Below are 57,671 nucleotides of genomic sequence, written 5' to 3'. Positions count from 1 at the left end.
CAATGACTGGTGTATTTACCAGCTTGCCAAAACACTAAACCGTCCTAAGAAGGAACAAAAGCTTTTTGCACAGCGTGCCATGAACTACCGTAACGTGTTCGACAAAGAATCCAATCTGATGCGCGGACGCAATGAAGACGGTCAGTTCCAATCTCCCTTCTCACCACTGAAATGGGGAGATGCATTCACCGAAGGCAATAGTTGGCACTACTCCTGGTCTGTATTTCACGATCCGCAAGGATTAATAGACCTTATGGGAGGTGAAACATCATTTGTCAACATGCTGGATTCCGTGTTTGCCGTTCCTCCCTTGTTTGATGAAAGCTATTATGGACAAGTGATTCACGAAATACGTGAAATGACAGTTATGAATATGGGTAACTATGCACATGGCAATCAACCCATTCAGCATATGATCTATCTATATAACTATGCCGGACAACCCTGGAAAGCCCAATACTGGTTGCGCCAGGTTATGAATCGCATGTATACTCCCGGTCCTGACGGTTATTGCGGAGATGAAGACAACGGACAGACATCGGCATGGTATGTGTTCTCTGCATTAGGCTTCTATCCTGTATGTCCCGGAACAGACGAATATGTACTTGGCGCACCGTTATTCAAGAAAGCAACTCTCCATCTGGAGAATGGCAACAACCTGGTAATTGATGCCCCTGACAACAATAATGATAATATATATATAGAATCACTCCTGTTTGATGGTACTAACTATACAAAGAATTATCTGAAACATGAAGATATACTCAAAGGTGGAGTCATAAAATGCAATATGGACAGTCAACCCAATTTGCAAAGAGGTACGCAACCTGCTGATTTCCCTTACTCCTTCTCAAAAGAGAAAAAGAATTAATAACTCATCCGAACTAAAACTATCGGTCCACGTGTAATATCACAGCGATAGTTTCTATTCACTCCCTTTACTCTCAAACGTTTTATGACGCTTGCAGGTAAAGGGAGTGATTCGCATTATACCTTATTGTTGTTTCAATGCTTTGAGAATTTTGTTTCATCGTATTGAAACAACTTTCTCAACCTATTGAAACAAAATTCTCAGACGAATGAAACAGAATGAAACAATGCAAGACCAAACGTATCTCCCGTTAGGAAAAACCATATTATATAAGTTTTGACAGTCGGAGCCCCCATATCCGGACAAAAACAAAGTTTATTTAAAAAAAACACAGATTTGCAGTAAGTGTTATTTTCATCATTATTGTTTCATATATAAACGGGGATAATAATACCTCTAAGGATTAAGATATAACAATTGTATAACCATTAAATTTTTTGTATGAAAAGCAATCATTATTTTCGAAGCTCTAAATTATGCCGAGCTTTATTGATTCTTTTACTCATGGTAGTTCCGGTGCAATGGAGCATGGCTCAGTTGAACCTTAATACACCTCATACTACCTTAAAAAGCATTATTCAACAGATCCAGGCACAGTCAAAGTTCCAGTTCTTTTATGACGATAAACTGTCTGATATTTCAGTAGAACCGTTGTCATTAAAAAATGCAGCTGTAGAGGATGTTTTGAACCTGGTGCTGAAAGGAAAAAATATTAGTTTCAAAGTTGAAGATAATATCATCTATCTTTCTGAGAAAAAGGATCAGAACAACAAAGAGCAACAACAAACCGGGAAAGAAAAAAAGATCAGCGGACAGGTCGTTGACGAATCCGGTGAACCACTGATCGGGGTGAATGTACTGGTGAAAGGAACCACAAACGGAGTCATTACTGATTTTGATGGAAATTACGCATTAGTAACCAATGAAGTAAACCCCGTTATCACATTTTCCTATATTGGATATAAATCACAGGAAATCCCGTTCAAAGGACAGAACGTAATCAATCTGACTCTGCAAAGTGATACTCAGATTATTGACGAGATAGTAGTGACCGCCTTGGGCATCAAACGTGAAAAAAAGATGCTTGGGTACGCTGTTCAAGACGTAAAAGGGGATGCTCTGACATCTACCGGAGATGCTCAGGTAGCCAATGCCCTGCAAGGAAAAGTAGCCGGATTATCTATCAACTCATCTACGACAGGTCTTGGTGGCTCTGCCAAAATCACCATCCGCGGTAACTCTTCTTTAGCAGACAACAACCAGCCTCTCTGGATTGTAGATGGTGTACCTTTCACCGAAGAAAGTTATTCGGGTGCTTCAATGTATGGTGGAGTAGACCGTGGCAGCACTTCATTCGACATCAACCCTGAAGACATTGAGTCTATTTCCGTATTAAAAGGACCAAACGCAGCAGCCCTCTATGGGTCGCGTGCCGGTAATGGTGTGATCCTGGTTACAACCAAAAAAGGAACAAGGAAAGACGGATTTGGTGTCAATTATTCCGGAACTTTCACATGGACTCAGGTTGCTGATGAGTTAGAACGCCAAAAGAAATACGGACAAGGAAATAATGGTGAATATTCACCTCAATCGATATATAGCTTCGGTTCTGAACTGGACGGAAGTTTAAAGACAGCATGGAACGGTGCAGAAATACCCTATTTGAACTATGGCAGTAAAATGAAAGACTACTTCAACACCGGTTTTTCACAAAACCACAGTGTAGCCATTGGAAACATGAAAGAGGATGCACACTTCCGTACCTCCTTCGGATATTCAAATGCAGATGGTATGTTCACCGGAGAATCATTGCGCAAAATCAATATCGATCTGAATGCAGGTATGAAAATGAACAAATATCTGTCAATGGATGCCAAAGTTTCACTGTCAAACACGAAAGCAGAAAACCGTCCGACTTATGGTGCGTATGGAGAAGTTTCGCAATTACTCCTTGTACCCAATAACATACGCCTTTCTGACTTGTCACAATACTCAACCCCCGAAAAATTTCATGTGAACTGGACTCCTCCCACCACTGAATACCTGAATCCATATTACGTGAACAAACAGCGTCAGAATCAGGATGAACGCTGGCGCGCATTCGGTTTCTACAACCTGAAACTGAACTTTACAGATTGGTTGTATCTCTCTGCAAAATACGCATTTGACTATTATCGTACCCGCATTGTAGAATCGGATCTTTCCAACGGTACGAAATATAATACAATGCAGGAAATAGAAGAAGACCGCCTGACTCGCCAGGAAGAGAACCACTTTGAATCGAATGCAGAATTTCTGCTGATTGGAAACAATAAATTCGGTGAAAAGTTCCAGCTTAATTACATGGCGGGTGCCAACTTTATGTACAGTGACCAGAATATATATGGTGGTGATGTAGAAAATATGACCTACAAGAACCAATGGTACTGGAACTTTGCCAATAATATCAACAACGTAACAGAAAACGGTTGGCGCAGAGCTACCAATTCTGTATTCGGTTCTGTACAGATGGCTTACAATGAGTATGTATCTCTGGATATTACAGCCCGTAATGACTGGTCGTCAACATTGCCAAAGGATAACAATTCTTACTTCTATCCCTCATTCAATCTGGGATTTGTTGCATCCGACTTTGTCCGTACACATTGGAATAAAATGCCCGAATGGATAACTTTCGCCAAAGTACGCCTTTCAGCAGCTAAGGTAGGTAAAGACGCTCCTCCATACGCAATTTATAACCGATGGGAAGGTGGATATCTGAAAGGACAGGCCAAAAAGCCGGAATTATCATCGACCAAGGCCAACAATAATCTGAGACCTGAAACATCCTGGTCTTACGAAGCCGGGTTAGATATGAAATTCTTAAATAATCGTTTAGGATTCGACTTTACCTATTATTATACCCGAACTACTGACCAGATTATGACGATTCCGGAAGCTGCTCCCTGGAAGCTCCGCTGGATCAATTCCGGATTAATCGTCAATAAAGGTGTCGAAGCCATGATCTATGCGACTCCTGTACAAACAAAAGATTTCACATTCAATCTGAACGTAAATCTTTCTCACAACACATCGACTGTAAAGGAACTGAATGAAAAGAAAAAGCATATCTATTTTGAAGGCGATCAATTCATGCCTGTATACGTAGGTGCAGTAGAAGGAGGCAAATTAGGCGATATCTATGCCAAGCGAATGTATAAAAGAGACGAAAATGGTCAGATAATAATGAAGAACGGAGTACCTGTATTTACAACAGATGAGCAGTACAGCCTCGACCATCCGATTGGTAACATACAGCCGGACTTACTAATGTCTGTAACTCCCAGCTTCACTTATAAAGGCTTCACCCTGTCGGCTTTATTCGACATGAAATTCGGAGGAGATGTGGTTTCCGTATCCGAAGCAATCGCTACCAGCCATGGTATTTCCAAACGTACGGAACAAAGAGGCGAACTACTATTGCCGGGAATGAATGAAGATGGTACAGTCAACACACAAAGAATCGATGCCCAACTATTTTATCAGGCAGTAGGCGGACGCCAGCAGGCCGTTGCAGAAGAATTTGTTTATAATGCATCTTTCATTCGTCTGAAAGAAATTTCGTTCGGATACTCTTTCCCAAGCCTGCTTTTAAGAAAAACGCCTGTTTCCAGTCTGAGAGTATCATTCGTTGGACGAAATCTGGCATATCTGATGAAACATACCCCCGGAACAAGCCCGGAAGGTGGATATGACACAAGTATGTTCTCACAGGCACTTGATTTCTCGTCACTGCCCTACTCACGTACTTTTGGTTTCAGTATCAATGTTGGTTTCTAAAATTCTAAAAACAAATAGTTATGTTACAATATAAATCCAATTTAAAGAAGTTACTCATCGCTTCTATACTTTTCCCGGCATTAACAGGTTGTCACGACTTCTCTGACTTAAATCAGGATCTGTACAATCCTCCTTACGTGGAAGGACAAGAACAGCCAGACCCGGATCCCGAACCAGAACCGGAGGGAAAATATGCAGACTTAAATATTAACTATAAAATATCAGACGAAGATATCCAGCAGTTAAAAGAAGGACAGGCCAATGCAGGAACAATTTTCAGTTCATTGACCTATGAAGGCTGTTACAACGACTATCAGATCACAACCAACCTGACACATGATATGTACAGCGGATACATAGCCAACAATAATCCTAACTTCAGGTTCAACTCACCGAACTATGCTTATACAGATGGCTGGTCGGCAAAACGCTGGGATCATTTTTATGCGGACAGAACCGTACGTGAATACTCTCATCTACTGAAAACTTTTAAATTCGTAGACTACGAAAAATATAAAAATGCATTTTATATTACACGTATATACTGGGCATTTCTGGCATCTATGCAAACTGATACCTATGGAGATATTCCTTTGTCGGCCTATGTACAGGCCAAAGTGGTAGAGGGAGATGTCCCCTATGATACTCAGGAAAAAGCATACGATATTATATTCCGTTTATTGGAACAGGCAGTAGACAGTATTGTACCCAATGCGTGTGTATTCAAATTCAACCCAGCCGACGATAAATGTTATAGCGGGGACGAAGAAAAATGGCTACGTTTTGCCAATACCCTACGTTTACGCCTGGCACTCCGTATCTCTAACGTAGATCCCGAAAGAGCCCGTCAGGAAGGAGAAGCTGCCATGAGCAACTCATGGGGATTGATGCAAAGTGATGCCGACAATATGCGCACTGTTCCACGCCATGCACCGGTTGAACAAGGAGGAATCAATGACGGTGGTCAGGAGAATGTTCTGGCAATGTGCAGTTTTGCATACAATGGAGACTGTGTTTTGGCTAAAGATCTGGAACTGGGATACAAAGAACAAAGTTCCGGAGGTACCAAATATGTTATCATTGATATGGCAACCGGTCCGCAGGAAAAGGTAATAGATCCACGTTGTGCAATATCATGGTGGAGACCAACACCCCTGGATGAACTGAAGAACAATATGGAACGGCCTTTTGATGACTTCACAGGATGTGAAATCGGAAGCTATAATATCAGCCATACAGAAACCGTAGCAAAATACAGTGTTACCCGTACAGATATAAAGAACTCAAAAGTACTTGATCCTCTGAAATGGTTCAGTTATGCACGTGAATCAGTGTGGTTGAGCTATGCCGAACAACAATTCCTGTTGGCAGAAGCCTCCCTGAGAAACTGGTCGGGTGCCAGCAAATCACCTCAACAGTATTTTGAAGACGGGATACGGGCATCTATGAATTATTACAAAATATCATCTGCCGATACAGAAAGTTATATTAATGGTCTTAAAATTTACGGAAGTGATGTAGAGAACCCATTTATGACCAACAACAAAGAAGGTATGTTGGAGCAGATTATCACTCAAAAATGGTTAACTGTTTTCCCTAATGGAAATGAAGGATGGGCAGAATTTCGCAGAACAGACTACCCACGTCTTAGAAACATTCTGAACAACAACTCCGAAGATGTACCTACTGGGAAGTTTATAAAGAGAGTGCTATATCCATATAGTGAAAAAGACAACCCCAATAAGCCGGAAAGTAAAAATAAGCAATCGACACGAGTATGGTGGGATATTGCCGATACTAACAACGACAGAGGAGAAAGAATGACTCCCAATAACTTTCGCTAATAAATAAAAAAGTCCTGCTTTGCTATTAGGTAAGGCAAAGCAGGAAACAAATAATCAATACCTATTATTAATTTCTTAATTTAAGTATTATGAGCACCAAAAGATTACTCTCTGCATTAATCATGCTATTTGCAGTATTTTGTGTAGCCGTGGCACAACAACCGTATGGTGGATGTTGGCACCCGGATAATATTAAAGACTGGTCACCGGAAAAAGATCCGGATGCCAAGTTCAACCGCAGCACAGTACCTTTGCAACCACGATTCCTGGATACCTCCATCAAAGCAAATGCCAACCAGCATGCAGAAGGAAAAGTTGCAGCTTGTCTGACAATGAATCCGATGTGTAGCCAGACTCCGTCACAGGGAGCCGATAACTTCATCGGTTATAACCCAACTTATTGGCAATACATGGACCTGCTTATCTGGTGGGGTGGTTCTGCAGGTGAAGGTATCATTATTCCTCCATCAGCACCAGTCACCGATATTGCTCACCTAAACGGTGTCAAAGTATTGGGACAGTTATTCTTCCCTCCCGGAGCATTCGGAGGACAAGTTGAATGGGTGAAACAAATGTTAACTAACGAAGGTGGCACATATCCATACGCTAAGAAGATGTATGAAATTGCAGCTTACTATGGTTTCGATGGTTGGTTTATCAATGAAGAAACCGGCGGCGGTAGTTCTTCCGAGTGGACTGCATGGGTTGATTACTTCAATCAATGTGCCCAGGAAGGCGGTCATCCGGAAATGGAAATTCAATGGTATGACTGTGGAACTACAATCGGAGGCTATGGAGATATGATGAAATTACATAATACATCTTATTTCTTGAATTACGGTAGTCCTTCAAGCAGCAACATATCTTCACAGATGGCAGCCATGGAAGGATTAGGTTTCTCTAAAGAAGAATGTTTCAGTAAACTGTATTTCGGTATTGAAGTTGCACAAGGTGGTATGAACGGAAATGCCAGCTATTTTAAAAATCTTTTCCCAGCAGATAAGCATAACGGTTCCATAGACCTTTTCAATCCGGAAGAACCTATCTGGAAAGAAGTCGTAAAAGATTATTTAGGGACAGCAGATGCTTGCGGTACAAAAGCATATACAGCTATGGATAAAGTATTCAGCAATGAATCTCGCTACTGGACCAATGAGCAACACGACCCCTCCAATACAGCCGCACGTGATGGTGGTTACTTCCCAGGATTTGCAAATGCACTTATCGAACGTTCTACTATTCAGAATTTACCGTTCATAACTTCATTTAGTGCCGGTTTAGGAAAACACCGCTTCGTTAACGGAGAGAAAAAGGGAACACAAGACTGGTACCATCGGGGTATGCAGGATATCATGCCAACATGGAGATGGTGGGTAGACGTAGCAGCAGATCGTAAAAGCGACCTTGCTTTCTCATTGAACTGGGACGATGCCTACAATATGGGAACAAGTATCAACGTTAAAGGTACATTAGCTGCCAATGTTGATTACCTGACTCGCCTGTATAAAACAAAATTATCAATATCCAATGGCGATAAATTGCAGCTCGTATTCAAAGGCGCAACGGCCTCAACGATACAAGTAAAACTTGGGGTTGCAGAAAACAACAACGAATTTACTACATTCAACTTAGGATCAACCACAACATCCAACGGTTGGAATGTGGCTACAGTAGACCTTTCGTCACTGGCAGGAAAGACTGTTTCAGTTATCGCATTGAACTTTAAATCTGCTACCCAACAAGCTTACGAACTGACATTAGGACAATTAGGTATCTTGCCAGCAAACTATGCACCGGCTTCAACCCAAATATCCAATCTTACTATATTGAATGAACTGACACAAGATGGTGGTGACATTCGTGCCGTATGGGATGCCTCAACTTCTAAAGATGTACACCATTACAATGTATACATGACTCGTAACGGAGAGAAGAAGTTGGTTGGTCAAACTCGTAACGAAGGATTCTATATTTCTAAGTTTGCACGCACTTCCATCGAAGAAAAAAGTGTTACAGTAGCAGTAACAGCTGTAACGAATGATCTCAAAGAAGGCAATGAAATAACTACAATTGTCGAGTATCCTGCTCTGGATAAGCCGGTAGTAAGCCTGAAGGCAAGCAAAACATTGCTAAACGCGGGCGAAGAGATTACGATTACAGCCAATGCTACTAATTTCCCGGAATCTTATCAATGGACTATTCCTGAAAATGCAGAAAAAGTATCTCAGGAAGATAATACGCTTACACTGAAATTTAATAAAGAAGGTGTATACAACATCACTGTAGCAGTCAGCAACAGTGAAGGAACAACCGAGAAAACGGTTCAGAATCTGATAGAAGTATCAGATGCCAAAGCGGGGGCACTAAGTATCATTTCGGTTGGTAAGACCATTCATTCTGCCAGCGGTTCTCTTCCTCCGGAAGATCCCGAAAACCTGATTGACGGAGTAGAAGTTCCAGGTAGTACCAGAGATAAATGGTGTATTGGTGGTAAGAAAGAACATTGGGTAATTATCGATCTTGAAAAGTCCTACCAGATCTACCGTTTCCGTGTATTCGACTGTGGACATAAAGAAAACTATTCAGATAACTTCAAGAACTTCAAGATTTGGGTAAGTAATGATGCAGAAACATGGACCGAACCGGTAGTAGACGAAAAGGGACGTCCTGAAAACACTAAAGACGATTATATTGCACCAATAGTAGGACGTTATGTGAAATTCATGCCTTATGATGAGGATGCCCCTATCACAATACGTATATGGGAATTCGAAGTATTCGGTCTTGAAGGTGGCCCGCTCTTCTCTTTGCCGGCAGATAAGACAATGGATATCAATGCCACTGAAGATATAGAGATAAAATATGATTTGAACGGAGACGAAGAAGCAAATAACTTTGGCGTAAAAGTATCCTCAGACAACGAAGATATTGCAGCTATAAGCGACTTCAATGTAAACAAAGCAACTCAGACAGTAACCTTTAAACTTACTGCCAAGAAAATGGGTGCAGCAAACATCTCTGTAAAAATGACCAATGGTGAATGGGAAAATGAAAAGAAATGTAAAGTTGAAGTAGAAGATCCGGCATATACCAATGTATTATCCGGAAAAACAGCTTCAGCCTCATACTGGTATTACGGTTCAACCTGGCAAAGTGCAGATACACAAGTGCTAACTGATAATGATCTTTCAACAACATGGGATGCTTTATGTTACACAAGTGGCGAGAATGTAATTATCACGTTTGACTGTGGTGAAATATACAATTTCGCAAAAGTAGCCTTCAAAGCACAACAAATAGCATTAGACATAAAAGTATATATTGGCATCAAGAACTCGGATGATTCTTATGAATTAGCTGCAAACTACACTCCTACCAGTGAAGTTTCAAGTGTAATGACAAACGATATGTTCGGAAGATATCTGAAATTGGTTGTAACCGCACCAGCATATGCTTATTTCAAAGTAGCAGAAATAGAAGCTTATGGTAAATTGTATGAAGGTGAATTACCGGAAGAACCTATCTTTGCATCGATCAACATCAGTTCCGGTTTCAATGTAGACGTAGTGGCAGAAGCAACTCCTGTATCCGGTCTGTTCAGCGATGGGCTCGATGATCAGGGATGGATTCTCTACGGAGCAAACATACAGTCCGAAGGCTCATTACCTGCCAATGGTGCTGTTACATCTAAAAATGGTATTGAATACCAATTGGCAGATTATACACAAAATAATGCAGCACTCATGAAAGAAGCAAACAGTGCAACATTAGAATTTGAAACGGAACAAAGAGCCAATAGTCTTTACTTCTTGGGCATTAGTGCCAATGGTACATCTACAGTATCAGTGACAGCTAATTACACAGACGGTACATCGGCATCAGCAGGTAATATTACTATCGGTGACTGGTTCGGAAGTAATGAATCTACAGTAGGTGTTTATGGTTTGGGACGCGTTGGTACAGGTATTACCTCAGAAGCTGTTGCCGACCAAATTGACGCTCGCTATCAGTTCCGTCTATTCGAATGTCCGGTTCAGGTAGATCCTACCAAGAAAGTTCAATCAGTTACATTGAATAAAGTAAGCGGAGGATATCCTGCTATTTTCGCTGTTGCTAAAAAGGAAATACCGGTAGGTACAGGTATTGAAAACAATATTGAATCAGGCAAAAGCAGTTTGAACATTTATCCGAGTCCTGTACGTAATGGAGAAACTTTATATGTTGAATCTGCTGATGCAAGATTAATTCAATTAGTAACCATGCAAGGTGCAGTACTGTTGCAAACGCAAGCTACAGAAAATGTAACAGAACTCCCGATAAACGGAATTGCACAGGGTATTTACCTATTGATAGTAACTGGTAATGATGGTAGCCAAACAGCTAAAGTGGTTGTCAAATAATCTTAATTGATTCTTTTTAAAAAACCATTTTTAGTAAAGAGACTGTTTCAAACGTTGAAACAGTCTCTTTTGATTTCTCCTTGCTACTTTATTATTTTATTCTTATTTTTGATAACTCAAACATAATATATCATTCACTATGAAAATACTTTATGTCATTGTATCTGTCACATGTTTTATTTTTAGCGCATGCATACCCTCTTACTCTTCTGGCGTTTCTTCGCCGGATGGAAAAATCAAATTATCGTTCAGTCTGACTAATGACAAACAAATGACCTATCAGGTTACTGTTAATGACACTCTGGAAATTATCATGGCTAAAGGAGGAGGACAGACCATAACATTTATACCTGCTTCATAAATTCAACCTGTAAAATAAGTAGTATTTCAAATTTAGTTCATACTATGTGACAGCGTTTTATTGAAACGCAAATGATCACAGATTTTCGCAGATTAAATGGCTGCGCTATACTTGAGAGATGATATGCTTTGCGTGGATCTGCGATAATCTGCGTTTCAATAATAGTATCATATAATTTTGAACGATTACTTATAAAAAAAATTCTCTTATAAGTCTTCGAGATATATTTTATATCCCCTATACACTCTGGTACCTACCGGACATTCTACAGTACATTGAGATGTCACATCTTCATACAATTGCAGAACATTCGTATTATTACTACGTGTTTTCGGTTCTTCCCTTATAGATGTCGTAAATTGATATTCCTTATCATCAAATATAAAAGAGAACCCCATTTTTTCTTTGTCATTCACCATTATCAATTTCCAGCTATAGCTACCTATAACAGGAGTTTCTTTAAAATTTTCATGATAAACACGAAGTATCCCCTCATCCTTCCATGTTTCAGATTTACCGGACACCAGTTCAAAACCACCATTAATTGCAACCGGAAAAGTCTCCTTCATTCCATCGGCTATTTCAGCTTTTTTTTCATCCGTCACCTCTCCATTGACAATGATTCCTTGAGCATTCACTACCATTCTTTTTCCATACTCTCTGACTTTCACTTTTAATGCGGCAGTCTTACCATCGCCATCAGAAATGATTATCGTTGTTTCACCCAATGCTTTAGGAGTAATCTGCAATCTCTTGTACTTCTCAGAAACAGTCATTACAACAGCAACCACTGCTTCATCTGTATTACCGATTATTGAATAATCTCCATTTCCACCATCAATACCAATATTTTCACCCTCAGGTTTTATTGGATAAAGACTCACAGAAGAGATCAAATTAACACATGTCCCAGTCTGGTATATAGGAGCATCACCTGTAAAAAAAACAATATCACGTTTATCATCACTACACGAAGCCATACTCAAGCCCAATATAGCCAACAATAGAAAAGTATAAATGTGTCTCATCTTGATTTAAATAATTAATTGAGTTAGTCATTAACAGCTAAACGTACTTTCTGGGCACGTTGTACTAATTTTATAGTAGGATAATCTGCTCTATACCGGTCGGTTACATCTTCCACCAAATAAAATGGGATCCGGTATTCTGTGCGGGTGACCTCTTGAAATCCGGTTTCACTATACATTACCATATAATGAATGTTTTTCCCATCAAAAGTCAAATCATAATATTCATGATCACACACAAAAGTACCTTCTTCCATCTTTCCATCCGGTGTACAGACTGTCAGTTTTCCTTTTTTCTTTTCTGAATAAGTTAAACGATAATAACCACCCTTTCTCAGAAAAACATCATCATAAAGATGCTCGACAATAAGCAAACTATCTTCCTTACTCACTCCTTCTATATGATTCAACTCTCCACTCCATACATCCAATGTACGTACCGAAGTTCCTACAGTGACGGGAATATATATTTTATCACCTGTCTCACTGGATACAGTCACAACCGCCTTCCCTTGTTTCAAAGGATATACTGATAAATAAGAGTAAGATGCGCCTTCCGGAATTACCTTTTCTGCCTTAACAACAGCCTCATCACTGGAAACTACTGTCCAATCGCCACCGTCCTTTACTTCTAAAGCCTCAAGACTAAGAATTCCCAAATCCAGACTTGTACAAGGTTGATAACCGGAAATCACTTGTCCGCCCAATGGCCGAAGAACCTGAAACTCCTCATCATCCTGACAAGAGACCAAAAGGAGGGAACAGAGAAAGAATAATAGTTTTGTCTTCATAAACGTTATAGTCTTAGTTATTTACAAACAAAAGTAATTGTTTCGTCTGTAAATCATACAATCAAACAATTTGTTCTTTCGGATAATTAACTAAATACAACGTTTGGGTCGCACGCGTAAAAGCAGTGTAAAGCCAACGAAAATAATCAGGTGTCAAATACTCATCCGTCATATACCCCTGATCTAAAAACACATTCTGCCATTGGCCACCCTGCGCTTTATGACAAGTAATTGCATAAGCATACTTCACCTGCAGAGCATTATAATATGGGTCCATCTTCATTTTCTTCATACGGTCACGTTTGACAGGAATATCCGCATAATCTTCAAGAACACTGTAGAATAAACGATCATTCTCTGTTTTCGGCAAAGCCGGAGCATCTGAATGAAGGGTATCCAACAACAAGTTTGCTTCCAACTCAAAATCTTCATGGTCCGGAAAGGTCAGCACGACTTCTGCAAAACGAAAATCATACAATTCGCGCGTACGGCGTACACGACGAACGACGGCTATCTCTCCATTCGCTATAAAATCCATTTCCTTACTTTTTTCCGTCCAATAATAATTATTCCTGGCTATCATAAGCATATCACCGGTATTCAACTCATCTTCCCGATACAATATCTGTGCCCTTATACCTTTATTATATATATTAGCCCGTTTATTGGAACGGCAAACGACAATTGTTTCATCCATACCGTCCCGTTCATAACAAGCAGTAAGCGTATCGATCAGCTCTCCTCCCGGGACCATCCTTATATCAGTAAAACCCAAAATCCTGATTTTGGGAAGAGAATTACATTCATCCTTCGCTATCAATTCACGAAGACGGGTGGCATTCCATAAAATACCGGAATCCTGTACCTGTCTCACTACTTGTGTCAAGTCTACCTCCCGTACTTCAAGGCCGTATCCTTTCAATGCATTTGTGAAAAGTGCCGGACTTTGTTCTTCTCCTACAGGAGGAAGCTGGGCCGTATCTCCCATCAATAACAAACGACAACCTGTACCGGAATAAACAAACTGTATCAGATCATCCAGCAAACGTCCTGTACCAAACATAGCTCCTGACAATCCTTCATTAGAAATCATGGAGGCTTCATCTACTATAAATAAAGTATGTGTAGCAAGATTGTCATTCACAGAGAAATTACTTATTTCATTCGAAAAAGACTGTTGCCTGTATATCTTTTTATGAATTGTAAACGCCGGATGTCCGGCATAAGCAGAAAATACTTTGGCAGCTCGGCCCGTAGGAGCTAATAGAACAGATTTCTGCTGTAACTTATCCATCGTTTTCACCAATGCTCCCACTAATGAAGTTTTACCGGTTCCTGCATACCCACGAAGTACAAACACGGCATCATTGGTCTGAGAAAGCAGAAACTCTGAAAGAGATTTTACAGCTATTTCTTGTTCAAAAGTTGGTTGATAAGGAAAATTTTCCTTAATTTGCCTTTCTAAATAGTTATTTATCATTTTTGTACGAGAAAAAAGTTCCCGGAACTATAGAATTTAGATTTATTTATTTTAATTTTGCGATGCGAATATAACAACTAAAAAACATATTTATCATGAAAACTGTATTTAATATCGTATTAGGTCTGTGTGCGCTTGCTTTGATCTATATTTGCTATTCGAGCATCATGGGGCCTATCAACTTTGAAAATGCTAAAAAGCAAAGAGATCAGGCTGTTATTGCACGCTTGATCGACATCCGTAAAGCACAGATGGAATTTCGTAATCTAAACAAAGGTCAGTATACTGCCAGCTTTGATACTTTGATTGACTTTGTAAAGAATAAGAAACTTCCTTTCCTTTATAAAGTTGGTGAGTTGACAGATAAGCAGTTAGACGATGGTATGACAGAGAAAAAAGCAATGGCTATCATCAACAAAGCTAAAAAGACAGGTAATTACAGCGAGGTTGAGAAAATGGGGCTTACAAATTTTAAGCGTGACACAATGTGGGTAGCCGTATTGGATACAATCTATCCGAGAGGTTTCAATGCTGATTCTATGAGATACATTCCTTTTGGAAATGGCGCTCAGTTTGAAATGGCTATTAAAAATGACACAGCAAAATCAGGTGCTCCGATCTTTATGTTTGAAGTAAAGGCTCCATACGATACTTATCTGAATGGTCTTGACAAACAAGAAATTGCTAACCTGAAAGACCTTCAAACTAAGTTAGGTAAATACTGTGGTTTAATGGTAGGTTCTATTGAAAGTCCTAATAACGGTGCCGGAAACTGGGAATAATAAAATAGACTATAGTAAATCGGAACAATATACATTATCCATCCGTCTGAGTACGGATGGATTTTCTTTTTCTATCTATAATCCGATTTACGAAAGTTCACTCTCTTTTTTTGAAAAAGAGATCAATCCTTCATTGTCTCTCACGGCAAATCTAAAACAAGTATTTCGCGAGACGGAGTTATTAACTCTACCCTACAAACGGATCAATATCCTGATGGCGAGCAATCGCTTCACTCCTGTTCCTTCAGAGCTCTTCGACGACGAACAAACAGAAACACTGTTTTATCACAATCATCCTAAAAAAGAAAATGAAACAGTGCTCTATAATGTTTTACCAAGAAATAATGTAACAATTATTTTTGGAATGGATAAAAGTGCTTATTCTTTTCTCAAAGAGCAATATCCCGAAGCACGATTTTATTCACAAGCCAGTCCATTGAGTGAGTACTTTTCAACCAAAAGCCGGTTGGGTAATAGCAAAAAAATGTATGTATCCTTACGTAAAGATGCTATTGATTTGTTTTGCTATGAACGGGGACATCTGTTGCTGGTCAACTCCTTTGAGTGTAAACGTACTTCCGATCGCATTTATTATTTACTTTATGCCTGGAAACAACTGGATTTTAATCAAGAACGGGATGAACTTCATCTTACCGGTATCCTGGCAGATAAAGAAATACTAATAAAAGAATTACGAAAATACATTCTTCAGACATTCATAATGAGTCCTGAAACTAATATTGATATGCAAGCCCTATTAACATGCGAGTAATCAGCGGAATATATAAAAGAAGAAGATTTGACGTACCACGTACGTTCAAAGCACGTCCTACAACAGACTTTGCTAAAGAGAATTTATTCAACGTACTATCCAACTACATTGACTTTGAAGAAGGAATAACTGCTCTTGACTTGTTTGCCGGAACAGGCAGTATCAGCATAGAATTAGTATCACGGGGATGCGACCGGGTGATCAGTATAGAAAAGGATCGTGATCATCATTCCTTTATCTGCAAAATAATGCAAGAAGTACAGACAGATAAGTGTATCCCCATTCGTGGTGACGTATTTAAATTCATTAACGGAGGACGAGAACAGTTTGATTTTATCTTTGCCGATCCCCCTTATGATTTGAAAGAGCTGGAAACCATACCCGAATTGATATTCAAGAATAATCTTCTGAAAGAAGGAGGGTTATTTGTATTGGAACATGGTAAACAGAATAACTTTGAGGATAATCCGCATTTTATAGAAAGAAGAGTATACGGAAGCGTAAACTTCTCTTTTTTCAGATAAAAGCAAAATAAAGTTTTAAGGCGGTAAGGTTATACGGTAAAAAGAAGGTTTGGATAACAAATGCATAGTTGTCAAAAAAGTAATTACACGTTTTTTCAAAGAATAGATACAAGATTAAGACAGGCATGTTCAATATGATATAGCATCCTGATTTACAGCGAATACAAGTCTATACTTTAATGATCGGTAAGACTGTACACTTATCCGAGTGTTAATTGTACACTTTTGTCACACAAGAGTGTACAATCTTGACATACAAAAGTGTACAATCTTGCAAAACAGCCCTCAAAGGTAAAAAAATCAATTAACAATATTAACAAACGATACATGTCGGATGAGCTTACAAAGATTAGACAGTGTATATTAAAGTAAAGGGGCAAGCAATCGTACTACTGACTCTAATGCTTTTTGAGGCCAGGGACGTTTCACCCAGTTTTTAAGGAATACCTGAGTACTTTCTCTTTGGTCAGTCATGAATATCTCCTTCATCTGTAAAGCAGTCTCCATATCATACATAAAAGCATTTACCTCAAAGTTATGTTCAAAACTACGAAAATCCAGATTGGTAGACCCAACCGTAGACAGCATATCATCTGACACCATCAATTTGGAATGTAAAAAGCCTTTCTTATAGAAGTAGACTTTTACTCCCGCCTGAAGCACATCTGCCAAATAAGAACGAGATCCTAAATGGGTAATCCGGTTATCGGCATGCTCAGGTAACATCAAGCGGACATCGACTCCGGCCAATGCAGCTGTTTGCATAGCTGCCAATATCTGCTCGGTAGGCAGAAAATAAGGAGTCTGCATATAGAAATACCTCTTTGCACCCGAAATGGCCATCGTCAATCCTTGCATGATCTCCTTCCAAGGACCCACAGGCTCGCTCGTCACAATCTGTACCAATGAGTCACCATATGAATCTATTTTCGGGAAATACCGGGAGGCGGTAATAAGCGTACGATCCACAAAATACCAATCGAGCAAAAAAGCACTTTGTAAGCCATGCACAGCTTTTCCCTGAAGCATTATGTGAGTATCCCGCCAGGTTCCCCAGGAAAATCCCCGCATATAACGTTCGGCCAAATTCATACCTCCAACAAAACCAACCACACCATCAATGACTACTATTTTCCGATGATTCCGATAGTTTACCCTACTCGTAAATAATGGGAACCGTACTTTTAAGAAACTACGCACTTCGATACCGGCCTCTCTCATCACTTCAAAAAAAGTATTCGGTACATGCCAGCACCCCACATCATCATATATCACCCGTACTTCCACTCCAGCACGTGCCTTTTCTATCAGTACATCTCTCACCAAGCGCCCGATTGAATCATCTTCAAAGATATAATACTCCATATGAATGTGCCGCTGAGCCTTCTGTAACTCGCGCAACAGGGCTTGGAGTTTAGAATATCCGCCGGTAAACACTTCCACCCGATTTCCTTCAAAAGGAAGAGCCTGATTGGTATGTTGAAACAGTTTAATAAGACGATCATACTCTCCTGGTAATATAGAGGGATCTTGTGCCAGATATTCTGCCATCGGCTTTTTCAGAAGTCGCCCATAACTTTTCTTCCCGATGATACGTTCCCGGCGCTGACTGCGTCCGAAGAAGAAATAAAAAACCAGACCTACGATAGGAAGGAACATCAAAACCAATATCCAGGCCATAGTCTTTACCGGGTTACGATTGTCGAGTATCACAACAATAATCGTACCGATAATGGCTCCGAAATAGACGATATCGAAAGCCACTGTTGCTATTTGGCTGAATATAAGATTCCAATCAATCATAGTAGCAAATGTAGAGAAAAGGATTGGTATATCAAAGTATATGATTCATTAGATTAAATTCAACTAAGACTTCGGGGATGGAAGTTATAATCTAACCGATAGAAGGTCGTAAAGGAACGATGTACGAGATGTGCATGTCGTACTGTATGAGATGCACATGTCGAGCAGCTCCACATGTGCATCTGGTACTGCACGAGATGTGCATGTCGTGCAATACTCCTCACTGAGGAAGGGAGGATATCTTGAAAAGAAAAACCGGTATTGTTTATGAAAGAAGGTTCATAGTCCTATTATAGAACCATGAACCTTCTTTCTAATATGATTATTGTAAGCTTAGAAACGGGGGCGTCCGCCACCATAGCCTCCGCCATGACCTCTTCCACCACCAGGTCCCATACCTGGGCCACGTCGTCCGGCAGCTTTACCACCAAGCGTATTGAACCGGTAAACAAAGTGCACCATAAAATAACTGCCCAATGTATTGTATTCCGTATCACTCATCTGTGTTTCACTGATAGAACGGCTTAAGTTGCTTTGCTGTTTCAATATATCGTATATTTTAAAACGGAGCGTCGCCGAATTGTTCTTGAGAAAATTCTTAGAGATCTGTGCATTCCAGATTAGTTCATTATTATTGAATCCTCCTGTATATCCGTCTTTAAAACGACAATTAATATCGGTTGAGATATGAATCTCCCAAGGAAGGTTTATATTGGTATCTCCTCCCACATAGTAATCAAATGTTTCACGATTACTATTCTCTTGCTTGCTGTTACGTACCAGATTGTAGTTAACCGATCCATTGAGTGACACATCAAAAAGATCGGAACGATAACTACCATTCAAACGCTGTCCGGCTCCAAAGTTATGTGTAGTACTTAACTCCTGATTGGCATCTTTACTTTTTCCCACAGTAGTATAGCTCACTGCATCACTAAAACGAGCATTCGTATTGGTAGATATAATAAACTTTTTATTCTTCAATGGAGTATTAAACGAAAAATATCCCCGGGTATTCCAGTTACCGTTCACATTTTCTTTCCTATAAGTACGAGCACCAGTCTGAGGATCATATGTCATCTTGTTAGCCACAGAATTAAGCGTATTAGAATAAGACAAGTTAAGATTGAAACTACGCATTGTTTCCGGAGTGAACTTATTATAGTACAACATAAAGTTATTGCTGAATGAAGGTTTTAAGTTCGGGTTACCATAGCGTAAATTCATCGGATCGGTGATATCAATTACTTCTTGCAAATCTTCGATATTGGGAGTATTACTCCGACCGCGATAACGGAATGTGAGCACATGCTGTTTTGTGAACATATAACGGAACATAACAGAAGGAGCCCAATTCAGCACATCTTGCTGAGGTAAATGCTTGTCTGAATTTGGGCCGATAGTTGTTTCACTCAATGAAGATTGAGGAGTAAGCCCAACACCGGCACTATACATCATTTTCGGATGAATACCACGCAGCGAGATATTGGCAGTATGTGTATCATAAAAGTTTTCTACACGGGTACTCAAATTGTTATCATATCCCCGTTCCAGATACTCCGGATAGGGATAAACATTAATACTATCATAAACTAAAGATTGGGCCAACTGTTTGCGATGAGAGAATTCATACCGAAACTGTAGGAAGTGATTCTTAAATACAGGTTCGGTATAAGAAGCAGATACACTCCAGTTACGACTGTCACTCGTACGATTCGTATATCGGGCAATATCTGAAACACTATCCAGTTCGAAGAATTCTGTACGCGATTCTGAGTAGCTGTCCGTTTCGCCATCGCTATAACCAAAGCGAGCGCCTACATACAGGTTTCTTCCTTTATTGTTTAAGCGACGAAACATCATCAAACTTCCATTCAGTGAATAGTTATCGCTATGTGAAGAGGAAGAAGCTATCTTAGCGTTCACCGGATCATGTACATTGTTCCAAGTGTCCGACCCTGAAGCACTTTCCGAATCAGTTTTAGAATAGCTCGCATTAGGACGAAAGATAATAGTGGTCAATGTATCCGGACGCCATTCCAGACGAAAGTCAGCACGTACATCATGACGTTTACGTCGGGAAGTATTTTCGCTGGCACCATATGAAGACTGCTCTCCAAGGAATGTTTCCGTAGATGTCTTCCGACGAGCATCGTTATCAGAGTAACCATACTGCACATTACCCCCTATCTGAATCTTCTTCGTATCTTTGGCAAAGTTAACTCCCAACGAACGTGCTGTAGTAATACCCGAACCGGCATTACCTCCGCCCAACCCCGAACCGGCATCACCAAATTCAGAAAATCCTTTGTTATTCGTATTATTGGCCGAACCGACGATAGAGATACTTGCATCATCTTTGAACCGGCTGACCATTACTCCGGCTTCATAACGTTCTTCGCTACCATAACCGGCTATAAGGTTTCCAATCCAGCCTTTTTTCATTCCTTTTTTTACGGTAAGGTCAAGCACAGCTTCCTCTTCCCCATCATCAATTCCGGTAATACGTGCCATATCACTCTTCTTGTCATAAGCTTTCACCTTTTCGACCATATTAGCGGGTAAATTCTTCATAGACACACTTGGATCATCCGAGAAAAACTCTTTCCCATCCACCATGATCTTCTTAATTTCTTTACCATTAAGAGTAATCTTACCATCTTTATCCACTTCAGCTCCCGGTATCTTCTTTACCAATTCTTCCAGCATGGCTCCTTCTGCCACACGATAGGCCGAAGCATTGTATTCAGTAGTATCTGCTTTCACTACCACAGGAGGAGCTTCCGCCGTAATGACGGCTTCGCTCAACATCACTGCATCGGGATGCAACGTGATAGTACCCACATTCTTTGCAGGTGCCTTATCTGATAACTGGAGAGGAAGTTCCTGAGTAATAAATCCAATGTAAGAGATTCTCAATACATACTTTCCGGCTTTCACCTTGGGTAATGTGAAAGCACCTTGTTTCTGTGTAGTAATGCCCGCTGCCTGAGTACTATCAGGTAAAGCAAGTAATTGAACCGTTGCCATCTCGACAGGTTCTTTCGTGTCTTCTTCAATCACACGTCCGGAGACGGTGATATTTTTGTTTTGTGCAAATGAGGAGAGGGTACATAGCAGCAACAGTACCATCCAGATAGATAATTTTTTCATTAGCCTATGCGTTTGTAATAATAACAATTGCTTTTTTGACAATTGGCAACGCAAAAGGTTTAATGAGACTACAATTATCTTTTAAATATTTTATCCACCATCGCCTTTTTCATCCCGAACTCAAGGCAAAGAACATTCATAATAAGGAAAGTCAAAAAGGAAGAAGTATCTACCGTTATTAAATCTCCGGTAGCTACCCGATAAAGCATTCCACCAAAAACAAACAATACGGTGAGGAAGATGGCATTACGTGTAGCTGAATTGCGTATTTGCTCCGTCTCACGACTCTCACTTTTGGATAAAGCAAAAATAATCATCAATGCACCCACTATCATCAGAAGTTTAGTACATTCCTTGTAAAACAGAAGATTAGTATCAGTTACTTTTCCCATCATCACGAGAATAAAAGGGATAAAAAGAGCGAAAACCAGGATTACATATCCCAGAGGACGGCAATAGACAGGTAGTAATGCTTTCATTGATTTGACGTTTTAATGAGACAAAAGTAAGCAAAAAAAGATATTTTATATACTTTTGCAGTAGAAAAAGCAAATTGAATTATGAGTAAGCAAGAAGTTATCCTATGTAAGAATCTGGAGTTGAGTCTTGGTCAGGCCATAGAGAAGTGCCCGTACGACCGCTTGTTCATCCTGACTGATGAACATACTCACCGCCTCTGTATGCCTCAGATGAAGGAAGTATCTTATCTGAAAGATGCAATCGAAATAACAATTGGAGCGGGTGATATACACAAAACGCTGGAAACCTTAGCTTCCGTATGGCAAGTACTGAGTGATAAGGGAGCTACCCGACATTCGCTGCTCATTAATTTAGGGGGAGGAATGATAACGGATCTGGGAGGTTTTGCCGCCGCCACTTTCAAGAGAGGATTTTCCTATATCAATGTTCCTACTACATTATTAGCAATGGTAGATGCATCTGTAGGAGGGAAAACCGGGATTAACTTCAACGGACTAAAAAACGAAGTTGGCGTATTTGCTCCGGCAAACAGTGTACTGATCGAAACAGAATTCCTACGGAGCCTGGACACTCAAAACTTTTTCTCCGGCTATGCGGAGATGTTGAAACACGGACTCATCAGCAATACAGCTCACTGGACGGAGTTGCTCAATTTTAATACAGAAAGTATTGATTACAGCTATCTGAAACAGCTTGTAGGACAATCCGTACAGGTAAAAGAGAATATTGTTGAACAGGATCCTTTCGAACATGGTATACGTAAAGCATTGAACCTGGGGCACACCGTGGGGCACGCATTTGAAAGTCTGGCACTCGCAGAAAACCGTCCTGTCCTTCATGGATATGCTGTTGCATGGGGAATTGTCTGCGAACTGTATCTGTCACATCTTAAAGCCGGATTTCCAAAAGAGAAGATGCGACAAACAATACAGTTTATCAAAGAGAACTATGGCATTTTTGCTTTCGACTGCAAACAGTACGAACAACTTTACGCCTTCATGCTACACGATAAAAAGAACAAAGCGGGAGTAATTAACTTTACTTTGCTGAAAGACATTGGAGATATCAGCATTAACCAAACTGCTGATAAAGATCTGATCTTTGAGATGTTCGATTTCTATCGGGAATGTATGGGAATATAAATTTATATGTATAGATAAGTTTACAGTAGTTTACTTCTACTGCAAATTTACCTCCTGATAAGGTATAGTGAACCAGAAAGTGGCCCCCTTGCCCTCTTTTGATTCAACTCCGATTTCACCTCCCATACATTTCACAATCGTTTCACTTATTGAAAGCCCCAAACCAATACCCTGAACAAAACTATTCAGCTTCACAAAACGTCCGAATATCTTTTTTTGATATTCTTTCGGAATACCATGTCCGGTATCAGTGACATAAAAACGAAGCATGCCATTCTCTAACCGAGAAAAACCAAAATGTACACTTCCCTCAGCAGTAAACTTAATTGCATTTGAAATCAAATTATTCAGCACCTGTATCAGCCTGTTACGATCTACATTAATATAACACTCTGCATGCTGATCATCAAATTTCAATGATAAATGAGCCGCATTAGCTTTCGGGCAAAAAGCTCTTTCCAACTCCCTCATTATGTCATCCAGATAGACATTAGAAGTAACAAGTTCCAATGCCCCAGCCTCAATCTTCGACAGATCAATAATATCATTCACCAATTGAAGCAACAATTGATTATTGTATTCTATGATATGCAAATACTCCTTACGTTCTTTGTCCGTTTGAACAGTATCGAGTATACTGGAAAATCCAATAATTGCATTCAATGGAGTACGTATTTCATGACTTATATTAGCTATAAATGCCGACTTAAGCCGATTTGCTTCTTCAGCTTTTTCCTTTGCAACAATGAGTTCTTGCTCCATTTTTTTCCTGTCAGTAATGACCAAAACAGAACCAATAAGAGTAAGTGGTTTCCCCTCTTTATCCACTTCATCGACTACAGCCCATGCCTCTACCCAATCATAGTCTTCCTTCGAAACTGCAAGAACACGGAACTGCTCGTTCACCTTATCTCTTTTACCTTCTTTGAGATCCTGAAACAATTTCTTCACGCGCTTTACATCCTCACTATGAATTCCTTTCACAATTTTTGAAACAGAAACAGCAAAAGCTCCTTCTTTCACTACAAATCTTTCATCATCTTCAATTAGTCTGCTCTTGTCAAACCAAACATTATCTTCTTTCAGATTCCATTTCCAGGGAGTAATATCGGCAATGCCAAGTGCCATAGATAATTTATGGTTAATTGTTCGCAAAGATTGACGGGTATGAATCAGTTCTGTAGTATCCATACAGAAAATATTAACCACTTCCGGAAACTTGGAAAGCATAACAAGTACATCATAGTTGTGTCCATTCATCGCATGCATTGAAAAAGAAACAGTTTTTCGTTCCCGATAGGCCATACCCATATACTCTTTCAGTTTAGCAAATACCTCTGAACTATTCAACACACTTCCCCGTTTATTTAAAGCATCTTCTCTCTTATAAAAATGTCTCTCAAAACTGGGGTTCACGTCACTAATTACATAATCATCAACCTCCCCGTCTTCACCTTTTATCAACCTGCACTTCAGATAAAGAACGGGCATGTCATTGAATAAATCATTGTAAATGCTCATTAACTGAATCTGCTTTGATTGCATTTTACGAATATTACTCAGAAAATAGATACGTACTAATAAAATGATTATTCCAAAAAGTACACAGAGTAATATAGTGGCCAAGATATATTTATTCCTGTCAATGAAACTCACCGGCTTATAGTAGAAAAATGTATTCGGAGGGCAAAGTTCCGGATATAAATCAGCTCTAAGCAATTCTTCATAATTAAAAACCGGCCCCGCATAAACTTTCGTAACAGGTATATCAGATGCTTTCACTCCACTTAGTATCTTATGGCTAATATCGGCTATCGTTTTACTGATATCTTTTGACAACGAAAAGTAACCACCGACCAAACCTGTTTGCCCAATCATGTCAGTCAATGTAAATACTGGCTGTGCGGAATATTGGTTTATTCTCTTATATGTACGTGGCAACAATGCTACATTAGTAGAAGATGAATCATAGCTTTCCCATGCCGCATATAATATTCCCGTATTTTTATCAGCTTGCTTGAGAGAGCCTATTACCTCTTCTATATTCTCTTGCCCTTCCGTAAAAAAACGTAATTGTAGATCAGGGAAATGCTTTACCACAGTTTCTGCTACCTCCTGCCGGTTCTGAGCACTAAACCATCTACGATCAGATATAAAAATCAGTTTGTTCATATCCGGTATCTGCTGATACATCAGATCGATTGTTTCTTTTACATAAAACGGCGCATAAACCAGAGTTATATTACGCCCCTTTATAACATTCCGCAACGGTATCTGTTCTTCACGGGTTATGGATGTTTTCTGCAAATAGGCATCAACAGGACCTATATAGCTTTTTTCTGTAAACAAAATAACCGGAATGTCCTTCCATCGCTTCTCTAACTCTTCATGAATTAATGCCCATGTATTTCCTCCCATTATAATAATAAGTCTCGGAATACTGTTTTCATATTCAGCAAACAAATCCCTTCGAATGGTATCCATCCGCTGTTCATCGTATACCCGCATCAAATTAAGGTTTTCAGACGATATAGTAGTACCTTTATATTCGACAGGTAATTTATATATAAGTTCACTAATAATATGATTACTCAAAGGCGAAAGATCCGAATTAGCATTAATAATAAGGATACATTCTTCTTTCACAAGCGAACCCACCGCAAATGAATTGAGGAGGAAAAACTGTAAGAATACAATTGTATATACAATTCTTCGCTTTAACATTAAACTATCTCTTGTTTGTTTCATTTCTGCATTCTATACTCTAAAAGTGACATTCCGGTATGTTTCCTGAAAAAGCGTCCCAGTGATGACTGATTTGCAAAATTTGTCTTTGTAGCAATTTGCTGAATATTTAAAGTTGAATTCTTAAGCAAAGCTTTAATCTCTAAAACCATATACTCAATGATCCAATCTTTAGCCGTTTTCCCACTCACCTCCTTAATAACCGCCGATAAGTATTTGGAAGTTATACACAGTTTATCTGCATAAAAAGCGACTTCCCTATTCTCCTTATAATATAACATAATCAGTTTAAAGAACTGATTGGCCAATTCTTCTTTACGGGCATCCGGCTTTGTTCCTCCCATCAATAGGGAACTATCAAGATAGGTATTATATAAATCAAGATAAAAGAATCTCAATAAATGTATCAATGCCTCTCTTCGGTAAGCAACCTGTTCTCGTTTGACCCGATCAGAAATCAAATTAAAATAACCACAAAAGCCAGCAACCTCACGCTCATTTAAAGGAAACCAAAAATGGCTTCTCATATAAACAAAAAAATGAGGAGAGAAACGGCGCATCCCACTCAAAATATCATCATAAAAAGTAGACGAAAGACTGAGAGTAAGCGTCAAAAAGTCATCACTTATATCCCTACATGAAATAAGCTGCCCCGGAAAAAAAACAGCTAATTGATTTTCAGACAATAAATGTTCATTATCATGTATATTAATACGTGCACTACCCTTCAAACAAAAAACAATCAACCCTGTCTGGATATAAGAAGGATAAGCAGTCAAAGGAAGATATTTCAAATTTCTACAAATTCTGAATTCTTCACCAAAAGCGTTGATTTCTAAAATTTCTTTTTTAATTTTATTGTTTGCCATTTGCCGATATTATGTATTAATATAATTTTCGCAAAAGTATAATATAACAAACTACTGTACAGCAAGGACAAGAATCCTGGTATTATATTGCAGAAAAAAAGTCCATGCAATTTACATTATTTCATAAACAAACAGCAACCATTTAAAGTTTTCTAAAAAATCATACTAAAGTTTTTTTTCAGCAACCACCTCTTGTTTTTAAACAATTCATTCATTTTCAACACATAACAGATTTGAAATAAAATAATTTATTCGATTCCCTTGCTATTTCAAAATAAAGCACTACTTTTGCAACCGCAATTCGGGATGTAGCTCAGCCCGGTAGAGTACGCGTCTGGGGGGCGTGTGGTCGCAAGTTCGAATCTTGTCATCCCGACTGTTGAGCATTAAGGAGTTAGGTCTAAGACTTAGCTCCTTTTCATTTATAGCGATTACAGTTTGATTACATTTTCCCATATACAACCACACTCCCTTTTTGCACATAGCCTCTTTTATTCTTCTATCAGGAACAAACCCATCAAAACAAACAGAGGTTACGCCAGCGTTTTGGCACAACCCCTGTTTTATTTAGACTATTATATCAAGAAAAGTACGATGTCTCTTTTTTGAAATATATAATCTCTTCCCAATTAAAAGTAGTATAACTTTTAAATAGTACTTTTTTTCAGACTACTCATCATGGTCCTCTTCTGCTGTTGTACTAAGTACTATATTACGGGCAATGTGAGTTTCATTACCAGCTGCATCCGTACAATATACCATTAAATGATAATCCCCCGGGGTTGCATCTTCAGGAATTACTATGTCATGATGATGAACATGTACATTCTTCTTACCGGAAACGTCATACGAACGGTTAAAAACGAATGGAACTCTCCCTTCTCCCTCCGCTCTGGTTCCTCCATGTGAGTGATGATCAAAATTATTATGGATATCTATTTTATAAGATTTCAGCATGACGTCATCCGAAAGATCCATTTCAAAGTGTACTCCTTTTTCCGAACCAATCAACAAAGCTTGCCCCTCGGCAGGCTCATGAAGGTCAATCACCGGTTTGGTTGTATCACTATCTTCCTTATCACAAGAAAAAAATGCAAGAACAGAGATAACTAATATAGTTGTGAAATAAATTTTTGTTTTCATTTTAATAACTGTTTAATGGGTACTTTGATTAATAACTGAAAGTTTCTCCCCGGTTCAGGAATTTCCATCTTCCGGTAAAAACTAAGATGATTGTAATAACGGGTATCGAATATATTCCGGGCAGTCAGAGTTATTTCTACCTTCGTCCCTCCTATCGGAAAATTCAGAGTTCCTCCAAGGTGAAACAAGTTAGCTCCCGGAGTGCGGTCTTCATTACGATCTACACGGTTTTGCGAAGCAACAGATTGCCACTCGGCATAAACTGTAAATAGGTTCTTCTGCCAGGTTAGTACGTTACGCATAGAAGCAGGAGGTGAAAAACTCAGTGGTATATGCTCGTCACAATTATAAGTATAAACATACTCACCGGAAAAACGATAATTCAACCGACGCAGGAAATCGATACTAAACGATGCTTCTATCCCTGCAAACAGAGCTTCTGCACCTGTATACCGATAAATTTGCCCGGCATGAGGCAATACAGACCATTCTCCGGTGGGATGCAGAAAGATATAATTACTGAACCAACTCACATATGGAGAAACAGACACGGATAATCCTTTCTGCTCCAAAAGATAAGAAGTATCCAGTTGCCATCCCTGTTCGGAAGCAAGTGAAGCATCTCCCTGTTCATGACGGAAAGTGCCATGATGTACTCCGTTAGAAGCAAGTTCATTGGCTCCGGGCAAACGAAAGCTACGTCCTAAATTCACTTTTACCAAATGTGCCGGTAACGGATTCCACACTACTCCCAACGAAAGAGAATAGTCTCCGAAACGACGATCTACCTTATGACTATTCCAGCGATAAAAATCCACCTGCTCACTATCATACCCCTGACCTTCCAGATAAGTTGCCAGGTAGTTATCTTCATGAGCCGAAATATGAATTGTACCATAATCATAACGTATTCCTCCCGAAACAGAAAAGGAATTATTCGGACGATAAGTAGTGAGCCATAGCAATCCGGTAGAGAAACGGTGATATTCCGGCAACAGAAAAGAATATCCGGAAATACCGTTCTGCTGATATTGACTATCCCAGCCAGCAGTATGCTCCCAGGAAGAAGAACCGAACAAACGCAGCTTAACCGAAGAACTAAAAGTATGAAGCATAAAAGCTAATTCTTTATCAGGATCTTTTTCCGGCAGAGGCTGTGTTCCATAATGTGTATGAAAAGCACTCCACTCTTCCCGATGATTGTTCTGATAACCGAAATCGCCGGATAGCAGTATACTTTCCCAAGCATACTGCTGATGGGTAGTAAACTTCAAGTGATTCACTTGGCTAAAAGGCAACTCAATATTACGACTATCCCCATCATCTTGCAGACGGGAAATATCGGGTATACCATGTGCTCCGGGAAAGAAACCATTCTTCTGAAACACATTACTAATCGCATAATCAGACTTATAGTCCTTGTAATGATACTGAGTAAAGAAACTGATATTGCGTTCAATCCCAGCTGTATTCTTTAGTTTCCGTCCATACAACGGCATCTTTTGAGTGAGATAAATCACCGTATCTGCCGGCACATGATAATCTCCGAAATGTTGCTCAGAATAACGCACTTTCATAAACCAAGCATTCTTCCTGAATCCTAACATAATAGAACCTCCTACCGTTCCATTAACCGACTTTCCCAAAAGTGCCGCTTCACCAAAAAATTGATTAGTCAAGGGAACAACAGCAGGTGTTATATCGATCACTCCCCCCATAGCATCACTTCCATAAAGAAGTGAAGAAGGGCCTTTCAGTACATTAACGGCATCCACGTTGAAAGCATCCAATTCCAATCCATGGTCTGCACCCCATTGTTGTCCTTCCTGCTTCACACCATTTTCCAATACTACAATCCGGTTAAATCCCATCCCCCGGATCATTGGTTTAGAGGTACCTACACCGATGTCCATCGCCTGTACGCCAGGAATATTGGCCATCGCCTGTATAAGATTACCTGTAAAATTCTTCCGCAAAAAGTCCTTGTTCGCAACATCAACCGTAAGTGCAGTCTTTTTCATCTGATGTTGTTGATACGACTCCGTAACCACCACTTCAGACAAAGATACACTCTTGATTGAATCGGACTTTTGTGCATGGACAGCCAGGGCAAAGCATAGCCCTAACACGCCCGAAATAATTCCGATACGCATCATTTACAATTTATTGTTTATAATACTGTGAAAAGATAATATAGATAGTTATGCTATCGGAGGTGCACGCAAATAATGGGAATAAGAAAGCGTGTAAGCTATCTTTTCGGGGTAAGTAACACGCTCATAGGAAATGAGCGGTAATATAAGGGTAAAATCAAATGATATGGCTTCCGTAAAAAGAGAAAGAGAGAATTGGCAGATAAGACAGTCGTCACAAGCATTATGGGAGTTATGAGAATGATGAGTGTCCGAACAAGAAGAAGATACAGCATTATCTCCCCCGTGGTGATGGAGTGCCTTCACCACAAAGAAAGGCATGAATGTTGCAAGCAACAACCATGAAATACAGACTCTTTTTCTAATATTCCTCTTCACCGGGTCTTTGTTTTTAAGTTGATAAGTTTTTGAGTTTTTAAGTTATAGGGTTATAAATACATCAATAAAGGAATGGCGCAAAGGTATGTATCCACCTCTATATATGCAACTATATTGCATATCTTTTCATAATACAGGTCTTATTTTACCAATAGATAGGTATATTAATACATCTGCTACCCTGATAGTTGAATTATGCAAAAATAAATCCTTATTTTTGCAGCTATATTAATCACTATTCGAATTATGACCATGCGTTACAAACTATCAGCTCCCTCTGTAGTGAAGTCCACTATACAACTCCCCGCTTCCAAAAGTATCAGTAACCGTGCACTCATCATTAATGCACTGGCCCGGGGGACAACTCCTCCATGCAATCTGTCCGACTGCGATGATACATTAGTAATGATCAAAGCACTGGCAGAGAATAACGAAACCATAGACATCATGGCTGCCGGAACAGCGATGCGTTTTCTTACCGCATACCTAAGCACTGTACAAGGCACACATATTCTCACCGGAACGGAGCGGATGCAACAACGTCCGATACAAATACTGGTCAATGCACTCCGTGAACTGGGTGCACAAATAGAATATGCCGGTAAGGAAGGTTTTCCTCCTTTACGTATTCATGGAACTGAACTAAAAGGCAACGAACTAACCCTGAAAGGCAATGTCAGTTCACAGTATATTTCCGCCTTGCTGATGATCGGTCCGGTTCTGAAAAATGGATTACGCCTGCATCTTACCGGTGAAATCATCTCTCTCCCGTACATCAACCTTACATTACAACTGATGAAAGAGTTTGGTGCAAAAGCCGCCTGGACTTCGGAAAACAGTATCGAGGTAGCTCCGAAACCTTATACTCCGGTATCCTTTATGGTAGAGAGTGACTGGAGTGCCGCTTCCTACTGGTATCAGATAGCTGCCTTATCCGAGCAGGCAGAAATAGAACTCATGGGGTTGTTCCGTAACAGTTATCAGGGAGACAGTCGCGGAGCCGAAGTATTTTCACGCCTGGGCATAACAACTGAATTTACTCATGAAGGTGTACTTCTCAAAAAGAGCAACAGACTTGTCGAACAGCTAAACGAAGACTTCGTTGATATTCCCGACCTGGCGCAAACCTTTGCTGTGACCTGTTGCCTGCTGGGCATTCCGTTCCGATTCACAGGATTGCAAAGCCTCAAGATAAAAGAAACTGACCGCATTTTTGCGTTAAAAGCAGAACTCCGGAAATTAGGATATCTACTTCAGGATGCACAAGACAGCATATTGATTTGGGACGGTGAACGCTGTCAGCCCGAAGCACAGCCCGTAATACAAACGTACGAGGACCATCGGATGGCAATGGCTTTTGCTCCGGCAGCACTCCGCTTTCCGGAAATGCGCATTGCAGAGCCACAGGTTGTTTCCAAATCTTATCCCGCTTATTGGGAGCATCTACAACAGGCAGGTTTCCAAATAGACAATAAAGAATGAAACCTTATAAGGTTATCCCATATTTTCATTTCTCTATAATCTGTGTTAATCTGTATACTCTGTGGTAAATAAATCAGTACCTTTGCACAAAATGAGAGATTTAGAATTATGTGGATACTGATCGTAAGTCTGTTGCTACTCACCCTCGTAGCATTAATTGCCGGACACATCCGCAACAGAAGGTTGCAGAAAAAGATAGAAAACGGAGAGTTGGAAAGCTTTCCCGAAGTGAAAGAAGCAGACGTAGAATGTTGCGGACAACATGAAGTCTGCGAAAAAGACAGCTTGCTGGCTGCCGTCAGTAAGGAGATAGAGTATTATGATGATGAGGAACTGGATCAATTCATTGGCCGGGCACCGGAAACATACACGGAGGAAGAAATGGAAATGTTTCGTGATGTATTCTATACGATGCAGGAAACAGATGTAGCCGGTTGGGTTCGTAGCCTGCAACTAAGAGGTATCAACCTGCCCGATAATCTGAAAGACGAGGTATTCCTCATCATCGGAGAACGGAGAATGCATCCCTGATTATAATAAGTAGTACCTTTCTGCCGTTATTAATAATTAGTAAGTTAAGTATCTGAATGGATCTGTTACAATATACCTTTTTTCAACATGCCCTCCTGGGTAGCCTGTTGGCCAGCATAGCCTGCGGTATTATCGGCACTTACATAGTGACGCGCCGACTGGTGTTTATCAGCGGAGGAATTACACATGCCTCATTCGGTGGTATCGGCCTGGGGTTATTTGCAGGTATATCGCCCATTCTTTCGGCTGCCGTGTTTTCGGTATTATCGGCTTTCGGAGTTGAGTGGCTCAGTAAGCGAAAAGATATGCGTGAAGACTCTGCCATTGCAGTATTCTGGACACTCGGAATGGCATTGGGTATTATGTTCAGTTTTCTCTCACCCGGATTTGCTCCGGATTTATCAGCCTATTTGTTTGGCAATATCCTGACCATCACAAGAGGGGACTTGCTAATGCTAGGATTACTGGCTATAGTGCTTATCATCTTCTTCTGCCTGTTCATCCATCCTATTATCTATGTAGCATTCGACCGCGAATTTGCCCGCTCCCAGGGAATTCCCGTAGCAGTATTTGAGTATTTGCTGATGATGTTCATAGCACTGACAATTGTTTCTTGCCTGCGCATGGTCGGTATTGTATTGGCTATCTCATTACTTACCATTCCGCAAATGACCGCCAATCTGTTCACTTATAGCTTTAAACGGATCATCTGGTTGTCTATCGGCATCGGTTTTTTAGGATGCCTGGGTGGATTGTTCGTTTCTTATCACTGGAAAGTACCTTCGGGAGCCTCCATCATATTTGTATCCATCCTAATTTATGCCGTATGCAAAGTGATAAAAAGATGAATCATGTGAATAATGTGCCAATGTGCCGATGTGACAATGTGACAATTGGCTGCGCCATGATCCGCAAGGCAATGGGTCGTACTATGATCCGTAAGGTAATGGGCACATTGGCACATTGGCACATTGGTACATTATTTATCATTGGTATATTATTTACCGGCTGTTCTACCAAGAAGAACACAGCGGGAAGCCGTTTTTATCATGCAATGACTACCCGGTATAACGTGTACTTTAACGGAAATGAAGCATACAAATCGGGATGCAAAGCCATTGAACAGGGCAACAAGGACAACTATATGGAGATGATCCCACTCTATCCTATTGGCAATAAATCAACTGTGGGAACCGGCAGTGGTGATTTTGAACGGGCTATAGAAAAATCCCAGAAGGCTATCGCAGTACATTCCATCAAACGGAAGCCTCAACGCAAACAGGGTAAACGCTACACGGAAGAGTACAAACAATGGCTGGCACGCCGGGAATTCAACCCTTTCCTGCACAAGGCCTGGATGTTAATGGGGAAAGCACAGTTTCAGAAAGGAGACTTTCCCGAAGCGGCTGCAACTTTCTCATACATTGCGCGCCTATATACCGGTCAACCTAAAATTACAGCAGAAGCGCGTATCTGGCTTGCCCAGTGTTATACACAGATGGGATGGTATTATGATGCAGAAGATGTTCTTCTAAAAGTAAATAACGACAGCCTGCCCTATACCCTCGCTCCTGCCTATTCACGAACTTACGGGCATTATCTGCTGGGTAGCCAACGCTACCGGGAAGCAATCCCGCATCTGCTTACTACTATCAAAAATGAAAAGAATAAGCGGCAGAAGGCGCGCCAATACTATCTCCTGGGACAAGTATACCAGCTTCTGCAAGATCCCGCCAAAGCCTATCAGGCTTACGGAAAGGTTATCAAAATGAGCCCTCCCTACGAAATGGAGCTAAATGCACGTATCCGTCAAACAGAGGCCTTCCCGGCCGGGGAGGTGCGTCAGGCGGCGGAAATAAAGAAGGCGACGGATAAGCTGCGACGCATGACGCGGAGTGATAAGAATAAGGATTACCTGGATCAGATTTATTATGCACTGGGGAATATTTACCTGGCGGTGGGGGATACGGTACAGGCGATTAAGGAATATGACTTAGGAGTAGAGAAGAGTACACGCGGAGGGGTGGAGAAAGGGATTCTGCAACTCACGCTGGGCAACCTCTGCTGGGAGATGGGGCGGTATGTGGAAGCACAAACCGCTTACTCCGACGCTATCGGGTTGCTGGAGAAGACGCATGCGCAATATGAAGAGATCACAAAGCGTTCTGAAATACTGGACGAATTGGTGCCCTACTCTACTGCTGTGGAGTTGCAGGACAGCCTGCAACATCTGGCATCACTGGATAGTGCCGCACGGATGGTGGTGATCGACACATTGATAGCCCGTGTCATCCGGAAAGAAGAGGAGGCGAAACGGCTGGCAAAAGAGGCTGAACGGGATGCATTGCGTGAGTCTATTGCTGCCGAAAATGCCGCCAATGCCCCACAACAACCTACTACAACGCAACCTACAATACCTACGGGAGATGACTCCTGGTATTTCTATAATTCGCAAGCAGTAACACAAGGTAAAGCTGACTTCCAACGGCTGTGGGGACGACGCAAACTGGAAGATAACTGGCGGCGGAGAAACAAAACAGTGGTTGCCCTGGACGATTTCGAGCCGGTCAACTACGATGAAGCGCTTCCCGCGCAGGGAGATGCGGCAGGCGATGATAATAAAGATGCGGCAGGTGATGATGCGACGCTTCCTATACAGGGAGATGCGGCAGGCAATAAAGAGAATGATTCTCAGCTTCCTGCCGATACGACTTCTACCGCTGCCATCGACGAAAAGAATCCGATCTTCTACCTGCAACAGATTCCATTGACGGAGGAAGCAATGGCTGCCTCTAACGAGATCTTGTCAGACGGTCTGTTCAACATGGGAATGATATTCAAAGACAGAATGGAGAACTTCCCTCGCGCTGAGCATTCCCTCGGACGGTTGGTTCATAACTTCCCGGACTTCGGCCAACTGGATGTGGCATACTATAATCTTTACCTCATGCTCGGACGTATGGATCGCATGGCAGATGCCAACATTTACAAGCAGGAACTTATAGACCGTTTCCCGGATAGTAAGTATGCCAAGATGCTCGCCGATCCTGACTTTGCCTACATCGCCGTACATGGCAAGCACCTGGAAGATTCGCTTTATGCCAATACTTATAAGGAATACATGGCAGGCAATTACAAACAGGTAGTGGCCAATGCGGAGTACTCTTTCAACAAATATCCAATGGGACAGCATCGTCCGAAATTTATGTTCCTGCATGCTGTAAGTGCCTTGCAGGTAGGGGATCAGAAGCAATTCCTGGCTGAACTGAAGGAGCTTGTGCAACAGTACCCGGAAAATGAGATCACCGATCTTGCCGCCCACATCCTGAAAGGGGTACAGGAAGGACGTCTGCTGGCAGAAGGCAGTATCTCCTTTGGTAGTATCTGGTCGCGCAGAAGTGCGGAAGGCCTGGCAGACAGTACGCGTATAGCCGGAATGGACAGTACGCACGTCTTTACTGCCGAACGGAATACGCCTTACTTATTCATACTGGCCTACGAAGAAGGAAAAGTAAACGAGAACCAACTGCTTTACGAAGTAGCCCGTTACAACTTCTCATCCTTCATGGTGAAGAACTTTGACCTCTCCTTCTCCCACGACCGGGGTATCGGACGACTCGTCATCCGTTCATTTGCCAACTATGAGGAGGCACAGTATTACCAACGCCAACTTTACGCTGATCCGCATATGAACGAACGTCTCAGCGGAATGAGGGCTGTCCTTATCTCAGAAACCAATTATGAACTGATGAACCAATTCTATAGTTTCGACGATTATGATGTGTTCTATAAGAAGACGTTCGATCCTTATCCGACGGAGGAAGAAGTACCCATCGATGGAAGTACACTGGATGAACCCTTACTGAACCTTCCACCCGTCGATGAAACCACCCCGGCAGAAGAGGACGAAGGCGAAGAGATACAACAATCCCCCGGCACCAACTACTTCTAGGCGGCGCTTCCCGCGCGGGGAGGTTCGACAGGCGGTGCTTCCCGCACGGGGAGGTGCGACAGACAATGGTAGCGGAATAATAATAGCAATAATAACTGCGCAGCCAAATAGTAAATAGTAAATAGTAAATAGCTAAATAGTAAATGTCTAGATATCAAGATGAAGAATGACCGATTACTCTGGGTAGACGACGAGATAGACCTTCTCCGTCCCCATATCCTTTTCCTCGAGTCGAAAGGCTACGAGGTACATACCGTCAGTAACGGACAGGATGCCCTCGACCGTTGCCGTGAAACGGACTATGATCTCATCTTCCTTGATGAGAATATGCCCGGCATCAGCGGCCTTGAAACGCTGGCACAGATCAAAGATATCTCTCCGACCGTACCGGTTATCATGATAACCAAAAGCGAAGAAGAGAATATCATGGATATGGCTATCGGCAGCAAGATAGCCGACTACCTGATCAAACCCGTCAACCCCAATCAGATACTTCTTTCGTTAAAGAAGAATCTGCACCGCCGTGACATTGTTTCCGAAGTAGCGCAAACAGCCTATCAGCAGAACTTCGGCAAGATAGTCATGCAGATCAATGACTCTCTCACTGCCGATGATTGGGTGGAGCTTTATCGCCGCCTCGTCTATTGGGAACTGGAACTGGAAGCCAGTGACAGCCCCATGAGCGAAATGCTTTCCATGCAGAAAACGGAAGCAAACACGGCCTTCACCAAGTTCATCAAGAGAAACTATATCGACTGGATGAAGACGATGGACCCCACGCGCAAAGGAAATGCTGTGCAGGAAGCTCCCATGATGAGTCCGGACGTGATGAAACGTACTGTCTTTCCTCTGCTGGACCAGGGGGAGAAGGTGTTTTTCCTTGTGCTGGACAACTTCCGTTATGACCAGTGGCGCGTCGTTGCCAACGAGCTATCCGAGCTTTTTACGTTCGAGGAACAGCTCTATTTCAGCATCCTGCCCACTGCCACGCAGTATGCCCGCAATGCGATCTTCTCCGGATTGATGCCGGATCAGATCGCACGCATGTTTCCCGACCTGTGGGTGGACGAGGATGAGGAAGAAAGTAAAAACCTCAACGAGGCTCCGTTGATACAGACTTGTTTCGACCGTTTCCGCCGTCAGCACACCTTTTCTTATCATAAGATCAACGATGCGTCTGCCGGAGAGCGTCTTGTGGCCCAACTTCCACAACTGATGAAGAATGACCTGAACGTGGTAGTATTCAACTTTATAGACATGTTAAGTCACACACGGACGGAGAGCAAAATGATACGAGAACTGGCTTCGACAGAGGCTGCATACCGTAGTCTTACCCTATCCTGGTTCCGCCATTCGCCGGTACGCGACCTGCTTAAAGAACTTGCAGCACGGAAGGTACGCATAGTCGTCACCACGGACCACGGTAGCATCCGCGTGGACAATCCGATCAAAGTACAGGCCAATAACGGAGAGATTAATACGAATCTGCGCTATAAGCTATCACGGAATATGTCCTATAACCCGAAACAGGTGTTTGAGATCGGCCGTCCGGCAGATGCTTTGCTGCCATCGCCCAACGTCAGCACGAAGTACATCTTTGCCAGCGGACATGATTTCCTGGCCTATCCGAACAACTTCAACTACTATGTATCGTATTACACCAATACCTTCCAGCACGGAGGTATCTCCATGGAAGAAATGATCATCCCCCTCATCACCCTAAAACCCAAATAGGCGGCGCTTCCCGGTGCTTCCCGCACGGGGAGGTTCGACAGGTGGTGATAGTAGTAAGAGAAGTAATCGTTCAAGATTATAGGATATTAGTATTGAAACGCAGAAACTCACAGATTCACACAAAGCATATCATCGCTCAAGTACAGCGCAGCCATTTAATCTGCGAAAATCTGCGATCATTTGCGTTTCAGCAGAATGTTGTCATAATATAGACTAAATCTGAAGTCTTGCTCAGTACAGCGCAGCCAAATAGTAAATAGTAAATTGTCAAATAGTAAATCATCAATAACTTTATGGAAATAAAAATTGAATCATTAGATCAGATACACGAAGCCGCCCGCGAGTTCATTAATGCGATGGGTGATAATACCGTGTTTGCCCTCTACGGAAAGATGGGAGCAGGAAAAACAACCTTTGTAAAAGCTCTTTGTGAGGAATTGGGTGTTTCGGATGTGATTACTTCCCCTACCTTTGCTATTGTCAACGAATACCGTTCGGATGAAAACGGAGAACTGATTTATCATTTCGACTTCTACCGTATCAAGAAGCTGAGTGAAGTGTATGATATGGGTTATGAGGATTACTTTTATAGTGGCGCCCTCTGTTTTATCGAGTGGCCGGAACTGGTGGAAGAGCTTCTGCCGGGCGATGCTGTAAAGGTGACGATAGAAGAACTGGAAGGCGGCAGCCGGAAAATTATTCTTTAACACCGATGACACCGCATTATTTCATCTTAGGACTGTTTGCCCTGGCAGGTATCCTTTCATTGCTTGCCGCAGTGCTCAACTGGGGATGGTTCTTTACCGCACACAATGCACAGGCTGTAGTACGACGGATAGGACGCTCCCGTGCACGGCTCGTGTATGGAGCACTCGGATTGCTACTGATCGGGATGGCCATCTACTTCTTCCGGTCACTGAGATAATCAGAGGAGAATTTGCCACAGGAGTAGTACCGGGCTTTAGGAAGTGGCAGTAGATCGAAAACAGAGATGGCAGTAGATCAAAAAAGCAGATAAACGTAGGTTTCCATCTATAAGAAGATGATTTTAGCATATTGCATCCTCGTCTCTTATCTTCGGAAACCTACGTTTATCTGCTTTTTAATAATCCTACCTCGTGAAGCCCGGCATCACGTTCCGACAGGCTATTATACCGAAGGATCCTCCCCTTCGCCTTCACCGCCTTCGGAGCCGCTACCACCAGTTGAAATCCCCTTTGCCTTGCGGTAATCGGTCAGTGAGGCATAGTTTACACCTTCTTCCAGCACGCCCCCGTTCTGATATTTGAGTTGCTGGATAACGTTCTGTCTGAACTCTTTGGAGGGAGTGAACAGGATACGGGGATTTTTAATCATCACCCCGGCATTAAAATCGTTGATATTTTCCACTCCATCACTTTTGAAGGTAATGCGCAGTGTACCAAGATCACCTACTTTCACGCTATGCCCCTGCAAAAGCTGTTCGGTAGCATACTTCCCTAATAAATCCAGCGCGGCTTCCATTTCGATGGGAGCAGTGCTGGTGTTCTCTGTGGCCGAACGGGTCATTGATTTAACACTTTGAGCTTCCCGGGTTTGAGGGACAGCATACCACTTTTTAGGTGCATCCGGCTTTGCCGGAACGCCCTTCTGCACAAGATTGAATTTCTGCATAACTTGTCTGCTTTTTAATTGTTTATAATGTCTGTGCGGTATATTAAACGGCACAGTTGTTCTGCTTTCAGAGATATACTGATGTCATACTTTATGACACTAACAATGTCATACTTTATGATATTAATAATATCGTACTCAGTGACATCGTGATGTCATGCTCAGTGACATCGTGATGTCATGTCCGGTAACATCGTGATGTCATGCCCGGTGACATCGTGATGTCATGCCCGGTAACATCGTGATGTCATGACGGGTGACATCGTGATGTCACAACAGGTAACATCAGCATGTCATAACGGGTGACATCAAGTTTGTCTTTATCGTAGGCGTAAGTGCATTAGTTTCAGATACATACGTATGTCATATCCAATAATTGCAGAGGCGTCTTGACTGGCAACATACGTGTATCATTTCCGATAATAGGGATAAATCTTAAAGGAAGAGAGACGAGTATTATGTCAATTGCAAATATAATAATTCTTTTAATAAGATTAAGATTTCTTCCTGTTTGTTTTCCTGTTTTTTCAATCTTTTTCCGTGGAGCGGCTTAAATAAGCTGCCTGGATTTCATCTCTAAATATTTATTGAGCACATCAATAGATAACTTATCGGGGGTAGTGAGTACGGAATAGATACCGTTTTGTTTTAACGTAGTGACAATGAGACGCTTCTCATACGCAAACTTTTCGGCAATGACTTGCCGGTAATACCCTTCGGTATCTACCGGTTTCTTCGAGATATACTCTTTCAGATCAGCATCTTCAAAAAACACTACCAACAGACGATGCTGCCGGGAAAGCTGCTGCAAATATGCCAATTGCCGGTTCATACCGCCAAGACTGCCGAAGTTGGTATAGAGCACCAACAGGCTCCGTTTATTTACATGTTTGGCCAAATGCACACAAAGCGCCGAGAAGTCCGTTTCTCCAAACGTCGTCTCCTGTGCATACAAACTTTCAAGCAAGGTCTGCATCTGCCCCGCCTGTTTGGAGGCAGGAACAAACGTATCGAAACGCTCATTAAAAGTAACCAGTCCGGCTTTGTCATCCTTGCGCATGGCAACATAAGAGAGCACAAGAGAGGCATTGATGGCATAGTCCAGCAATGTCACTCCCTGAAAGGCTTGCTGCATCACACGTCCTTTATCAATCACATTGTATATCTGCTGCGAACGCTCGTCCTGGTATACATTCACCATCAGTTGATGCCGCCGGGCACTAGCTTTCCAGTTGATAGTACGGTAATCGTCCCCTTTTACATACTCTTTTATCTGCTCGAATTCGGTCTGATGTCCTACTCTCCGGATCTTCTTGATTCCCAATTCCGTAAGATTATCGCTCATAGCAAGCAGTTCATAACGATGAAGCATCAGATAGGAAGGATATACTTTTATCTTCTGCTGTTTACCGCAGGACAGGCGACGCTCGATTAATCCCAGGCGGGTAGAGGCAAACACACGGATCATTCCGAAATCATATACACCGCGATGGTTGGGACGCAGATTGTAAACAATCGTCTTTGCCTGTCCGCTATCAAGGGAGAGCTTGAAACAGATATCACGCTGCTGAAAGATCACAGGTACTTCATCTATTACCGACAGATGGACCGGGAACGGATAACGGCTCTCCACTCTTAATTTAACCTCGTTGTTATCACCATTAGAAAAGCGGTCGGCACACTGCCGGGAAGCCTCGATACCCTTCGTACGATAAAGAAGAAATCCGTCTGCCACCACTGCCAGGGCAAGCAAAAACAATGCTATCTGTCCAAACAGGAACAAAGAACCAAACAGGTATCCTCCGCATAACAGCAGAATAACAAGAATGGAAAACATGTAAAAGCGACGAGATAGGAACATAAGGATTTACTTATTTACAATTTTGCAATTTACAATTTACAGTTGGAGTTACTCTTTACACTACGGACTATTATTCTGCTATCATCGCCCGGCGTACCTCCCCGCGCGGGAAGCGCTATTTCGGAACTTCCACCTTATCAATCAGTCGTTGCGTTACTTTGACCGGAGAGTAGCCCTCCATTTCTGCTTCGGCTGTCAGTATAAGACGGTGCTGAAGCACGTAGGGAGCAACAAATTTAATATCCTCCGGGGTTACGAAGTCACGTCCTTGCAACAGAGCATAGGCTTTGGAAGATTGCAGCATAGCTACCGAAGCACGAGGCGAAGCTCCCAGATAAACGGCTTTACTGGTGCGGGTCTGCTGTACGATAAGAGCGATATACTGCAACAACGTGCGATCTACAAATACCCGGTCCATCAGGTGACGAAGCGTAAGAAGTTCATCACGGGTGATTACTGCACGGACATCTTCCAGCTTGACTAAGGCGGCATTTGTATGATGACGTTCCAAGATATCGACTTCCTCTTCCAAGGATGGATAATCCATGGTTATCTTCATCAGAAAACGGTCCAGCTGGGCTTCGGGAAGCTTATACGTTCCTTCCTGCTCCACAGGGTTCTGGGTGGCGAGGATCGTGTAAAGTTCTCCCATCCGGTAAGTAGTGCCGTCAATACTCACCTGACGCTCTTCCATCACTTCGAAGAGGGCGGATTGCGTTTTGGCAGGAGCACGGTTTATTTCGTCCACAAGTATCATATCGGCAAACACAGGGCCGCGGTGAAAATCGAACTCATTTGTTTTCATATTGAAAACCGTAGTCCCCAGCACATCGCTCGGCATAAGGTCAGGAGTGAACTGAATGCGGCTAAAGTCAGCATCAATCAGGCGGGCGGTCAGGCGGGCAAGCAATGTTTTTGCTACACCGGGCACCCCTTCTATCAGTACATGCCCATTGGCAAGAATGGCTGTAAGTATCAAGTCTACAGTATGTTCCTGCCCCACTATGACAGAAGCAATCTGTGACTTAAGAGCTTCTATTTTCTCTCCGAAAAGGGTCAGATCAGTACGTGGAGCCTCGCTCTGTACTTCTTCCGAAGGAAGGGCAGGAGGTGTTACTTCTGCTAAAGGTTCATTCGTATCATTCATAATCTATCTGTTATATCCGATTCAATATTTCATTCATACCATCTATATAGTCTTTCATCTCTTGTTCCCAAGCTTCCCGCTCTCCCCGGACAATGGGGCGAAGTCCGGCAAACAGTTTGGCAATCTTCTCCTCTTCCAGTCCCGTCTTGCCTGCTATCTTGCGGCAAAGGAGCGTATCATTGCTATCATCTTCTACGTCTATCTGTATTTCACGCCGCAAGGCCTCAGCAAAATAAGTGAACTTCTTGCGGATGAGGTCGCCATGCCCTTTCTTCTGGAAATAGAGTGTACCGATCAACTCGGTAAACTCCAACGTCCTATTCTCCGGCCGACGAATAACAGGTATCGGCCTTTGACGCCGCCGTGCAGTGAATATCATAAAAAGCAGAATCGTAAACATGGTAAGGTACAATCCCCAGCGAAGAGCCGTCTGAGAGAGGAAATACCTGAACGGCGATTGCTGTTCATATTCTGCCCTGGTATAGGCTTCCGTGCGATACAAAGGCAAGTCTTTTGCCAAAGAAAGCAGGCGGAAAATGTAAGCGGCATTGTTTCCATCCAGCATCCCGTAGTTGGTAAACAGCAAGGGAGTGGAAATAAGAATGATTTCTCCCTTTCCCACCGGACGACGAATAGCTACCGGACCACAGGGCAGATTCTCAGCCAATCGTGCCGAATCCTGTGATTGAGGCAAAGAATCTTTCAATGCTTTCCGTATCCCGTCATTAAGAGACAAAGCGATCGAATCTCCGGCCCCGGAAACAGCATTGCATCTTCTTCTCACCAACGGGATGGAAAGTGAATCGTACTTTGTGAAGTATACATTGCAGAGATGGGAATAGAACTTAAACTTCGCTTCCGGGTAAGAACTGACAGAATCGGGCAGCCAATAAAGTGTATCACGGCGATTGAACTCACTGACAGCCTTCTTCAGTTCTGACGGACGGAACCAGGTGTACGTCATATCATATCCCAATGTATCCGACAAAGAGAAAGCAGTAGCTGCCAGTATCACTTTGTTTCCTCTCTCGGCAAGACTCATGATTGCCTTCCTGTCGGTTTTTGTAAAGCGGAAGTTCTGGGCCACAGCAAGTATTGCCAAAGGTTCGCCTGTCGTATCATTCGCGAAGTTATAGAAAGTCCAGTCACTAATGTAATAGTCTTTAGGCCAGGAACCAGCCACCACATCATCAAAAATGGCACATCCGAAAGGTTGATAGTCGTTCCGGCTGAAAGTAGGATTCCAGACAAACTTCTTAGGCAAATTGTATTCTACCAGAAACATTATTGCCAGAAGGGCGACTATAATAAGAGTAAACCAATGGCTGGTTTTCATGACACGCCTCCTTTCACTATTTCTCTCTGCAAAGTCCGCATCTCATGAAAAAGTGCTTCGGTTGCCTCAAAATTACCATACCGCACCCGGAGGAAGCGGTTGGTCAGTTCCCGGAAAGGAGTCCGCAATGCATTCGGCTTTAATTCATAAGTATATTCTGTCGGGGTTTTATAAGGCTGCCAATCTATCTTTTCAGCATCACTCAATTGTTTCAGTGTCTGCAGGTAAAGCAAGCGCACCGCTTCCCGGTACTCATTGCGCAGCATAGCTGTACTTATCTCCTTCTCAAAATCGATCCCGTAAATGGTATCCTCTTCGACACGGTAGGCCAACTTCTTTCCGGAACGCATAAAGAGTTCCGGACGTTTTTTGTATAGGAACCAGATCAACAACAGTACTATAAGTATAAATAAGCCTGCCAGCACAATCTCCGTATACTGCTCGGCAAACTTGCTGCCAAATATTTTCTGCAACAGCTTCCCTAACCACAAATTGAGCCACCCGATCAGATCGACTTCGGGGGTCTGTAATTCACGGTTATAGTCGTATTCAGAACCACTTTGCCAAATAGCAACGGTTGCGGTGTCATAAACTAAAGTATCGGCAGGTGCAGTCATCCAAAGAAAATCAGAGCTTGTCGAAGTTATCAATATCCTCTTCTACAGAAACACTATCCACCACTTCCGAAGCATGGCCATACTGATAGGCCAGACCAATAAGTGAGAAGATCATTGACAAATAGGTACCGAAGGTCTGCAAAATACCCAACAGATAAAGGAAAAAGCTATAGAGTGGAGATACAGTAACGACATTGCCCCCTTCACTCATGGCAAAGAAATATTTCACGATCGTAGCCACATACCAGGGTAACATAGTAATACCTTGCAGAATACTGGCAATGAAACTCATAATCAACATGATGAGAAAGACTCCTCCCCAAGTGGCAAACCCTAAACGAAACGTCTTTTGGAAAGCTGTTACGATACTCACGTTTTCAAACAGATAGATCGCAGCAAACAGTCCCATGGGAATACCACAAGCTACCAACAAAGGGATCGTGATGATCAAAGTAAATGGAGTCAATACAACCAGCCCTATTATTATTGCCAAAGTAACAAGGTACAACATGAAAAAGAATAAAGTCAGCTTCAGCATCCTGCCCATATTCTTCATCAGTAAAGGACGCAAGGCAGAAAGAGTAATACCTTCGAGGCGTTCTTCGCGCTCATTGTAAGTCCTCATCAATGTATAAACCAGTGCGGTAAGCAGAATCACACCAATCATATAACAAAGAATGGTTACTCCGTAATTTACCCAAAACATAGCCCCGAATATAGCTAACGGATTACTGCTACCAGCCTGTATGTTAGAGGAAAGGCTCATGGTACTGCCCATCAGGCTATTCAAACTCAACGCCTGCACAAGGCATAAAGGCAATAGAAGGTAAGTTGTAAACTTAAACAAAGGCTTCCAGTTCTCCTTTATAAAATCGAACGAGGCGTTCATCTTCTCTCCAAAGGTACGCTTCGCATACAATACAATTCTAGCTTTCTGTGATTCCATATGACTTTCTGTTTGGTAAATAAATATAATAGAATATGATAAATGCAAGTGAAAGAAGAATAATACCTAACCTCAACACTGTAGGGAACTCGGTATGACGGGTGAGAAACCCTTCGATAAACCCCGCCATAATAAACACAGGAACTGTACCTATTACTATTTTCAATCCCCGCTTCGCTCCACGGCGGAAAGACTCTGCACGGGAGTAAGTCCCCGGAAAAAGCCAGCCATTTCCCAAAGCCAACCCGGCAGCCCCCGCCACGATAATAGCCCATATTTCAAGCGTTCCATGCAACCAGATTGCGAGCATGGATTCGGCCAACAACCCTTCTCCGTAAAAGAAAGTCTGAAAAGCTCCCAACATGATTCCATTGGAAAGAAGCATGTATCCGGTACCGAAACTTGTGAGCAAACCCATAGCAAAGCAGTTGAAAGACACCATGATATTGTTCAGCGTAATACCCAGAAACATCGGCATCTCTTCCGAACCGTTATATACTGCCATCGGCTGACCGTTGGCAATGTTTTCAAGTGTCATATCTACATAGCCATTGCCCAGTATCAGCCGTACAAAGTCCGGATCATTCCAGGCAGAGATAATACCGATAACCACACTGGCAGCAAAGATAAGAAAAGACACCAACAGCTCCTTACGGGCATCGTGCATAGTCTGAGGCACTTCGCGCGTCCAGAAAGTAATGATACGTGTCCACTTCTCCCGTTTATTACGGTAGATCACATTGTGGAGGGCCGAAGCCAGATTATTAAGATAAATCGTGATACGCGAAGAAGGATAATGTGTCTGGGCAAAAGCCAGATCGGCAGTCAGTTCCGTATATGCGTCGGCAAGCCGGTCCGGATTAAGCTTGTCAGCTTTCTCCACAACCTTCTCTGTCTCTTTCCATTTTTCAATGTTCCGGCGGATAAACGTAACTTCTTTCATTGTTTAGGGGAGTCCGGATAGAAGTTTTGTCCGAATCCGAAGCAAAAGTAAGAGAAATATGATATATTTGCAACGGAATCACAAAAATGTTTAAAAAGAAATGGCAGAATCCACCATTATTACAGGACAGTTCGTACGCATCAGCCAAACGCCTGCGAGTCTTGGCGAGCGTATGCTTGCTCTGCTGATCGATTATACCTTCTTATTTATATATGCAGTAGGGCTTAGTCTCACGTTAGCTTACCTCAATGTACATGCCTTTTCCGGTTTCTCCGTTTTCTTCTTTTTCCTGATTATCTATGCGCCGATTCTTACTTATTCGCTCCTTTGTGAAATATTCAATCGTGGACAGAGTTTAGGAAAACGGCTTCTCAATATACGGGTAGTCAAGGCGGATGGATCAACACCAAGTCTTAGCTCTTATTTACTCCGGTGGTTATTATTCCCCATAGACTTACCGATTACAGGAGGTTTAGGGGTCATTTTCATTCTGCTCACCAAGAATCACCAACGTCTGGGCGACCTTGCCGCCGGCACTATGGTAATAAAAGAAAAGAACTACCGGAAAATACAAGTCAGCCTTGACGAATATGATTATCTGACCAAAGGTTATCACCCGGTGTATGTATCAGCAGCCGACTTATCTCTGGAACAGGTCAATGTAATAACCAAAACACTGGCATCGGGCAAAAAAGACCGCCCGCGTCGTGTCAGGTTATTGGCAGAGAAAGTTCGTTCCTTGCTATCCATTAAGCAAACGGAAGGGAACGACGAGAAATTCCTGCAAACATTATTGAGAGACTACCAGTATTATGCACTGGAAGAAATATAACTCCACAAGTAAACTCAGCCATCATAAAAACGCAGATTAACGCAAATATATCGCAAAGATCAAGTTCTGATCTGCGATAATTTGCGTTAATCTGCGTTTCCTTCTAAAGTTATCTGTTAATAGCTTTATCAGAACTTTAACGGGGTTTCACTGTAGAAAATCCGGAGACGAATTACTCCACTTGTCCCAGAGAGTTTCCATATTCCATTTCTCCCTGAACTACAAACAGCATTTCTTCAGGATCAAATTCACCCATTTCATCCTTTTTAGCCTCCTTCACGATGTAGTCCACCACCTTTTCCAAATCAATGTCAATAAAGCCATCTTCATCGGGTTGTGCATCCAGAATACCACTTTCTGAGTAATATTCATCAATCAGGTCAAGAAAATAGTAAAGCTCATCATCCGAGAACTTTTCCTTCAATTCCTGAGGCAAATAATTTTTGATGAACTCGATGGTCTTTTCATCATCGGCATCAGCGAGTAAAAAATCGTCTTCCAGTCCCATAATCTTAATTTGTTAAGTTGAAAGCTTATAATAAGTTCTTCACTTTCTCTACAAAAACAGGTTTGCCCACAGCACCTACCTGCTTATCCACAATCTCTCCGTTCTTAAAGAAAAGAACAGTAGGAATATTGCGAATACCATATTCTGCGGCCATGTCACTATTTTCATCGACATCACATTTGCCGATAATGACCTGTCCTTCAAACTCTGTTGCCAATTCGTCGATGATAGGACCTACCATCTTACAAGGACCACACCAGGGGGCCCAAAAGTCAACAACAACCGGTTTCCCTTCTGCAAGAATTTCCTTATAGTTGCTGTCAGTAATTGCTAAAGCCATAATTTTAAAAGTTAATAGTTAGAAATTGGTAGCCGGAAGGTTATAGCCTCCAATGCTACGGTGCAAATATACTTAATTTATCCGAAACTCAAGTTCGGGTCGTTCTTTTAAATAAGAGATTAATTCTTTCCCTACAGATAGTTTTACCGGACGGGATATCAAATCAACATGCATCTTTTCATCCCTGTCCGTCACTTTAAAATAGAGCTCGGTATTCCCGGGATGGTCTTTTGTCAATGAAGACAATTCGGCAACCATGGCCGAATTCAAGACAGACAACGGTACAAGGATTGTTATCTTTTCAACCAGTTTCTCCTTCACATCAGGAAGCAATTCCATGGAAGTGATTTTGATATCCAATTCTTCGGGACGCCATTGTTTGGGTTGGCAACGGGCTTTAATGAACAAGAAAGTTCCCTCTCCCAGATAGCCTTGGAAAGTAACCCAGTCGTTACCAAAAAACGGTAACTCTGCCGAACCGGAGTAATCTTCTATCTTGGCAATACCATATGGATTACCATTCTTACTGATCCCCCGACGCACACTGGTCACTATTCCTCCCATTGTTATCTCCCGGCCGACGAGCGCAGACTTGTCTTCAAGCTCAGCCATACGCGTATTGCAGACATGGTCAAGTACGATAGTATATTCATCCAACGGATGTGCAGAAAGATAAATTCCTACCAAATCTCTTTCTCTATTCAGTCGCTCCAGATCTCCCCAACGTTCGGCAGGAAGAATCTCAGGAGTAGCGATATCAATCACATTTTCTCCACCAAACAATGAATTCACCGCGGCAGCTTTATCTGCCTGATAACGGTTACCGTAGCGCATCAGCGTTTCAAGGAACACTTCTCCTTTCGAATTTACAGCAAAGAACTGTTCACGTTTCAGTTCAGGGAAACTATCAAAACCACCCGAAAGTGCCAGGCATTCCATATTCTTCTTATTGCAAGCATTCAGATTGACACGCTGCACAAAATCGAAAATCCCCTTAAACGGGCCATTCGCCCGACGCTCTTCCACTATACTTTGTACTGCAGACTCCCCTACTCCTTTCACAGCTCCCAATCCAAAGCGAATATCACCATGCCTGTTTACCGTAAATTTAAGGTTACTTTCATTTACATCCGGACCAAGTACCTGTATTCCCATCGCCTTACACTCATCCATCAGCTTTGTGATATCAGTAATGTTAGACAAACTTCGACTCATAACGGCAGCCATATATTCCGAAGGATAGTTCGCTTTCAGATAAGCTGTCTGATACGCCACCCATGAGTAACAAGTAGCATGCGATTTATTAAACGCATACGAAGCAAACTTTTCCCAGTCGGTCCAAATCTTCTCAAGGACTTTCGGGTCATGTCCGTTTTTCCGTCCGCCTTCAATGAACTTCGGTTTCATATGATCCAGCTTATCACGTAACTTTTTACCCATCGCTTTACGCAAGGCATCGGATTCACCGCGGGTAAAGTCGGCCAGCAAACGAGACAAGAGCATCACCTGTTCCTGATACACAGTAATACCATAAGTATCCTTCAGGTATTTCTCCATCACAGGAATGTCATACTCAATCGGTTTACGTCCGTGTTTACGATCAATAAAATCAGGAATATAATCCATAGGACCCGGACGATAAAGAGCATTCATGGCAATCAGGTCCTCAAAAGTAGAAGGCTGCAGCTCACGCAGATATTTCTGCATACCCGCAGATTCAAACTGGAACGTACCGATGGTTCGTCCGTCACTATATAATTTATAAGTAGCAGGATCCTCTATAGAAATCGTATCAATATCCAGTTCAATATTCTTACTTAAACGGATATTCTCAACAGCTTCCTTAATGATAGACAAAGTCTTCAAGCCCAGGAAGTCCATCTTAATCAATCCGGTATCTTCAATCACCGAACCTTCATACTGGGTTACGAGCATCTTCTCGCCCGTTTCCTTATCATCCGCGGTGCTTACCGGTACCCAATCGGTGATATCATCACGACAGATGATCGTACCACAAGCATGTACTCCCGTACCGCGCACGTTACCCTCCAGCATTAAGGCATACTTCAAGGTATCACGCACCAACGGATCAGGCGACGCCTCGGCTGCTTGCAGTTCGGGTACATAATCGATGGCATTGCGCAAGTTTAATTTCTTTTCAGGGATTTTATCGGGAACGAGCTTTGCCAGACGGTCCGATTCGGACAAAGGAAGTTTCTGTACGCGCGCTACATCTTTAATAGCCAACTTTGTGGCCATCGTACCGTATGTAATGATATGTGCCACCTTCTCATGCCCATACTTTTCTGTTACCCAACGAAGTACTTCTCCACGACCGTCATCATCAAAGTCAATATCAATATCCGGCAGTGAAATACGATCCGGATTCAGAAAACGCTCAAACAGCAAGTCATACCGGATCGGGTCAATCTTCGTTATCTGCAAACAATATGCTACAGCCGAACCGGCAGCCGATCCACGTCCCGGACCAATAGAAACTCCCATATTACGTCCCGCTGCAATAAAGTCCTGTACAATCAGGAAGTAACCCGGAAAACCCATCGTCTTCATAATATGTAACTCAAACACGAGCCGCTCTTTTATCTCCGGACTTAACGGTTCTCCATAGAATTTCTTTGCTCCGTCAAATGTTAGCTTCTTCAGATAATCCGCTTCCAGTTTGATACGATATAATTTGTCGTATCCCCCCAATCGCTTTATTTTATCCAGTGCTGCGTCTTCACTCAGCACTACATTTCCATTTTCGTCCTGCGTAAATTCATCGAAAAGATCTTTCTCTGTATATTTCTGCCGATATCCTTCTTCTGTTCCGAACTCTTCGGGAATGGCAAAAGTCGGCATAATAGGAGGATGATCTATTGAATAATACTCTACTTTATCAAGAATCTCAAGCGTATTACTCAAAGCCTCAGGCACATCGGCAAAGAGCTCATTCATCTCTTCACGCGTTTTCATCCACTCTTGCTTGGTATAAAGCATACGCTTCGGATCATCCAGATCTTTACCCGTACTCAAACAAATAAGACGGTCATGTGCCTCTGCATGTGCTTCCTCCACAAAGTGAACATCGTTAGAGCAGATCAGCTTCACATTATATTTTTTAGAATATTCGATGAGATGACTGTTTACATTCACCTGCAATGGATACGCTTCATGATTGGCGCGAGGGACAGTAGCCTTATGGCGTTGAAGCTCCAGATAATAATCTTCTCCAAAAAGGTTCTTGTACCATTGGATGGCTTCCTCAGCTTCATCCAACAGACCTTGTGTTATCTTTTTAGGCACCTCCCCACCCAAACAGGCCGAACAGACAATCAAACCTTCGTGATATTTCTCCAACTCATTCCGGTCGGTACGTGGACGCATATAATATCCGTCAGTCCATGCATGCGATACCAACTTAATAAGGTTATGATAGCCCTTTTCATTCTTTGCCAATACTATCAGGTGGTAACCACTCTGATCCGGCTTTCCCTCTTTTTTATCCATCGTGCGACGGGCCACATACATCTCACAACCAATGATGGGCTTAAACAGTTTGGCCTCAGCTTCAGCTATTTTAGCTTTACAGATCGCTATTTCGGCCTCCTTGTCTTCACATTCCACTTTACCGGATTCAATAGCGGAAATACGTTTTTTCTGATCCTTTATCTCCCCCTTCGGTCCACCATTTTTCTTATTGACATAATTAGTAAACTCCTTGATACCGAACATATTTCCATGATCGGTTACGGCAATTCCCTTCATCCCATTTTTCATGGCTTTATCTACCAAAGCACTAACGCTGGCCTGACCATCTAATAGAGAATATTGGGTATGAACATGTAAGTGAACGAAATCCTGCATAATGAATAGGTTGATGATTTTGAGCCATAAAATTACAATCTCTGGGGTTACTAACAAAAATAATGCCCAAAAAGTTATCAACATTTGTATTTCTATGCTCATTTACTTGCTGGATTTTTAAATTAACTATATTTTTGCAGACAATTATCATTAAACAGCGCACATGGGCAGACTAAAGAAATTAAAAAAAATACGTATTCACCGTGAAGGTACTCATATTCTGTGGGGAGGCATCATCTTTCTGCTGCTAATCAATGCGGCCCTTTATTGGGGAATAGACTGTAAAATACCATTCTATCTGGTAGCTCTGGCTAGTATCATTGTCTACGGATTGATGGTAAACTTCTTCCGTTGTCCGAAGCGTCTTTTCGGAGGAGAAACCGAGAAGATCGTCGTTGCGCCGGCGGATGGAAAAATTGTGGTAATTGAAGAAGTAGACGAACACGAATACTTCCATGACCGCCGCCTCATGATATCTATCTTCATGAGTGTATTGAATGTGCATGCCAATTGGTATCCGGTAGACGGAACCGTAAAGAAGGTAGCCCATCACAATGGTAAGTTTATGAAAGCCTGGTTACCTAAAGCCAGCACAGAGAATGAACGTTCGACGGTAGTTATTGAAACTCCCGAAGGAGTGGAAATCATGGCACGTCAAATTGCCGGTGCATTAGCCCGCCGCATCGTTACTTACGCAGAAGTAGGTGAAGAATGTTATATTGACGAACATATGGGATTTATTAAATTTGGTTCCCGTGTAGACGTATATCTCCCATTGGGTACGGAAGTCTGTGTTACCATGGGACAATTAACCACCGGTAACCAGACGGTTATCGCCAAACTGAAATAAAAAACTGTCACAATGGCAAATGCCCTAAAGAACTATATCCCCAATGCAGTAACCTGCCTGAATCTTTTTTCCGGTTGTATTGCTTCTGTCATGGCTTTCGAAGCACGATATGACTTAGCTCTTACCTTTATTATATTAAGTGCTGTTTTCGATTTCTTTGATGGCATGTTGGCACGTACTCTCAACGCACACTCTCCTATCGGAAAAGACCTTGATTCATTGGCCGATGATATTAGTTTTGGTGTGGCACCCTCATTCGTTATCTTTTCATTATTAAAAGAAATGCACTATCCGGCAAACATCGAAGTGATTGCCCCCTATCTGCCATATGCAGCTTTTCTTATCTCTGTTTTTTCGGGGTTACGGTTAGCTAAATTCAATAACGATACGCGCCAGACCAGTTCTTTTATCGGCTTGCCAGTTCCGGCTAATGCATTATTCTGGGGTGCTTTAATCTATGGCGCCCATGACTTTCTTGTATCCGAAAGTTGCCATCCTGTATATATCCTGCTATTAGTCATGCTCTTTTCATGGTTATTGGTATCAGAGATTCCCATGTTCTCTCTCAAATTCAAGAGCTTATCCTGGAAAGACAATAAAATTAGTTTTATCTTTTTAATCGTATGTATTCCCTTATTGATCTTCTTAGGTGTTAGTGGATTTGCGGCTATCATCTTGTGGTATATCATACTTTCACTTTTTACAAGAAAAAATAGATAAACATTCCTTTTGGCACGTTTGTTGTACTATCAGTTTCAAACAACGTATAAAACTAATAGCTCATGTTTAATCTTCTTGGATTCTTTTTTATTCTAATAATAGCCATCCTTGTTATTGGCGTTTCAATTGTAGGAAGTATCTTGCGGGCTCTCTTCGGCTTCGGACGTCGCTCTACATCTAACACACGTACTTATACCACTACGAACGAAAGACAGCAACAACAGAACTCCCAAAGAAGAGAACAAGAGGAGGAAAGCGTGACAGAAGATGATTTTCAGCCTCGGAGACACAAAAAGATATTCGCTAAAGATGAGGGGGAATACGTTGATTTCGAAGAAATAAAATAGGAAACAAGGGGAGTTATAACCTTATAACCCTATAACATTATCCCCTTTTTGCCGCAAAGAACTCTTTCATCAAAGCAGCACATTCATCGGCCAATACACCTTTTACCACTATTGTTTTGGGATGCAATGCCTGTGCGGCATACTTCTGATAACCACGTTTCTCATCTTCTGCTCCGAAAACAAGTTTTCCTGTTTGTGCCCAGGCAATGGCTCCGGCACACATCACACATGGTTCCACTGTGACATATAGCGTACATTCATTCAGATATTTACCACCAAGAACATTGGCAGCAGCAGTGATCGCCTGCATTTCGGCATGGGCAGTTACATCATTCAGGGTTTCAGTGAGGTTATGAGCGCGACCAATAATCCGCTCTTTACAAACAACCACAGCCCCCACAGGCACTTCCCCTCTGTCGGCAGCCTTTTGCGCCTCTATGAGCGCTTGTTTCATAAAATAAGTATCGTCCAGCATAGGATTTCAGCGCCTCATATCGTGTTCACCAAAAAGAGTAGGATAATCCTCTTCCATATTTTTATGGATGAACATGAGAATTGTCTCACGAAGCCAACGTGATTTGTTCGTTATCTTATATTTCTCTAAATAACGATCTACAATCAACTGTTCATCTTCGCTTAGTAAAATGCTCATTCGTCGCTCACGCTTAGTGAGTTCAACATGCATCTTAAAGCCTTTTTTAGCTCTCTTTCCCATATTCTCTGCAAATTTACTTTTACTTCTGTAAAAACAAAGAATAAAAAGAGTATTTTTGCATATTAACTGCCAATTTATGAATTCTAACTACTAAATCTATGGCTTCACACAATGAATTAGGAAAAGCCGGTGAAGATGCCGCTGTAGCCTATCTGGAAAAGAATGAGTATGTCATTCGTCATCGGAACTGGCGGAAAGGACATCTTGAACTTGACATTGTGGCAGCCAAAGACAATGAACTTATAGTAGTGGAAGTTAAAACCCGTAGTGATACAACTGTCATGCAACCGGAAGATGCCGTTACTGTGCAGAAAATCAGGCATACTGTAAAAGCGGCAGATACCTATATCAGGACTTTTCAGCTTGATGTACCCGTGCGTTTCGATATTATCACAGCGGTAGGCAAAGCAGGAAATTTTAAAATAGAACATATAAAAGAGGCGTTTTATCCGCCTCTATTTTGAGCGTATGAATGTAGAAAAAGCAAGAGAGTATTGCCTGAGCAAAAAAGGAGTAACAGAATGTTTTCCTTTTGATGACGTATCACTCGTTATGAAGGTGATGGATAAAATGTTTGCCCTGATCGATCTGGAGGGAGCTAATAGTATTTCTCTAAAGTGTGATCCGGAATATGCAATCGAGCTTCGTGAGCGCTATTCTGCTGTCAACGGGGCTTATCATTTCAATAAGAAATACTGGAACAGTGTCTGCTTTGATCAGGATGCAGACGATCGTCTGATAGAACATCTGATAGACCATTCCTACGAAGAGGTTTTAAAAAAGTTCACTAAAAAACTGCGTGCCGAATATGATGCACTTCCCTGAATCGTTTCCCGTTTCTCTGGTTTATCTGAAAGAGACAGAGTCAACTAATAAATACTTGAATGATCTTTGCAACAAGCAATGTGTCGGAGAACTGACAACTGTTACTACGGATTTTCAAACCTCGGGTAGAGGACAACGTGGGAATAGCTGGGAATCCGAGAGGGAACAAAACCTGATGTTCAGCTTTGTCCTCTATCCTACCTTCCTGAAAGCCCGCAAACAATTCCTGCTCTCCCAAATTATCTCTTTGGCCATCAAAGAAGAACTGGACATACATGTTTCTGATGTTTCTATCAAATGGCCGAACGATATTTATTGGAAAGACAAGAAAATTTGCGGCATGCTTATCGAGAATGATCTGACAGGAACTCATATCAGCCGGAGCATTGCGGGTATCGGAGTCAATATCAACCAAGAAACATTCACCAGTCCGGCTCCCAACCCGGTATCCTTAAAACAAATCACAGGACAATCTTACAGCCCCGAACAGATATTAGCTTCTATCATGAGACGGATAAAAGACTACTATGCGTTACTACAAACAGAAAACGAAAGTGTAAACACTCTCATAGCCGACCGATATGCCGGATCTCTTTTCCGTAAAGATGGATTTCACCGATACACCGATGCCAATGGAAAGTTTCTGGCCCGCCTGCTGCGTGTAGAACCGGACGGACGGCTTATTCTTGAAGATCAGATCGGAACGGAACGAACCTATCTATTCAAAGAGGTACAATATGACATATAATAAGCCGCTAACAAGAACCTCTCTGCCCGCTCCGCTTACTTCATTTCGACCTCCAGCTTCCTTATTTTCTCCAGCGTTTTCATCACCTCTGTTGATGGAAACTGGCGGACTACGTTCTGCAGATATTCTTTCGCTTTACCATATCTTTCAGTCATAAGCCGGCTCAACCCATCCTTATAACGAGCATACTGCATACGGGTGGGAGAATTGATCTTCTTATAATCACGCATCAATTGTTGCTTTTCCTGTTCAGCTTTCAGATAATAATAATTACCGACAAAGATATTAGCATCCAGATTATTTGCATCCAGTGAGAGCACCTTCTGATAGGTCTGCAAAGCCTCTTCTTCTTTCCCTCTACACACTTCTGTCTCTGCACAAGTCAGAAGCCATTTCACATCATTAGGAAACTTTTGAAGAAGCTCTTTACAAAACAGATAAGCCTTATCGTAGTTTCGTGCATTTTTGTAATGAAGCGTCAGTTCCTGAGCCATTTTAGCACTGACATTGCTATTCTTGTCCACACTTGTCCAATAAAACATCTCAGACTTGTCAACATTGAGTTGAATAGCCTGACGGAACAAGCTGACAGCCTGTTCCCATTGCTCGGCAGCCATCGCTTCCGAAACCTTCTGCAACACATCTCCGGCAGCCTGTGCCGAAAGTGTAAGCGGGAAAGAAATCAAGAAAGTAAAAAGTAAAGTTAAGGCTCTCATTTCATTAATACTTATTTAGTTAAGGACTTTGCAAAGATAAGATTTTATTCTCATCTTTTCAGTACGAACCAATTAAATAGAGTTATTGTTCAGTTAAATTTCATGATATATATTTTTTAATCTAACTTTGTCCTCAGAATGAGCAAAAAGAGATCCATCAATAACGGAAATAAGCGTATCCTTGAGATTGCGATACCCTCTATCATTTCCAATATTACAGTCCCATTACTGGGATTGATCGACGTCACTATTGTGGGACATTTAGGAGCACCAGCTTACATCGGAGCCATTGCGGTAGGTGGCCTGTTGTTCAATATCATTTATTGGATTTTTGGGTTTCTGCGTATGGGTACAAGCGGAATGACCTCACAAGCTTACGGAAAACGCGATCTGGACGAGGTAACCCGTCTGCTATTACGTTCTGTTGGCGTAGGGTTATTCATCGCCTTTTGCCTGTTATTAC

General features: G+C 41.9%; 48 protein-coding genes and 1 tRNA gene (2 of these 49 cut by a window edge). 25 read left to right on the top strand and 24 right to left on the bottom strand.

Annotated features, from left to right (window positions below):
- The 5 genes from K8P02_RS00395 to K8P02_RS00375 form a co-directional block, all read left to right on the top strand.
- Positions 1-871, top strand: partial view of a GH92 family glycosyl hydrolase gene (locus tag K8P02_RS00395; RefSeq protein ID WP_122200850.1) — the 3' end only. The gene continues 1,406 nt to the left of window position 1, outside the view; only the last 871 of its 2,277 coding nucleotides appear in the window; its start codon lies beyond the left edge, outside the window; it ends in the stop codon at positions 869-871.
- Between the two features lie 441 nt (positions 872-1,312).
- Positions 1,313-4,690, top strand: coding sequence for a SusC/RagA family TonB-linked outer membrane protein (locus K8P02_RS00390; protein ID WP_002559278.1), 3,378 nt, complete (start codon positions 1,313-1,315; stop codon positions 4,688-4,690).
- Positions 4,691-4,710: 20 nt separating this feature from the next.
- A complete protein-coding gene (locus K8P02_RS00385; RefSeq protein ID WP_223381844.1) occupies positions 4,711-6,534 on the top strand; it encodes a SusD/RagB family nutrient-binding outer membrane lipoprotein in 1,824 nt (607 codons plus the stop codon).
- Positions 6,535-6,623: 89 nt separating this feature from the next.
- A complete protein-coding gene (locus K8P02_RS00380) occupies positions 6,624-10,934 on the top strand; it encodes an endo-beta-N-acetylglucosaminidase (protein WP_025867556.1) in 4,311 nt (1,436 codons plus the stop codon).
- Between the two features lie 139 nt (positions 10,935-11,073).
- Positions 11,074-11,295 (top strand): hypothetical protein, encoded by a 222-nt coding sequence (locus K8P02_RS00375; RefSeq protein WP_025867555.1) that lies wholly within the window; start codon positions 11,074-11,076, stop codon positions 11,293-11,295.
- 206 nt (positions 11,296-11,501) lie between these two features.
- On the opposite strand, the gene K8P02_RS00370 is transcribed toward K8P02_RS00375, so the two are convergent.
- From K8P02_RS00370 to K8P02_RS00360, 3 genes are all read right to left on the bottom strand, one after another.
- A complete protein-coding gene (locus tag K8P02_RS00370; protein WP_025867554.1) occupies positions 11,502-12,323 on the bottom strand; it encodes a hypothetical protein in 822 nt (273 codons plus the stop codon).
- A gap of 23 nt (positions 12,324-12,346) precedes the next feature.
- Positions 12,347-13,114 (bottom strand): hypothetical protein, encoded by a 768-nt coding sequence (locus K8P02_RS00365; RefSeq protein ID WP_025867553.1) that lies wholly within the window; start codon positions 13,112-13,114, stop codon positions 12,347-12,349.
- A 61-nt stretch (positions 13,115-13,175) separates the two neighbouring features.
- Positions 13,176-14,594 (bottom strand): ATP-dependent DNA helicase, encoded by a 1,419-nt coding sequence (locus K8P02_RS00360; RefSeq protein ID WP_025867552.1) that lies wholly within the window; start codon positions 14,592-14,594, stop codon positions 13,176-13,178.
- A gap of 95 nt (positions 14,595-14,689) precedes the next feature.
- Between K8P02_RS00360 and K8P02_RS00355 the strand changes: the two genes are divergently transcribed.
- The 3 genes from K8P02_RS00355 to K8P02_RS00345 are packed head-to-tail and all read left to right on the top strand — an operon-like array spanning position 14,690 to position 16,672.
- Positions 14,690-15,376 (top strand): hypothetical protein, encoded by a 687-nt coding sequence (locus tag K8P02_RS00355; RefSeq protein WP_002559271.1) that lies wholly within the window; start codon positions 14,690-14,692, stop codon positions 15,374-15,376.
- Positions 15,339-16,148 (top strand): DUF3822 family protein, encoded by an 810-nt coding sequence (locus tag K8P02_RS00350; protein ID WP_044158287.1) that lies wholly within the window; start codon positions 15,339-15,341, stop codon positions 16,146-16,148. The genes K8P02_RS00355 and K8P02_RS00350 overlap by 38 nt, the downstream gene beginning before the upstream one ends.
- Positions 16,139-16,672: an RsmD family RNA methyltransferase gene (locus tag K8P02_RS00345; RefSeq protein WP_002559269.1), complete on the top strand. Its 534-nt coding sequence runs from the start codon at positions 16,139-16,141 to the stop codon at positions 16,670-16,672. The genes K8P02_RS00350 and K8P02_RS00345 overlap by 10 nt, the downstream gene beginning before the upstream one ends.
- A gap of 363 nt (positions 16,673-17,035) precedes the next feature.
- On the opposite strand, the gene cls is transcribed toward K8P02_RS00345, so the two are convergent.
- The 3 genes from cls to K8P02_RS00330 all read right to left on the bottom strand — a co-directional run bounded on the left by cls (position 17,036) and on the right by K8P02_RS00330 (position 22,107).
- Positions 17,036-18,475 (bottom strand): cardiolipin synthase, encoded by a 1,440-nt coding sequence (cls, locus tag K8P02_RS00340; RefSeq protein ID WP_025867550.1) that lies wholly within the window; start codon positions 18,473-18,475, stop codon positions 17,036-17,038.
- 333 nt (positions 18,476-18,808) lie between these two features.
- Positions 18,809-21,628, bottom strand: a complete 2,820-nt coding sequence (locus K8P02_RS00335) for a TonB-dependent receptor (protein WP_195349404.1) — start codon at positions 21,626-21,628, stop codon at positions 18,809-18,811.
- A gap of 74 nt (positions 21,629-21,702) precedes the next feature.
- A complete protein-coding gene (locus K8P02_RS00330; RefSeq protein WP_002559266.1) occupies positions 21,703-22,107 on the bottom strand; it encodes a hypothetical protein in 405 nt (134 codons plus the stop codon).
- Positions 22,108-22,188: 81 nt separating this feature from the next.
- Here K8P02_RS00330 and aroB point away from each other — a divergent pair, with 81 nt between their 5' ends.
- Positions 22,189-23,250 (top strand): 3-dehydroquinate synthase, encoded by a 1,062-nt coding sequence (gene aroB / locus K8P02_RS00325; protein WP_025867549.1) that lies wholly within the window; start codon positions 22,189-22,191, stop codon positions 23,248-23,250.
- A 36-nt stretch (positions 23,251-23,286) separates the two neighbouring features.
- On the opposite strand, the gene K8P02_RS00320 is transcribed toward aroB, so the two are convergent.
- Together K8P02_RS00320 and K8P02_RS00315 are read right to left on the bottom strand one after the other, a co-directional pair.
- Positions 23,287-25,998: a sensor histidine kinase gene (locus K8P02_RS00320; RefSeq protein ID WP_025867548.1), complete on the bottom strand. Its 2,712-nt coding sequence runs from the start codon at positions 25,996-25,998 to the stop codon at positions 23,287-23,289.
- Positions 25,995-26,864 (bottom strand): helix-turn-helix domain-containing protein, encoded by an 870-nt coding sequence (locus tag K8P02_RS00315; RefSeq protein ID WP_007484037.1) that lies wholly within the window; start codon positions 26,862-26,864, stop codon positions 25,995-25,997. The genes K8P02_RS00320 and K8P02_RS00315 overlap by 4 nt, the downstream gene beginning before the upstream one ends.
- Before the next feature lie 302 nt (positions 26,865-27,166).
- On the opposite strand from K8P02_RS00315, the gene K8P02_RS00310 reads away from it, so the two are divergent.
- Positions 27,167-27,240, top strand: a tRNA-Pro gene (locus K8P02_RS00310).
- 293 nt (positions 27,241-27,533) lie between these two features.
- On the opposite strand, the gene K8P02_RS00305 is transcribed toward K8P02_RS00310, so the two are convergent.
- From K8P02_RS00305 to K8P02_RS00295, 3 genes are read right to left on the bottom strand one after another with little or no spacing between them, the layout of a single operon-like run.
- On the bottom strand, positions 27,534-28,007 hold the full coding sequence (locus tag K8P02_RS00305) for a DUF4625 domain-containing protein (protein ID WP_002559261.1): 474 nt from the start codon (positions 28,005-28,007) through the stop codon (positions 27,534-27,536).
- The gene (locus K8P02_RS00300; RefSeq protein ID WP_025867547.1) at positions 28,004-30,160 is read right to left on the bottom strand and encodes a TonB-dependent receptor; all 2,157 of its coding nucleotides are present in this window, start codon (positions 30,158-30,160) and stop codon (positions 28,004-28,006) included. The genes K8P02_RS00305 and K8P02_RS00300 overlap by 4 nt, the downstream gene beginning before the upstream one ends.
- Before the next feature lie 48 nt (positions 30,161-30,208).
- A complete protein-coding gene (locus K8P02_RS00295) occupies positions 30,209-30,538 on the bottom strand; it encodes a hypothetical protein (RefSeq protein WP_025867546.1) in 330 nt (109 codons plus the stop codon).
- A 252-nt stretch (positions 30,539-30,790) separates the two neighbouring features.
- Here K8P02_RS00295 and aroA point away from each other — a divergent pair, with 252 nt between their 5' ends.
- From aroA to K8P02_RS00260, 7 genes are all read left to right on the top strand, one after another.
- Positions 30,791-32,020, top strand: a complete 1,230-nt coding sequence (gene aroA / locus K8P02_RS00290; RefSeq protein WP_025867545.1) for a 3-phosphoshikimate 1-carboxyvinyltransferase — start codon at positions 30,791-30,793, stop codon at positions 32,018-32,020.
- Between the two features lie 108 nt (positions 32,021-32,128).
- Positions 32,129-32,551, top strand: coding sequence for a hypothetical protein (locus tag K8P02_RS00285; RefSeq protein ID WP_025867544.1), 423 nt, complete (start codon positions 32,129-32,131; stop codon positions 32,549-32,551).
- A gap of 56 nt (positions 32,552-32,607) precedes the next feature.
- On the top strand, positions 32,608-33,399 hold the full coding sequence (locus K8P02_RS00280; protein WP_007484033.1) for a metal ABC transporter permease: 792 nt from the start codon (positions 32,608-32,610) through the stop codon (positions 33,397-33,399).
- Positions 33,396-36,503, top strand: a complete 3,108-nt coding sequence (gene porW, locus K8P02_RS00275; protein ID WP_223381842.1) for a type IX secretion system periplasmic lipoprotein PorW/SprE — start codon at positions 33,396-33,398, stop codon at positions 36,501-36,503. The genes K8P02_RS00280 and porW overlap by 4 nt, the downstream gene beginning before the upstream one ends.
- A gap of 159 nt (positions 36,504-36,662) precedes the next feature.
- Positions 36,663-38,237 (top strand): T9SS response regulator signal transducer PorX, encoded by a 1,575-nt coding sequence (gene porX / locus K8P02_RS00270; RefSeq protein WP_223381841.1) that lies wholly within the window; start codon positions 36,663-36,665, stop codon positions 38,235-38,237.
- 293 nt (positions 38,238-38,530) lie between these two features.
- A complete protein-coding gene (tsaE, locus tag K8P02_RS00265; protein ID WP_025867543.1) occupies positions 38,531-38,944 on the top strand; it encodes a tRNA (adenosine(37)-N6)-threonylcarbamoyltransferase complex ATPase subunit type 1 TsaE in 414 nt (137 codons plus the stop codon).
- Between the two features lie 5 nt (positions 38,945-38,949).
- The gene (locus K8P02_RS00260; protein ID WP_002559253.1) at positions 38,950-39,162 is read left to right on the top strand and encodes an immunity 17 family protein; all 213 of its coding nucleotides are present in this window, start codon (positions 38,950-38,952) and stop codon (positions 39,160-39,162) included.
- Between the two features lie 224 nt (positions 39,163-39,386).
- On the opposite strand, the gene K8P02_RS00255 is transcribed toward K8P02_RS00260, so the two are convergent.
- The 7 genes from K8P02_RS00255 to K8P02_RS00225 all read right to left on the bottom strand — a co-directional run bounded on the left by K8P02_RS00255 (position 39,387) and on the right by K8P02_RS00225 (position 46,740).
- Positions 39,387-39,890 carry an HU family DNA-binding protein gene (locus K8P02_RS00255; RefSeq protein ID WP_025867542.1) on the bottom strand — a complete coding sequence of 168 codons (504 nt, stop codon included), beginning with the start codon at positions 39,888-39,890 and terminating at the stop codon, positions 39,387-39,389.
- A 550-nt stretch (positions 39,891-40,440) separates the two neighbouring features.
- On the bottom strand, positions 40,441-41,751 hold the full coding sequence (locus tag K8P02_RS00250) for a DUF58 domain-containing protein (RefSeq protein ID WP_025867541.1): 1,311 nt from the start codon (positions 41,749-41,751) through the stop codon (positions 40,441-40,443).
- 115 nt (positions 41,752-41,866) lie between these two features.
- Complete coding sequence (locus K8P02_RS00245) at positions 41,867-42,898, bottom strand: AAA family ATPase (RefSeq protein WP_025867540.1); 1,032 nt, start codon at positions 42,896-42,898, stop codon at positions 41,867-41,869.
- Between the two features lie 10 nt (positions 42,899-42,908).
- Complete coding sequence (locus tag K8P02_RS00240; RefSeq protein WP_223381839.1) at positions 42,909-44,234, bottom strand: DUF4350 domain-containing protein; 1,326 nt, start codon at positions 44,232-44,234, stop codon at positions 42,909-42,911.
- Positions 44,231-44,851 (bottom strand): DUF4129 domain-containing protein, encoded by a 621-nt coding sequence (locus tag K8P02_RS00235; RefSeq protein ID WP_025867539.1) that lies wholly within the window; start codon positions 44,849-44,851, stop codon positions 44,231-44,233. Before K8P02_RS00235 ends, K8P02_RS00240 begins: the two co-directional genes overlap by 4 nt.
- 10 nt (positions 44,852-44,861) lie before the next feature.
- Positions 44,862-45,797: a hypothetical protein gene (locus K8P02_RS00230; RefSeq protein WP_025867538.1), complete on the bottom strand. Its 936-nt coding sequence runs from the start codon at positions 45,795-45,797 to the stop codon at positions 44,862-44,864.
- Positions 45,778-46,740 carry a stage II sporulation protein M gene (locus K8P02_RS00225; RefSeq protein ID WP_025867537.1) on the bottom strand — a complete coding sequence of 321 codons (963 nt, stop codon included), beginning with the start codon at positions 46,738-46,740 and terminating at the stop codon, positions 45,778-45,780. Before K8P02_RS00225 ends, K8P02_RS00230 begins: the two co-directional genes overlap by 20 nt.
- 100 nt (positions 46,741-46,840) lie before the next feature.
- On the opposite strand from K8P02_RS00225, the gene K8P02_RS00220 reads away from it, so the two are divergent.
- Positions 46,841-47,572 carry an RDD family protein gene (locus K8P02_RS00220; RefSeq protein WP_025867536.1) on the top strand — a complete coding sequence of 244 codons (732 nt, stop codon included), beginning with the start codon at positions 46,841-46,843 and terminating at the stop codon, positions 47,570-47,572.
- 172 nt (positions 47,573-47,744) lie between these two features.
- On the opposite strand, the gene K8P02_RS00215 is transcribed toward K8P02_RS00220, so the two are convergent.
- The 3 genes from K8P02_RS00215 to dnaE all read right to left on the bottom strand — a co-directional run bounded on the left by K8P02_RS00215 (position 47,745) and on the right by dnaE (position 52,287).
- Positions 47,745-48,080: a hypothetical protein gene (locus tag K8P02_RS00215; protein ID WP_002559241.1), complete on the bottom strand. Its 336-nt coding sequence runs from the start codon at positions 48,078-48,080 to the stop codon at positions 47,745-47,747.
- Between the two features lie 25 nt (positions 48,081-48,105).
- A complete protein-coding gene (gene trxA / locus K8P02_RS00210; protein WP_007484014.1) occupies positions 48,106-48,420 on the bottom strand; it encodes a thioredoxin in 315 nt (104 codons plus the stop codon).
- A 72-nt stretch (positions 48,421-48,492) separates the two neighbouring features.
- The gene (dnaE, locus tag K8P02_RS00205; protein ID WP_025867535.1) at positions 48,493-52,287 is read right to left on the bottom strand and encodes a DNA polymerase III subunit alpha; all 3,795 of its coding nucleotides are present in this window, start codon (positions 52,285-52,287) and stop codon (positions 48,493-48,495) included.
- Between the two features lie 163 nt (positions 52,288-52,450).
- Between dnaE and K8P02_RS00200 the strand changes: the two genes are divergently transcribed.
- The 3 genes from K8P02_RS00200 (at position 52,451) to K8P02_RS00190 (ending at position 54,204) form a co-directional block, all read left to right on the top strand.
- Positions 52,451-53,137, top strand: coding sequence for a phosphatidylserine decarboxylase family protein (locus K8P02_RS00200; RefSeq protein ID WP_025867534.1), 687 nt, complete (start codon positions 52,451-52,453; stop codon positions 53,135-53,137).
- 12 nt (positions 53,138-53,149) lie between these two features.
- Entirely contained in the window at positions 53,150-53,857 is a 708-nt protein-coding gene (gene pssA / locus K8P02_RS00195) for a CDP-diacylglycerol--serine O-phosphatidyltransferase (protein WP_025867533.1), read from the top strand.
- 62 nt (positions 53,858-53,919) lie between these two features.
- Positions 53,920-54,204 (top strand): DUF4834 family protein, encoded by a 285-nt coding sequence (locus tag K8P02_RS00190; RefSeq protein ID WP_025867532.1) that lies wholly within the window; start codon positions 53,920-53,922, stop codon positions 54,202-54,204.
- Positions 54,205-54,241: 37 nt separating this feature from the next.
- Here K8P02_RS00190 and K8P02_RS00185 read toward each other — a convergent pair whose 3' ends face one another.
- Together K8P02_RS00185 and K8P02_RS00180 are read right to left on the bottom strand one after the other, a co-directional pair.
- Positions 54,242-54,679 (bottom strand): nucleoside deaminase, encoded by a 438-nt coding sequence (locus tag K8P02_RS00185; RefSeq protein WP_002559235.1) that lies wholly within the window; start codon positions 54,677-54,679, stop codon positions 54,242-54,244.
- A 6-nt stretch (positions 54,680-54,685) separates the two neighbouring features.
- Positions 54,686-54,919 carry a hypothetical protein gene (locus tag K8P02_RS00180; RefSeq protein WP_025867531.1) on the bottom strand — a complete coding sequence of 78 codons (234 nt, stop codon included), beginning with the start codon at positions 54,917-54,919 and terminating at the stop codon, positions 54,686-54,688.
- A gap of 98 nt (positions 54,920-55,017) precedes the next feature.
- Between K8P02_RS00180 and K8P02_RS00175 the strand changes: the two genes are divergently transcribed.
- Genes K8P02_RS00175 through K8P02_RS00165 form a run of 3 tightly spaced genes read left to right on the top strand, consistent with a single transcriptional unit; the run spans position 55,018 to position 56,492 of the window.
- Positions 55,018-55,383, top strand: a complete 366-nt coding sequence (locus K8P02_RS00175) for a YraN family protein (RefSeq protein ID WP_025867530.1) — start codon at positions 55,018-55,020, stop codon at positions 55,381-55,383.
- A 4-nt stretch (positions 55,384-55,387) separates the two neighbouring features.
- Positions 55,388-55,744 (top strand): MmcQ/YjbR family DNA-binding protein, encoded by a 357-nt coding sequence (locus tag K8P02_RS00170; RefSeq protein WP_025867529.1) that lies wholly within the window; start codon positions 55,388-55,390, stop codon positions 55,742-55,744.
- A complete protein-coding gene (locus K8P02_RS00165; protein ID WP_025867528.1) occupies positions 55,728-56,492 on the top strand; it encodes a biotin--[acetyl-CoA-carboxylase] ligase in 765 nt (254 codons plus the stop codon). The genes K8P02_RS00170 and K8P02_RS00165 overlap by 17 nt, the downstream gene beginning before the upstream one ends.
- Positions 56,493-56,527: 35 nt before the next feature.
- Here K8P02_RS00165 and K8P02_RS00160 read toward each other — a convergent pair whose 3' ends face one another.
- On the bottom strand, positions 56,528-57,208 hold the full coding sequence (locus tag K8P02_RS00160; protein ID WP_007484007.1) for a tetratricopeptide repeat protein: 681 nt from the start codon (positions 57,206-57,208) through the stop codon (positions 56,528-56,530).
- Between the two features lie 138 nt (positions 57,209-57,346).
- Here K8P02_RS00160 and K8P02_RS00155 point away from each other — a divergent pair, with 138 nt between their 5' ends.
- A protein-coding gene (locus K8P02_RS00155) for an MATE family efflux transporter (RefSeq protein WP_223381837.1) crosses the window boundary here: on the top strand, positions 57,347-57,671 show its 5' end (the start). The gene runs 1,004 nt beyond the window's last position; 325 of the gene's 1,329 nt are visible here — the first part of the coding sequence; its start codon is at positions 57,347-57,349; its stop codon lies off the right edge, out of view.

It is taken from the genome of Bacteroides nordii (genome assembly GCF_019930665.1).
GTDB classification, from domain to species: domain Bacteria; phylum Bacteroidota; class Bacteroidia; order Bacteroidales; family Bacteroidaceae; genus Bacteroides; species Bacteroides nordii.
The sequence above is the reverse complement of the archived record's forward strand: the minus strand, read 5'-3'. Positions and strand labels throughout refer to the sequence as shown.

What these genes read in the sequence shown, in the direction of transcription:
- K8P02_RS00390 (WP_002559278.1), top strand. Translation starts at nt 1,313, where the DNA reads ATGAAAAGCAATCATTATTTTCGAAGCTCTAAATTATGCCGAGCTTTA.
- K8P02_RS00385 (WP_223381844.1), top strand. Translation starts at nt 4,711, where the DNA reads ATGTTACAATATAAATCCAATTTAAAGAAGTTACTCATCGCTTCTATA.
- K8P02_RS00380 (WP_025867556.1), top strand. Translation starts at nt 6,624, where the DNA reads ATGAGCACCAAAAGATTACTCTCTGCATTAATCATGCTATTTGCAGTA.
- K8P02_RS00375 (WP_025867555.1), top strand. Translation starts at nt 11,074, where the DNA reads ATGAAAATACTTTATGTCATTGTATCTGTCACATGTTTTATTTTTAGC.
- K8P02_RS00370 (WP_025867554.1), bottom strand. Translation starts at nt 12,323, where the DNA reads ATGAGACACATTTATACTTTTCTATTGTTGGCTATATTGGGCTTGAGT.
- K8P02_RS00365 (WP_025867553.1), bottom strand. Translation starts at nt 13,114, where the DNA reads ATGAAGACAAAACTATTATTCTTTCTCTGTTCCCTCCTTTTGGTCTCT.
- K8P02_RS00360 (WP_025867552.1), bottom strand. Translation starts at nt 14,594, where the DNA reads ATGATAAATAACTATTTAGAAAGGCAAATTAAGGAAAATTTTCCTTAT.
- K8P02_RS00355 (WP_002559271.1), top strand. Translation starts at nt 14,690, where the DNA reads ATGAAAACTGTATTTAATATCGTATTAGGTCTGTGTGCGCTTGCTTTG.
- K8P02_RS00345 (WP_002559269.1), top strand. Translation starts at nt 16,139, where the DNA reads ATGCGAGTAATCAGCGGAATATATAAAAGAAGAAGATTTGACGTACCA.
- cls (WP_025867550.1), bottom strand. Translation starts at nt 18,475, where the DNA reads ATGATTGATTGGAATCTTATATTCAGCCAAATAGCAACAGTGGCTTTC.
- K8P02_RS00335 (WP_195349404.1), bottom strand. Translation starts at nt 21,628, where the DNA reads ATGAAAAAATTATCTATCTGGATGGTACTGTTGCTGCTATGTACCCTC.
- K8P02_RS00330 (WP_002559266.1), bottom strand. Translation starts at nt 22,107, where the DNA reads ATGAAAGCATTACTACCTGTCTATTGCCGTCCTCTGGGATATGTAATC.
- aroB (WP_025867549.1), top strand. Translation starts at nt 22,189, where the DNA reads ATGAGTAAGCAAGAAGTTATCCTATGTAAGAATCTGGAGTTGAGTCTT.
- K8P02_RS00320 (WP_025867548.1), bottom strand. Translation starts at nt 25,998, where the DNA reads ATGAAACAAACAAGAGATAGTTTAATGTTAAAGCGAAGAATTGTATAT.
- K8P02_RS00315 (WP_007484037.1), bottom strand. Translation starts at nt 26,864, where the DNA reads ATGGCAAACAATAAAATTAAAAAAGAAATTTTAGAAATCAACGCTTTT.
- K8P02_RS00305 (WP_002559261.1), bottom strand. Translation starts at nt 28,007, where the DNA reads ATGAAAACAAAAATTTATTTCACAACTATATTAGTTATCTCTGTTCTT.
- K8P02_RS00300 (WP_025867547.1), bottom strand. Translation starts at nt 30,160, where the DNA reads ATGCGTATCGGAATTATTTCGGGCGTGTTAGGGCTATGCTTTGCCCTG.
- aroA (WP_025867545.1), top strand. Translation starts at nt 30,791, where the DNA reads ATGCGTTACAAACTATCAGCTCCCTCTGTAGTGAAGTCCACTATACAA.
- K8P02_RS00285 (WP_025867544.1), top strand. Translation starts at nt 32,129, where the DNA reads ATGTGGATACTGATCGTAAGTCTGTTGCTACTCACCCTCGTAGCATTA.
- K8P02_RS00280 (WP_007484033.1), top strand. Translation starts at nt 32,608, where the DNA reads ATGGATCTGTTACAATATACCTTTTTTCAACATGCCCTCCTGGGTAGC.
- porW (WP_223381842.1), top strand. Translation starts at nt 33,396, where the DNA reads ATGAATCATGTGAATAATGTGCCAATGTGCCGATGTGACAATGTGACA.
- porX (WP_223381841.1), top strand. Translation starts at nt 36,663, where the DNA reads ATGAAGAATGACCGATTACTCTGGGTAGACGACGAGATAGACCTTCTC.
- tsaE (WP_025867543.1), top strand. Translation starts at nt 38,531, where the DNA reads ATGGAAATAAAAATTGAATCATTAGATCAGATACACGAAGCCGCCCGC.
- K8P02_RS00260 (WP_002559253.1), top strand. Translation starts at nt 38,950, where the DNA reads ATGACACCGCATTATTTCATCTTAGGACTGTTTGCCCTGGCAGGTATC.
- K8P02_RS00255 (WP_025867542.1), bottom strand. Translation starts at nt 39,890, where the DNA reads ATGCAGAAATTCAATCTTGTGCAGAAGGGCGTTCCGGCAAAGCCGGAT.
- K8P02_RS00250 (WP_025867541.1), bottom strand. Translation starts at nt 41,751, where the DNA reads ATGTTCCTATCTCGTCGCTTTTACATGTTTTCCATTCTTGTTATTCTG.
- K8P02_RS00245 (WP_025867540.1), bottom strand. Translation starts at nt 42,898, where the DNA reads ATGAATGATACGAATGAACCTTTAGCAGAAGTAACACCTCCTGCCCTT.
- K8P02_RS00240 (WP_223381839.1), bottom strand. Translation starts at nt 44,234, where the DNA reads ATGAAAACCAGCCATTGGTTTACTCTTATTATAGTCGCCCTTCTGGCA.
- K8P02_RS00235 (WP_025867539.1), bottom strand. Translation starts at nt 44,851, where the DNA reads ATGACTGCACCTGCCGATACTTTAGTTTATGACACCGCAACCGTTGCT.
- K8P02_RS00230 (WP_025867538.1), bottom strand. Translation starts at nt 45,797, where the DNA reads ATGGAATCACAGAAAGCTAGAATTGTATTGTATGCGAAGCGTACCTTT.
- K8P02_RS00225 (WP_025867537.1), bottom strand. Translation starts at nt 46,740, where the DNA reads ATGAAAGAAGTTACGTTTATCCGCCGGAACATTGAAAAATGGAAAGAG.
- K8P02_RS00220 (WP_025867536.1), top strand. Translation starts at nt 46,841, where the DNA reads ATGGCAGAATCCACCATTATTACAGGACAGTTCGTACGCATCAGCCAA.
- K8P02_RS00215 (WP_002559241.1), bottom strand. Translation starts at nt 48,080, where the DNA reads ATGGGACTGGAAGACGATTTTTTACTCGCTGATGCCGATGATGAAAAG.
- trxA (WP_007484014.1), bottom strand. Translation starts at nt 48,420, where the DNA reads ATGGCTTTAGCAATTACTGACAGCAACTATAAGGAAATTCTTGCAGAA.
- dnaE (WP_025867535.1), bottom strand. Translation starts at nt 52,287, where the DNA reads ATGCAGGATTTCGTTCACTTACATGTTCATACCCAATATTCTCTATTA.
- K8P02_RS00200 (WP_025867534.1), top strand. Translation starts at nt 52,451, where the DNA reads ATGGGCAGACTAAAGAAATTAAAAAAAATACGTATTCACCGTGAAGGT.
- pssA (WP_025867533.1), top strand. Translation starts at nt 53,150, where the DNA reads ATGGCAAATGCCCTAAAGAACTATATCCCCAATGCAGTAACCTGCCTG.
- K8P02_RS00190 (WP_025867532.1), top strand. Translation starts at nt 53,920, where the DNA reads ATGTTTAATCTTCTTGGATTCTTTTTTATTCTAATAATAGCCATCCTT.
- K8P02_RS00185 (WP_002559235.1), bottom strand. Translation starts at nt 54,679, where the DNA reads ATGCTGGACGATACTTATTTTATGAAACAAGCGCTCATAGAGGCGCAA.
- K8P02_RS00180 (WP_025867531.1), bottom strand. Translation starts at nt 54,919, where the DNA reads ATGGGAAAGAGAGCTAAAAAAGGCTTTAAGATGCATGTTGAACTCACT.
- K8P02_RS00175 (WP_025867530.1), top strand. Translation starts at nt 55,018, where the DNA reads ATGGCTTCACACAATGAATTAGGAAAAGCCGGTGAAGATGCCGCTGTA.
- K8P02_RS00170 (WP_025867529.1), top strand. Translation starts at nt 55,388, where the DNA reads ATGAATGTAGAAAAAGCAAGAGAGTATTGCCTGAGCAAAAAAGGAGTA.
- K8P02_RS00165 (WP_025867528.1), top strand. Translation starts at nt 55,728, where the DNA reads ATGATGCACTTCCCTGAATCGTTTCCCGTTTCTCTGGTTTATCTGAAA.
- K8P02_RS00160 (WP_007484007.1), bottom strand. Translation starts at nt 57,208, where the DNA reads ATGAGAGCCTTAACTTTACTTTTTACTTTCTTGATTTCTTTCCCGCTT.